Source organism: Candidatus Woesearchaeota archaeon, from assembly GCA_016928155.1.
In the GTDB taxonomy this organism is placed as follows: domain Archaea; phylum Nanobdellota; class Nanobdellia; order Woesearchaeales; family JAFGLG01; genus JAFGLG01.
Window position 1 is genome coordinate 57672 of record JAFGLG010000009.1, and the last position, 57671, is coordinate 115342.

The following is a 57671-nucleotide window of genomic DNA, read 5'->3' on the forward strand; positions in this document are numbered from 1 at the left end:
TTCTTCTTGCAAAAAGAGGCTATCTCATCAATATCCAGCTCATTCTGCGGCCTTTTATCCATTTTCAGCCTAAAAATGCCGTCTGATATATAAGATTTTTGCCTCAAAATCAATCCAATCATATAAAAGAAGGCCAATAATTCATATAAACAATAACATAACAGACCGGTCTGGTGGTTAGATGGGATTAGGCAGGTGGGTCAAAAGGATATCATTAACAGCGATGATGATCACATTAGGTGCTGTTGCATTCAATAAATATTGGACAGATAAACCAGAGAAACTTGAGCCATGCATCGCATATGTCGGTCCAGTCAGCCAGGGGCATCCTATTGATGCGGCTGTGTTCGAGGGGATAAGAGAGGCTGAAAGAGAATTCGGAGAAGCTGAGGTGATCCCTACAGAAACAGGAAAGCCACTGCAAAGCGTGATTGAAGATAAGGATGTTGACTTCATCATATCACCAGCAAACCCGAACAGGCTCAGGATACCTGACAATGTATGGGTGTTCAGCTTCACAGACTCGGAGAGGATGAGAGGAACACCAAAGAACTGGATATCCTTGTACCAGAATAGGGAAGACCTTTATGATGCAATCGCGCAATACTGCAAGAGCCAAGGGCTTGATGTGATGCTAGAGCAGGAATCATTATCTTCACCATTGATATTCATGGATATATTCAAAGGAAGGGGAGTAGACCACCTTTGGATAGAGATGGACAGCTATTTCACAAAGAGATATCTGGGAAACAGAGCAGCAGTATTCCATGATGAATACCATATGAAAAAATACAAGGCTCTTCTTGATGATGCAGGAGTTGAAGCGATCATATTAGAGAATTCAGAGTCCATTGTCATACCCCCAGAAGGATGCAAAGTGATTTACAAAGTGAACAGGTTCGGTCCGAGATTCAGTGCAGTAGCAAAGCAACGCTTCGGGTGGGGAGCCCCATATGGTTATGATGCAACAAAACTCATCTTGGAAGGGATAAGGGAATCACAAGGGGATCCTGCCAGGTTCAAGGAATTCATCTATGGCAGGACACATGAAGGCGCAACAGGAAGGTTCAGGTTCGACAGGCAGGGAGGAGCAAGAAGGGACATTGAACTGCGCGAACTTGACGGAACATCAACAAGAGAATATAAATATGAGTATCTGGAAAGTGAATAGCATGAAAGGATTCATAGTCTATCCGACATACAAGGTCGAGGGGGACAAGGCATATGTCTACCTGTTCGGCAGGCTTGAAGACGGGAGATCATTCCTGACAATAAACAGCTTCAAGCCATATTTCTTCATAAAGAAAAGCGACCTGGAGAAAGCGAAGAAGATCGCTGACAAGGAAAATCTCAGATGCGAATTCGAAGAAACAGGATTCAAGGATTTCGATGAGAATGAGGTTGCCAAGACAATATGCGACATACCGAAGAATGTGCCGAGGATAAGAAAAGAATTCTCTGACTACAACATAGCGAGCTATGAAGCAGACATCAGGTTCCCTTACAGGTTCATGATAGACAACGGGATAAAAGGATGCATCGAGATCAGCGGAAAGCCGAGAAAGCCGAAGGATGAATATGCCGATGCTGTCTTTGAAGAGCCAGAGCTAAGAGGGACAGAATACGAGCCAGAGCTGAAGACATTGTCATTCGATATCGAGACTGACCCGAAAGGGAATGACATCTACTGCATATCATTGTACTCTGATGATTACAAGAAAAGCCTCATAATCAAGAAGGGGGAAGTAGAGGGGGCAGAGAGCTGCGAGAATGAGAAAAGACTCCTGGAAAGATTCTCTGAAGAGATAAGGAAATGCGACCCTGACATAATCACAGGATGGAATGTCATAGACTTCGACCTGAAAGTCCTGAAAGAAAAATTCTCGATGCACAAGATACCCTTCTCCCTTGGCAGGATAAACTGGGAATGCAAACTGAGGATAGAAAGCGAATTCTACCTCGACAGCAAAGCGGACTTCCCCGGGAGGATGGTGCTTGACGGGATACAGATCCTCAAGACAAGCTTCATCAGGCTGAAAGACTACAAGCTCGAGACAGCAGCACAGGAATTCCTCGGAGAAGGCAAGGTCGATATCGACATAACAAACAAAGGGGACGAGATAACAAGGATGTACAAGGAGGACCCTGCAAGGCTCATAGAATACAACCTGAAGGACTCAAAGCTTGTCTATGACATACTCGAAAAACAGAGACTCATCGGCCTAACGGTAAAGAGGAGCATGCTCACCGGCATGCAGCTGGACAGGGTGCGCGGCTCAATCGCTGCACTGGACTCGCTCTATCTCAGGGAAGCACGCAGAAGGGGCTATGTGTGCCCATCAATCCTCAATGCAGAGAAAGAAAAGCCAGGAAAAGGTGGATTTGTGATGGAGCCAAAGTTCGGGGTATATGACTACATCATAGTCCTAGACTTCAAGAGCCTTTACCCAAGCATCATAAGGACATTCAATATCGACCCGCAATCACATAACCCAAAAGGGACAATAAAAGCGCCGAATGGGGCAAGATTCCTGAATACAGAAGGCATACTGCCGATGATCATCGAGGGGCTCTGGAAGCAGAGGGACAAGGCAAAGAAAGAGAAGGATGCAAACGCCAGCTATGCCATCAAGATCACGATGAACTCATTCTACGGAAGCCTATCCAATCCAAACTGCAGGTTCTTCAACATCAAGATATCAAACGCGATAACCTATTTCGGGCAGCATATCATTAAACTGACAGCCAAGAGGCTTAAAGAGAAGGGCTATGATGTGATATACGGCGATACTGATTCTGTATTCGTCAATGTGAAAGTGGAAAACACAGGAGATGCAGAGAAGAAAGGCAGGGAGATAGAAAAAGAGATGAACAGGTTCTTCGAGAGATATGTCAAGGAGGACTACGACAACAGGAAGAGCCATCTGGAGCTTGAGTTCGAGAAGACATACAAGGTTTTCCTGATGCCGAAGCTGCGAGGCTATGAACAGGGGGCCAAGAAAAGATATGCCGGACTGCTCGTCAAGGACGGCAAAGAAGAGGTCAACATAGTCGGACTGGAATTTGTCAGGAGAGACTGGACAGGCCTGGCACGCAGGTTCCAGTATGAATTGCTTGACCTGATATTCCACAAGAGGGGATTCGATGGGTACATACAAAAGCTCGTCGAGGACCTGAAATCAGGGAAACTTGACAGCCAACTGGTGTACAGCAAAGCCCTGTCAAAGAGCCCTGATGAATATGTCAAGACAACACCACCACATGTCAAGGCGGCCCGCAAGAAGAAAAAGCTGACAAGCAACATAATACAGTATGTGATGACAACAGACGGGCCAGAGCCTATCGAGGACATAAGGCACAAGATAGACTATGACCACTATATCGAAAAACAGCTGAAGCCAATAGCAGACGCGATACTCACATTCTACAACAAAAAATTCGAGGATGTCTTCGCGAACCAGAAGCAGAAGACCCTCTCCGGATATTAGCTGACAAGCTCAGGATAAGACATGAAGCACTCTGTCTTGAGATCCTCGATGACATGGAAGACCTGCCTGGACTTGATGGTGAACTTGTCATCGAGCCTTTCGAGGAAGCTCTCAAGCTCCTTTATGTTCCTGAATATGACATCGATGAGGAAATCATACCCATTATTTATCTTATAGACTGAATTGATGTTGTCCATGCCGACAACCATATCCCTGAAAGCATCCTTCTGCCTCTTGCCGACCTTGATCACGACATTAGCCCTTGTGTTGAAGCCCAGCATCTGATAATCAAGGAGACAGGTGTGCTTCTTTATCAGGCAGTTCTCGTTCGCCTTCAGGCGGTCATATATCGTTGATATCGGGATCCTCGTCTTCTTAGAAAGGCTTGTCAGGGTCTCCCTGGCATTCTGGCGCAGATGCGCAAGAATCAACAGATCCTTCTGCAAAATCCTCTTATCCGGAGCGATTATCTCCATATCCATCACCTCTTTTTTCAGATATTTTGTATATATTCTTTGCAACAAAAAAAAATCAGCAACAAAGCCGAATAGTGTATATAATGTTCGGAAAATATATATACTTTTTTCTAATATTATATATACAAGTATCAATTTATATACAAAATTAGGTTTGATTACTCAGAAAGAGTCAACAAAGTCACGGTGAAAGCTCATCATCAATGCTCCTTCCGGGCTTTGGAGGGCCATTGTCAAGCACATTGCCAGAGAAATCCTTTGCACCTACATAGAAATAATAATCCTTATCAAACATCGAAGAAGCCGGATCATCCGAATCCTCCAGGCTGTCCAGAATATAGACGAACTGCTTCCTGTCAAGCAGATAATACAGCTTTCCCCTCTGGATATCCATATAATCCTCTCCCGGATTCCTGACAAGATAAAGGGTCTTTCCGCCAGACTGGGTCTGGGATGCAAAGTCTATATCATTGAGGATGAAATCAGGCCTGTTCGGATCGACATCAGAAAACCACATGCTGTAGACATCATCAATCCTGGAGGGATAATGATGCACACCATAGAACTTCACATCAGATGAAGCAGACTTATTCCACTGCACAACAACAGATGATGATGCCTTAGGAAGATCAAAGACCCAAAAATCAAAAGCAGAAGGAGTTGAGTTATCCAGTATGTCCAATGCGAATCTTATTGTGACATTGCGTCCGGCAGTAGAATTCTCAAAATCATCAAACACCCTGAATGACTTATCCTGCACAGCACACACCCTTATGGTGCGGTTCTGATACTCGCACTGAGGAAGATTCAGTGATGCGAAACCTGCAGCATCTGTATAATACAGCAAGCCGTCCTTCCTGAAAAGATAGAGCTTATCTGACCCGAATGATGAATCACCTGCAGAGATGGTGAATGAACCCCCCTTTAGCAACCCATACCTGGAAAAGACAAAGGAAAGAGTGGCATTTGGCGTGCTGAAATAATTCCCGGCATAAAAGAAATTAAGGCTGATGTTCGGGGCGGAGACATATGAATAATCCTTGAGGCCATCAATGAAATATTCTGTGCCATCATCAGCTGTCCTGTTGACAATGATCACCATAGGCCAGTCCTTGTCGCCTGCAAAATCATCCCGATAATCAAGCTCGAACTCGCAGGTGCAGTTGTCATTAAAGGAGCTCCTGCACAGAGAATGCTTCTCGACTATGTCGAAATAGGCCTTCCTGATATTCTTAGAGCAGTCAAGCTCCCAAGTCAAGCCTTCTGGGGAGAAAGAATTCAAAGCCTCAATCTTCTCCTCTGCACAGGCCTTCACATCATCCTCATCCATGCACTCCCTGAACTTCCCCAGACTTGCATAGACCTTCTCATACACACCAAGATCATAATCGACTTCAGTGCGGAAATTAGGCTTCACCGAATACTGGGCAAATGATGAGAAAGAGGATGATGCAGAAGAAGACTGCGCAGAGGAATCCAGACCAAGAACCTGCCTCGGATTTATCCATTCGCCGTTCACATGGACACCGAAGTGCAGATGAGGCTGGCCCTTGGGAAGACCGCATGCAGAAGGAAGTCTGCAACCATCCCTGCATCCTGCAGTCAGGCCAGTATATCCTATGATGTCGCTGGCCCTCACGCTCTTCCCGACAGCAATGCCCGGCGCATACCTGCTGAGATGGGCATAAAAGTAAAGCACACCATTACCATCAACCATCTTTATCATGTCACCGGCTGCACCACGACATCCCATATCCACAATCTGGCCGTCTGCAACAGCAAAAACAGGTGTGCCGACTGCTGCCCTGAAATCGATGCCCTCATGCCTGCCTGTATAAGGCCTGCCCTGGCTGTCATACCTCTGCCTCGGCCTGCCGAACTCGCTCGTGACAATAAGCTCCTGAAGAGGAGGATGCTCCAGTGAACCAGCGCCGGCGGAATCCCAGAGACCTACACCTATGAGCCTTGAAGAGAATCCCAGAACACCCAATGAACCTAACTGCTTCAGCAGGACATCATAACTATCAACAGGCAGAACACCGCCAGGGAATGAGAGCATGTAATAATCCATGTTCCTGTTAAAAATTCTTGAATATGAACGGGCAAGATGATCCTGAGGCCTGCACCCCTCATCCCATATGGAATACTGATAGCTTGAACCGCAATCCTGTGAATAGATGCCACCATACTGCCCTAAGTCATAAACAGACTTCTCGGCAGACAGGGAGGCTGAGCTGTCCACATAGAACAGGATATCCTCGCCCTCAGCATACATTGAGAGCAGGCCCATCTGCTTCTCACCAAGGAAGCGATCACGGGTCAAGGCCTTGTATTTCAGATTCAGGCTGATACCTGTGTAGACGACAAAAATTATCATTATGAAAAGTATGGTGATAGGATAGACCACAGTCCCTCTCTTTCCCGTAACAATTCCCCTTCCTGATACCCTTCCTGCCAACATCTTAACAATCATATATACAAAGCATGTATAACCTCACATTAACAGGGTCCCCCCTATCAGCAGAAGGAAGCCAGACAGACTGGGAAGCACCCGGGAACATCCCTTCAGCCAATGCTGTTGATGACAGCCTGCCACCCTGATAAAAAATCACATTCTCACCCCCGGAAACAGAGAGGTACCATTGCTTATTCGGAAGCCCATATCTCTCCAATATCGGGGAAACAAAACCCTCAGACCTATCGAAATCACCCTCTTCCATATCCAAGATTATCAAATCTGCAAAAGCCATGCTCTCGCCATCAACCTCCACAGGGCTCCTCAGCAGATTCAAAAGGAAAGTGTTCGCATAAGGCACTTCCGAAATCCTGCTCTCAATATTCTGCTCAGAAGGACCGCTGCATCCTTTCGAGAGAACCAGCACAGACAGAAACAACACTATCACAAGAACAAATATCATATATACAAAAACATCTGTAAAAATATCAGGGATGGTCCCCTTCCTATCCATATTCCATGATCCTCTGCGAAAATCCCTCATCTTCCTCCTCATTGCGCATTCGGCGTAAGCACACTAAAAACAATCCTTCCATCATGCATGCCTGATTCATCCATGTAGAGAATGTATCTCTTCTCGCGGTGCTCAGTGATACCCCCTTTCCCTGGAACCCTCAAATCAGCCATGGGAGACCACCGGTCATACCAAAGCCTGTTGAAATAAGCTGACTTGAGCTCAGCACCAATATCATCATAAAGCGTGACTTTTGCGGCAATCAACTGATTGCGGCCTGGATTCAATGATCGGTTGATCTTGTAATCATCCAGAGAGTTCTTGACAACAATGCCTGGATAGACACGATCTATAGAACCATCATAGAGGGATATCCCAGTCTTTGAATAGAGCATCCTGTTCACAAGTATATCTGATTCTGCTGCCTGGGTATTTATGTTCTTTATCACAAAAAAACCAATAATGACCATAACAGAGATGACAGCAAAGATCGTGAAGATGAGCCTGAAGACCTGAAGCCACATATCAAACACTTCCTGCCCTTTCCTATCTGCCAGCATCCTGATCCCCATCAGCCGAATGCCCCCTTAAAACCATCCATCAACGCCTTGCCGACTGTGCCGGGCTCGCCGAAGATGTCGTCCGGCTCAAAAGCCTCCAGAGTCTTAAGATTGCCTATCTCAATGTAGAGACCCATCTTCTCATTGCCTATGAGGCCATACTCGAGAGGAAACAAATCCTTATCGAGCCTGACCAAAGAGACACCATCAACATAAAGCTCCTCTGAAAGGGAATTCAGGATATGGCAGGCAAGGACCTCTGACTTATCAGCCTCTGAATTGTTGACATAATAGATCCGGATACTGCTCTCCTCACTCTGATAATAACCGACATGCAATGTCAGGATGACATTTGAGACCTGCACATGGGCCAGCCTCTCGTTCAAGGTCATCTCATCGCCAGCAGGCAGATCATTCTCAGTAGACCTCGTGAACCTCAGATCAAATGAAGGGTTCTGGGCCTTAATGGATGCAGCGACCATCCTGACGAACTCTGATTCATTGACCCCGCCGACAGAATATCCTGTATCAGAGCCTCCATGAGCCGGATCCACAAGCACCCTCAGGGATGAAAGAGATGCCGGGATCTGATCGCCGCAGGGAAGAGCAAGAAGATTCGTGCTGACATCCTTCCCTCCGATCTCAATCTTAGAGCCCTTCCTCACAAACCTAATGAAAGGTGTCTTGCCGACACTTGAATCATCAAAATCCAGCCCGACAGACATGTCCCTGATGTATGGATAGACGATCTGCCTGGAATCAATCCCTGTCTCTGCGAATGTGAAATAATAAAGCGAGAAAAGCACAAACATATATGCGAAGATAAGGATAAGCCACACCAGGACTTTCCACTGCATTTCACCGTCCCTGAACATGACAGGCCTCATTTCAGGACACCTCCCAACCTATCAGAGAATGTCTGGCCAGTGCCTGCAATCACAGAGACCTTCTCATCATCCACAGTCACATTGAAGCCATAAGAAGATATGTTAAGGGGGTAATCATACACCACATAACCGGGAGCTGCATAAAGGGTGTTGATGAGCAAGGCAATATCCCTTGAGATATAATTCTGCTCAAAATCATCCCCTGTGACCAAAGAATTGACACCATAGAACATCGGGAAAAAAACTGCAAGGGCAAGGACAAACTGGATTATTATGAATATCACATCCCATATAACCTCACCTCTCCTGCCAGACCTTGTGCCCATATCCATCACAACCATAACCAATAAAAGCAATATTATGTGCAATATTTAAATTATTTATGCAAACAGGGCTAAGAATCAGCAGAATCCGGGGCTAAAACCGCACAATTCGTGATCTCTTCAGTGAAATCAGTCCTGTAACCGGCAACAACCTTATCTGGGGCAGTCTTGTTAATAATCAGCTTGGCGACACCGACATCACCACCGAAAAAGCCCTCTTCCCCATAAAGGACAAAACCAGGATAATCCTCTTCAAACCTTCCCAGATACAAGCCATCAAAATGCGGATCATCTGCAGGATAACAATGATTCCACTCCCGGCAGTCATCACCCTCCACATCGCCAAAACCGCCATGACAGATGCAGATACAGGCCTTGTATCCGCAGACCTCTGGCTTGAATATCTTATCATCGACAAACCACCCTGCTGTCTCCTTGACAAAAGCCTCTTGGGCAGGAAATCCCACAATCGCAAAATCAGGCTGGATATAGAACGGGATCTCACATACTGCCTTGTCAGAACCAAGCAGAAAGATGATGCCATCACCAAGCTTCTGAAGGGACTCATCAGTGCCCTGCTCAGAGACCGGAACAAAAATCCTGTAGATATCATAGCCAAGAGGTATCAGCACAAACACCAGCACAGCAAGGAAGATAGCAAGACCGATAATTGTCCTAAGGGTATCAGTCAGGGCGCCTTTCCTGTCCATTTTATCATCCGAAAAGATCCTTCAGGGCGCCGGATGCATTCTTAGAAGTCTGGTTAATCATAGGCCCAACAGTGTCATGACCCATGCCCTTGAGCAGGAAAGCGAAGATGAACCACAGGATGACAGCTGCAACAACAGCTATCAGGATGTACTTGATGATGGTCTCCAGAGTCATGTCTGCTTTCTTGTCCATCATTTTAGCCTGTACTGAAGCAGCAGACCTGGTTGCTTGTGCAGTCAATCCAGTCATATGTCTCGGGCGAAGTGATACCAAGATCCTGCGGAGGCTGGATATTACATCCACCAGGTATGGTGTTCATGTCTGCCCTATTCACACACCTGCCCTTGTTCGCCATGCAGACCTTGGCCTTTGCCTGTCCAGTTGTCTCATCTGTCCCTTCACCAAACTGACCGAGCCGTCCGCTGAAGATGATGACCAGCACAATGAGAACAACCAGTGCAATCGCCGCAATTATGATGACATTCATCGAAAGTTCAGCACCTTTCCTCTCCATTTTATTCCTCCAAATCTTTCATGATCATGACTGACCGCCCTTGTCAGCGCCTGTGGGATTTGTAATGTTGATGCAGCATCTCTGCTTGTCAGGGCAGTCGCCTGCATAGATGGATATCTCGCCTGCAAAACAACCAGACCTGCACTGCCCATTCTTGGCAGAACAGCTTGAGATCTCCTCACGGAAAATACCAGTGCTGTTGGTGAATATTATTATAAGGACAATCAGCACAATGAGCAGAATCGCAGCTATGATAATCGTCTGCATCGTCATCTCAACGCCTTTTGATCCCATGGACATCACAAATCAAAAGAAAAATCATTCAGGCTGCACACAGCACTTGATAGTCGGATCGACCTTGCCGTCTGCACCCATGCACTTCCAAAGAGGATATGCTGTCGGGAAATTCTGCACAGATGATCCAGGATCGCCGCAAGACTCACCCGGATAAGCGCACTTGCCGCCCTTATTCTCACAATCATTCAGCTGCTGGCCTGTCTGCCCCATCCTACCAAGAAATATGATGGACAATATGACAAGCACAAGAAGAGCAATGGCTGCAATGACAATAACATTAAGAGAAATTCCCTGACCTTTCTTCAGCATGCGATTCACCTCAATTTTTTAATGAATAATCCTGAACCAAACAATCCAAAACCAACAGTCTCAGACTGTTATACCAATAAATATCCTGATGCTGTTTAGGGCTATACTGGTATTTAAATGTTTTGGTGATTTCAACTCGAGAATTCTTGGGTTATAGAGGCTGAGAAGCCTGAATAAAAGGTTTCCATCATCCGAATCTCATTTCTCAAAACCGATCACTGACCTGCCCGGATTAAGAGCAAGATTGCCAGAACATGATATAACCGGAGGATTTGCCGGATCCATCTCAAACCTTATGGTGTATTCTGCATCACCTTTGTACCAAGAAGATTCCTCAAAACCACTGACAATTATCCTTGAGACATCACCTTCCTTCCCATTGCTGCAAGAAGGAGAGCATGCTGCAGGGAAAGAAGTGTCTCTCACCTCACCCTTGAAGACCTTTATCATCGACTCCACTTTTGGACAGTCAACCAGCTTATCAAGCTCAATAGCGACAATCTCACCATCAAGATTGGGGCCTCCGACAGGGAGGCTCTCAGTATAAGCGACGACATCAAGCTGGCTGGACTGGTCAGCAGCATCATAAGCACCAACAATATTCACATACCTGTCAGACCCTGCTTCTGAAGGACCTTTGAAAATATTGGAGATATACTGAACAAGATCATCAATCGCCCCCCTTATACCTTTATTATTTATGTGAACAACCACCCCAATGACAATTATTAAAACCACCATAAACATAATTTTCTTCAGACCCTGGCCTTTTTTCTTGAATCTCATCTGAACCTCAGGGCATTAGAGATGCCTTCCCACAATGACTGGATAGTGCCACGCAGAATACCCATCACAATCAGGACTATCAATGCAACTGCTATGACCAGTATCCAGATCAAGACAATCTTCTCAGCACCCTTTTTTCCTAATGCCATCCCAACACCTTCATCAACCATGATTTATTTAGTTTCTGCTTTCAAACACCCAATATCAATCATGCTTATAAACCTTCAGGCCCTCTGAAGCCTTGCCCTCAAGGAAAGTGCAATTGATGAAATTCTTATTCTCCACAGGAGTAAGCATGATACCAGCATCCCAGGCAGTGCTTGTGGGAGAGCCCACGACATAACCAATGGCTGTGCCAGCAGTACCTCCCCCTAAAGAGATCAAACCAACAGAAGAAATGGTCAGAGGGATGCCTATCTCAGCAAACACCCCTGTTGCAGTAAGCACAAATCCTGCTGCCAAACCAATGCCGCCGCCTATATACGCAGAAGCAGGCTTGCCCATATAACCCTCTTTTGCCATGACAAAGACAACTGCGAGCGGATTCTCTGTGGATATCATGTCATAATCAGCCATGGACGGATCAGGCTTCTGCTCAAAGCCCCTGTCAGAGCCTGATGACCCATAAAAATACTCAAAATATGTCTGGTTCCTCGTCAGTGAAGGGATCCTCTCTGACATCAGGAATCCTGAAAAATCATGCAGGGTCGTCTTCTTCCCGAAAGTGAGCTCAGAGCATATGACGCAGTAAGCCTCATCCTCGACATCAAAGATAGGCAGGGTGCCCTGCCAGTACTGGTCATAGCAGTCGTACATCATATCTGCAATCTCACTCTTGATCTTATCATCAGAGGTCTGCCCTATCTCCTTATAGTCTGTGCTGCATTTTATCTCGACGACATTTCCGAAAGCATCGCTAAGATCAGTGCCGGCCAGACGCAGCCTCTTGGAATTCTCGAACACAGAATTCCTGCAGATCTCCTTCTTGATTATCCCTTCAGAGTCCCTCTTCAGCTGATACTCGTGCCTGATGAATATCACAGCAAAGATTATCATAAGTATCAGCATCATTACCAGGCTCAAAGGCGCTGAAACACCTTTCCTCCTTCCCCTTCCGATCAATAAAGCCTTGAACATTGTGTGATGAACTCATCATTCGATCTTACCAAAACAATTGCAGGGAGTATCTCCCCCTGGAACTCATGCTTCGCATGCCCTGCAGCACCACCACTCACTGCACCGATGACCCCACCAATCACGCCTCCGGCAGCGCACCCAATGTGGCCTCCCCAAAGGGCATAGACACAGCCAGTCGCTGCGCCGGCAGCAGCACCTGCAGCACCAACCTTGGCAATATTCACCCACCAGGAATTCTTGAAGGCATAATAGACCAGGGTATAATCCTGGGCAAGATCCAGGTCAAAGGTCTGTGTGGGCTCGAAATCCTGGCCGAAAATCATCTCTGAATAGCTCTTCTCCCCGTCCCCTGACTTGATATGATGGTCATTCAGGAACTGCTGATAATCGACTATCTTGGGGACACCCATGTCCTTAGGAACATTCTCATCAAATTTCAGTTCTGTAAGTATCATGCAACGGAAATCCTCCTTGAACTCGCCAAATGGGCTAAGCTCCAATGCATAGGCCCAATTGGCCATCTCAGCAGCCAGAGCAAACTGAAGAGTCTCCTTCTTCTCATCCATAGAGCCCTCCATCTTCTCAATCCTCTTGAACTCCCCATCCTTCATGATGTAAATACCGCCATCCATGACCTTCATATACCTTGTCGGGCACTCAATCCTCTGCTCATGCTCCAAAACACCTCCCATAGTTGCCGCATACTTCTTGGCGACAGAAGCCCTGCAGATCTCGCGCCACTTGATTTCATCGTTAACTGTCTTGATCACCTCGGCAGTGATCACAGATGCGATGAAAAAGAAAAAAAACACCAAAACGACCTTCATCAATACGCTCGGATCCTCAAATCCCCCCCTGCGGCATAATCTCCTTACCATAAAACAGCACCTCATGAACAGATATCAAGCCTTATTATCATTGTCCCCTTCTCTGTGGGAAGAGGGAATGTCTCTGACTGGCGCTGGGTCATGCCTTCGCACTCACCATTCTGCTGTACAAAGTAAACATTATCATTCAGAGAGACAGTGAACAGATACTGCTTCTTCCATGTGTTGAGAGTCTGGTTGAATACATCATTGAATATCATGTCCAGCTGCTCCTGGGAAGACCTGTCAGGGCAGACAATCTGCCGGGAGGTCACATAATCCTGCAAGAGCTCTGTCACATCCGTGCCCCTGCAACCAGTGGATGTCTTCAACAGCGAATTGAGCATGTTAGAGGCCATCTGGGTGTGGGTGAATGTCGCCTTAGAAGTGGAAGGCTTCTCAAGGATGACAAACTTGACCACAAAAAGCATGCCGAGACTGACAAGTATCACAATGACTGCCAAACCGAGGATCTCCATCTGGCCTTTCCTTGACCTTCCCGCCTTTGCCTTTCTCATCGATACCATGCCTCTTCTCTACCTCTTGAACACAGTTATATCAAGATAACCGAACGAATAAGCATCCTCCTTGGGATCATACAACGAGAGAGGGAACTGGGTGCGCCACCCGCCAAGACCGCGGGAAGACTGGCGTTCATAAATGTTCCAGCTCCTGTTCTCCGGATACACCTCATGCACAGTAATATTGCTATAGCCAAAATAATCATAGTAATAAAAGCTGCTCTCTGGATCCGAGAGCAATACAGACAATGCCTCAAGCTTCAGTATATCAAAGCATGCATCTGTGATTATATTGTTAGAGCTGCACTGGAACTCCGGCATGAAAGAAGTCCTCTGGGATATCTCGATAGACTCCTTGACAAAATTCTCCTCTTTCTCGACCTGGATATTTGTCTTCTGGATGCTGGTGAAGAAGACAATCCCGAAGATGAGCAGCATGAAGAAAATTATGAGTATGGCAATGTTCTCCCCCATCTTGAGCTGGGCTTTCGCATACATCTTCTTCATCGACATCATCTCAATACAGCAAAGGGCATGAGTACAGCTGGGCCTGATCATTGTTGTTCTTCATCGCGGTATACATGCCTTTTATCCTATCCATAGCATCCTCATTGAAGCCATCGACCCCGACAACCAATGATGGATTGTAATATATCAGGCAATTCTGGTTGCCTGACTGGGCAAAAGACCTGAGCTCAACTATCCTCTGGCGGTATACATCACCCACATGATTAAGGCGCTCCATGACCTGATCCATATTGCAATTATAAGACTCGGGATCCTCTGAAAACAACACGGCAAGCAAACCCGCCTTCCCGAAAAATGGGACAATCTCTGTCTCTACGAAAGTATCGGACACTGAGCTGAAAAACTTGGCTGAGCCAGAAACATCAAGTGTCGTGCCTGAGGGTATATCAACACGGACTGCAGTCACATCATACCCCTGGAAAGACTCGTGAAGGGGAGACGGGTTCGCATTGAAAAATATGAACCTGGATTTATAATAGTTATTATTGATGACAGAAGGGACCTGCTCAAGAGGCACCACCACCTTGTCAAGATTATTAGGCAAAGTCGCGTTCAGGAGAGATGCCAGCCTGAAATCCCTTGACTCCTCACCACCAGAATAGGCTATCACATATTTCATCTCAGGAGAAGCCACATACAGCAGATTGGTGACACGGAAAGGGACATTGAAGTCATAGCTCCAGATCACCATCTGTCTCCCCTTTATGCGACCTGGAGCAAAAATAGCCTTGTCTCCATAAGACTTGGTGACATCACCAATCCTGTAAAGGCAGTTGCAGTCACTGCAGGAGAAGCTGATATCTACATTCGGTATCTCCAGCAGATGGCTTGTCCTTGTGCTGACCTTTGAACCTGAAAGTATCGCCTCAAAATCAGAGAGCAGTGTGCCGGCAAGCTTTATCTCAGACGAAGCCTTCTGCTTATAGACGATAGAAAGGAAAAACACAAGGATCACAGCGCCGACGACAAGCACAAAAATCCAGTTGAACTGGAGCTCAATCACACCCTTCTTCCCGCCCCCGAGACCTTTTTTCCTCTTCATTGCCTACCTCACCCTGGACACGACTGCACCATCTCCGAAACCCTCTATCCTGAGATAGATCTTACCCTGGACAATCGCAGTGCAGAAAAAATAATCCTGCACCCCCATCTTATCTATGTGCACAGACTGCTTCATGTCATCATCCACCAGAAAGACATTCTCGCTGGCACCATATGCACCGGTGCCGAGGCTGTCCTGTATAAGCGGAAAAGATGAGGCCGCAGATGCAGCCAGCTGACGCTTGGCATTGTCTGAAGTGTCAGCAAAGCATACAAGACGGTATCCTGCAGGGACATTCATCGGGTCATTCTCGTTATACACTTTTATAGACCCATAATCCATGGCCACCCGGTCCATCACATTCTGAAGATTTGTCTGGAACTTTATTATAGAGACCTCACCGATATCCTTGTTGAGGCCCCTGACTGCCTTGTATCCGTATATCAATATCATTGAAACAAGCACAATAGCGACCAGATAGATGAATATCTGGCCTTCAATCTGACCTTTTTTCCTTCGTCTCATTTTTTCCTACCCTTCTTCTTCCCTACAATATCCTCAAGCAATGCCAGGTCATCATCTGAACCCTTCCCTTCTGTCATCTCATCAAGCTTGGCCAGCGCATCTTCCTTAGCAGCAAGCTTCTTGGAAAGCCTGTCAAGATCCTCCAATGCATCCTGGCTCACAATGCCCTTCGATGCGATATGCTCACCATATTTCTCATGAAGATCGGCAAGATCCCCAAGGGATCCCCTTATGGAATCGGCAGAGACCTTCTCATCCTTCTTGGCAATGCTGGAAAGCCTGCTGAATATGCTCTCGGAAGGCAACTTCCCGAGCTTCTTATCCCCTTTCCTGATTTTCTCAATCTGGGCAAAAATATCCTCGGCCTTTATCTGAGAAGGCTTCTTCTCCACGACTTCACCTGAAATCTCCGAAAGCTCATCAAATATCCCCCTGCTGACAAGCTTCTTTGTTATCTCCTCTTTCTCAATCTCCTGGGCCGACACTTCCTTCTTCCTTATCTTCAAAAGACCGCCGACACCCTCCTTAAGGTCAGACAATGAGAAAAACTCCATCTTGCCTTCAGGCTTCCTGATGTCCTCAGCCACCTCAAGCTTCTTCCTCTTGGCCTCATCCTTTGAGATGCCCTTGAGATCCTTCATCTTCGATTCCGCAGATGTCCTCAGCTTCTCAAGCTTCTCAATATCCTTCACAGACAGCTCCTCCCCCTCAGACACCGGACCCTCACTGGGCTTGCCAGCAACCTGGTCCTCGGCAAACCTGTCGAATACAGCAGACCTTGTCCTGCTCTTCGCAGACCTCTTCTCATCCAGGCGCTGCCTCAGCATCTCCTGCCTCCTCTTCAGATCATCCATCTTCTTCTTCTCAGCCTCGGACACATCAGGCTTCCTCCTGAAAACCTGAAAACCGGAAGGCTGAGCAGCAGTACCCGGTCTCGAAGGCTGGCCAGGATAAGAAGGCTGGCCCTTAACAGACGGCTGCATGGGCAGACCTTTCTTCGGGCTTATCATGTCCTTCAGATACCGGTCATACAATATGTAGCCGCCCACACCAAGAGCCAAAAGAAGCAATATCCACAGCCACACAAGAGAAACCTTGGGGTGATCCTCAGGATCCGTCGGATCGGTGCCTTCGTCCATCTCCTCACCATCAGGATACTTATCCCCGTCAGTGTCAGGATTCTGAGGATCAGAGCTCCTGCTCCACTGCCTCTTGACATCTGAATACTCCTGAAGATTGGTCAAACCATCATTGTCCGGATCCTCGCCGGCATCATTGACCTCCGGGTCCAGGCCGTTCTGGGATTCCCAGGCATCATCCATCAGATCCCCGTCCTTATCGGAATCACACTCGTCGCCGATCCCGTCGCCATCCAGATCCGACTGGTCAGGATTATAATCATCAGGGCAGTTATCCTCTGAATTCAGGATACCATCGTCATCCCGGTCCTTGTTCTCCACAGGCTCGCCGCAATAACCATCTGCGCAGTTGCCTGACTGGCAATCGGAATTCACAACACAAGTCTGGTTGAGACCGCATTTCTGCATGCACAGCCCGCCGCCGCAATCCATATCTGTCTCATCCTGATCCTTGATGCCGTTATTGCACAGGTCTATATAATCCTCGCAGAGATAAGTGCTGGCATCACAGAATCCGGTCATGCAATCCCTGTTCTGCAGACACATCCTGCCATTCGCGCAGGCGGTGCAAAGCGCCCCCCCGCAATCCACATCAGTCTCTTCACCATCCTTGACAAGATTCGAACAGCTCCTATAAGGATTGAAAACACAGACATTCAGATCGCAAAGCAAAGACTGGCAATCAGAATTGACCAGACAAGAACCGCCGTCGGCGCATCCAGGACAGCTACCCCCGCAATCCACATCAGTCTCATCTCCGTCCTTCTTATTGTTGGCACATGTGAGACCTATATCCTTTATGTTGACAAGAACACCATCGCTGAAGCCCTCGCTGCTCCAAATGCCTGCCCTGTTCTTTGCAATAACCTTGATCCTGTAATTGGTGCTGTTCGTGAGATTGAGATCATCTATATAACCGCTGGTGGCAGTGAACCACGCGGGCTTACCGACAGCGGACTCCTCACCATAATTGCCGCTCCTGACCACAGTCACATTATAGCCGGCAATGCCTGATTCATTATCATATGACACCCAGCTGCCATAAATCCTGTCCTTGTAAGGGCTTTCCTGGGGATTCTCCACACCTATAACAGAATCATTCACGAGCGGATCCGAGGGCGGTGTTGTGTCAACATAAAAGACCATGGTGCTGTTTACCACGACAATCTCGGCACCTGTGAAAGTGCACATGAAAACATACTGGTTCCTGCCCTCGACAAATGATTCGGATATGCTCACATGATCCATGCCGACAATCCCGAAAGTGCCGCTGGTACGAAGCGTGGTGAAAGATGGCCCATAATGGCATTTAGCATTCTTGTTCGTCGAGATGTTAAGCTTGCCACTCATCTCAGATATATATGCATTATGTCCCGGATAGTTCATGGTTATCCTGTTTGGACGCCTGGTCTCTGTCCTTATGGTGACAGTCTGTGGTACCGAGACCAGACCTGCAGTGTTCTTGCATGCCACAATAATATTATAGGTGGTATTGTCCTCAAGATTAGTGAGATTCCTCTTCGGGGTCGTCGAGAAGGCGAGCAGGGAATCCTCATCAAACCTGTCAAAGGTGTGATTCATCAAGGAATACACAGAAACTGAAGGATCATATCTGCATATTACAGGCTCATCTGCCCTGGCAGACAGAACTGAATTCAGGGGATAGCTCAGGATCTCGCTCGGCATGGCCTTGAGCTCAAGGATGACCGGGGGGGAAGTATCGACCTGCAATGTATATGTCATCGAACGGTTGTCTCCGAAGACATCACGGCAGAAAATATGTAAACTAAAAGGCTCGCCTTCGGGAAGACTGACATCCTCCAGGATATGCTCAGTATCATTGGTGGAATCAAATGGGAAATAATGGGTTCGGACCTCAAAGTTGTAGCCGCACTCTGCGATATCATCTGTGGTCAACAACACATCAAACACAGTGGAGTTCGCCCATCCGAACCTCGGCCTGACAAGTGTTATCACAGTGGGATAAGCATTGACAGAGAAAGAAGACTGCCTGGTGAGGACATTGCCAGCATAATCCGCGACCTCGACAGAGAGTGATTTCCTCCCGTCCTTGATATCAATCCTCGCCAAGTAGGTCATATTATCCGAAGAAGAGAACCTGTTGGTTATGTCAGACTCTGTCCCAGTAAGCAAATCACGCATGGCCACCTTCCTCAGATTCACACCCTCATTGAAAACGAGCTTAAAATCAACTATGCTCTTATTCAGGGTCTTCCCATCCAGCGGCACCATGCTTACCAGTTCCGGCGGGGTCAGGTCGACGATAAAATCAAAGAACACATCATCCTCCATGAAATTCTGGCTCTGGTCCTTCGCCTGCGCCTCAAATATGTAATAACCGACCGCATAACTTGACCTCGGAGCAACTTCCAGGAGAGTGATATAGGGATTGACCGTGGTCTTCTTCTTTATATCCACATCATAAACCATGCCGCTCTCATGCGCCAAGGCATATTCTGTTATCGTGACACCCGGCTCATCAAACTTTAGGAATATTGGCTGCCAAACATCATTCGTATACTGAAGAGGATATGCAAGAGGCACTGCAACTAGAAAAAACAGGAATGCAATCAATGTGACTTCCATGCGCCTATTCACAGTAAAACCCTATACAAATGAGCTTAGGCCCTTTTGTATCCCTGAAAACATGCCCGACCACCATGGTCTGATGATCATACCTGTCCTCGGCAAAGAACTTTATGGTGTTCTTGCTCTCCTGCTCGAGCACCTTGACCACGCTGAACTCATTGTCGACCAGGCTGAGGGCCGACCTCTTGCCATCGATATACAGCTTTGAGTCATTCAGCCGGTAATATGAGAAGAACTCTCCTTCCAGCAGCACCTCAGGACTGGTTATCACCAAATCTCTGTAAGGCCACTCGCCTTCATAAGGGCTTCTCAGGAAAAGCTGGGCAGAGTTCTCATCAACCTCAAATATTGAAAGATAACCCTGGCCCCTGCTGCCGAGATTGTTCTTCGGTACAACAACAAGCCTGTATAACCCCTCATCCAACGGCGTATCAGGAACAAACCTGAACCTGATATCATCCATCTCGACAATCTGACCAGATAAAGGCTGGGCAGAGCCTGTCCTGAACAACTGGACCTCGGCAGACTGCATGTCCAGACCAATGTCAGAATAAATCTTTCCGGATATGTACTCCACATAAGGCAGAATGCTGCTGTAGTCAGGGTCGATATACTCCACTGTCGGGCCGATATTATTGTATACCCCTGTGACAAAAGATGAAGCTGTGTTGGAGGCTTTGTCAATGACCTCTACCTTGACCTCGTTTGAGCCATGCTGGAGCACAGCCCAATAAGAAAATGCCCCGTCCTCTGCAGGTATTGGCTCCGGATTCTGCCTGAGATTGTTCACATAGATGTTTATGCGCGACATCCTCTCGACAGCACCCTCCACATATATCAAGGTCTCATTGGTCACAAAGCCCTGCTGTGGTGAATAAATGATAGGGCTGTCAACTTTTGTATCGACAGTAAAAGTGACTGTCTTTGAACCCGGCTCGAAAGTGCCTGACGGATCACTGCATGTCATCCTGAAAGAATAAGTGGCGTTCTCCTCCAGGGACACCTGCGTCGGCGACGATGAATCTCCGGAGACAAGGGTCTCATGATAGTAATGATCCTTCCTGAACGATGCTGCCATCCTCCCGGCCCCGGTGAATATCTTGCTGACATAATCAAAAATGAAAGCGAACACATTAGAATAATCGACCCTCTCTATCCCGCAGACGGTCTCCCTCCTCGTGATGCCGCTTATCTCCGGGGTGAGATCGTTCGTATACCTCTCCGGCGAGATATCATATATGTGTATCGGATAGAAAATATCAAGGTATATAACCAGCCTCTTGTTGCCTGAAACAAGACCGGCCTGATCCTCGCAGGAGATATAGAATGTATTATTGGTCCTGTCAACCATCTGGAATGGCCTGGAGATGTCCTCTGCCATGAATCCTGCGCCGAAGTTCATGAAATCAAACCTCATCTCACTGAAAGGGACATCTGCCCGGTCATATCGGCATCTGACAGGCTCTGATCCCACAACAGACATCTCAGTCTCGTTATACATGAACATTATGAAATATTTCTCTCCGGGGAGATCGTTCACAAGCTCCTTTGTATTGACTGAAAGATCCCATCCGACTATCCTTGGCGGCTTCTTATCAATCACAACATAGTCATAATCCACTGATTCATAGCCGAACTGGTCCACACAGATGAACTTAAGCTGGGTCGGTGTCTCCTTGTTCTCATTTGAAGGGAGCTCCTCAAGCTGTGAGTAATGCTTCCTAGAAAATGAAGCTGTCATATGGACAGTCTTCTCGGCACCTGACAGAGGAGTGTACACAAGAGTGCATGTGGCCGGCTCATCAGTCTCCACTGTAATCCTCGGAGCAGGATCAAAGCTGTGCCTTGGGGCCACAAAAGTGATGATAGGCCCTGTCTTGTCAAGGATGACATTGGCCCTGTGCGACCCCTTGTTACCGGCATCATCTATCGAGAATGCATCAACAACATGGAGTGTCTTGAGATCATCAATGGAATATGGGAGCAGAACATTGTCAAGGACAAATACTGCGTGCGCAGCAGAGACGTTTGTGACAATCTCGCTGATGTATGTCACGGTCCCTTCAGGGCTTGTTATGTTCACAATCAGGTCAGTATTAAGATCTGCTATCCCCTTTATCCTGACAGGGATATAATCAAGCGTATAATTGACCAGGCCGCCTTCTGCTGAATCACCCTCAACCACCACAAGACTCCCGTCCATCGGCTCTATCTTCGTGATCTCGACAGATGGTGCGACTGTGTCCACCTCGACATCGATCGACGCTGTCCTGTTGTTGCCGGCCTTGTCGAATGCTGTCGCAAAAATCCTCCTCGTGCCCTGCTCGAACTGCTCGATGAAACTGGTAATCGCCCTGAAGAAAGGGCCGTTCAGTGCGGCGTTCCGTGACTCCACATCCCCATGCACAAGGACCCTGTCATTCTCGTCCATGAAATAATCATAATAATCCCCATCCACACCGAAATTCTGTATCCTGTTAGTCCTCCCGATATTGTCAAGATACACCTCTGGCGCCACAGTATCCACAACAAACTCCTGGAAATAAACGCCGTTGCGCGAAGCCTCATTGTCGCTGAAAATCTCATGGGCCTCAATCCGCATAAGATAAAGACTGTCATAAAGCTGGTTCTCCTTCCATGGATTCGCATAGAATGTCCAGTCATCGATCCTGCTGAAGACAACACCTATAAGCTCATCCACGAGCACTATCCTCTCGATCGAAGCATAAGTCCTGTTCGTGAACTTGACCCTGAAAGTCGGGGTGACATCATCAGAATACCAGACATCACGGAACTGCGAGCCATTAAGCAAGACAATCTCAGGATTGTCGGGAACATCCGGATCTATCTCAAACATCCAATTATAGACGCCGAGATTACCCACCACATCATATGCAATCAGTGTCGCATTGTAGACATCGGTCACCCACCTGGACGGATCATAGGATATGTCGAATTTCCTATCGTCAATCCTCCTGCATTTCAGACCGCTCTGGCAACCGAAAGTCTGGTTGTTCAGCACAAGCTGGATCGATGACATCTTGACCGGAGAGAACAAATCCTCTATCTTAGCCGTCAGTTTCAGGCGCTTGCCGTTGATCACAGAACCGCCATAAGGCCGAACCTGATATATCTCCGGAGGGGTGATATCATTTATTATGGTCCTCCTGAGGGTCTTCCCCAGATTTCCGAGCTCATCAACAGCATACATCCCTATGGTGTTGTTGCCGACAAACAAATCAAGATAGTGCTCAAACCAGCCGGTAGGATAAGGCTCGGCATACGCCTTCACAAGAACACCTTCAGGTATCCCGGATTCCAGACCCGGCGAGATGAACAGGGTTGTTATCTGATTCCCCTCATCGAAAGATGAATCCATAATCTCATAACGTTCATAGGTGAGCCTCTTGTACGCGTCATTGTTATCGTGGAATTCCAGATAGTTCCCCTCAGCAAATTTTGAGGTGACATCATTATTCACGACAATTGACGCCGAACCCTCTGAATGATGGCCATAAAGATTGGAAGCGCCGACGGGGAGTGAGAGGCCTGCGGTATGTATACCATAGGAATAATGCTGGATGTCCGAAGGCCTCTTTATCCTGCCAGAGATAACTGACATGGTCAGGTTGATGAAGCTGTTAGGCTCGACAGGCTCTGTTATCCCTGTGATCCTCCTCTGCTCAACGGCCTCATATACAACTTCACCATCCAGATCGGGCTCCAGGATTATATCAGGCGCTTTTGTGTCAATCTCGAAATACCGGCCATCGACAATGCTCTCCTCTGTACCCTCAATCCCATCCTGACTCAATGCCTTTATCAGGAACTCTGTGTTGTTACCGGAAAGCCCGTCAAAATACTCGTTGTTGTAGACCCTCATGGCAAATGTGTAATTATTCCCTGACCCGGATATCGGAGTGAGATGCTTTGTGGTGAAAGACGATGTCTTCGGGGAGAACACAGAATACTGGAAGAGGCTGATGGAGTCCAACGGCTTATCAGCAAGCACATTCACATAATAATCCCTGTTCCTGCCGATCTTGGTCTGGCCGAGAGAATTGACAAAATCAGAATCGACGGTGATGTTGAACTTTGGTGGTATGGAGTCGATTATCCTGAACAGCACATATTCCTCACCCATATTCCCGAACTGGTCATATGCCCTGAAAACTGCATTGTACCATGCCGAGCCGAGCAGTGCCCTCCCCCCGACAATCTCCGGCTCATAAAGGAAGCTATAATAAGTCTTATTCCTGTACTGCCCGACCTCCAGGGTCTTGACCATATCAAATGTCCTGTCGAAGCTGCACTGACCGGGGGCCTGAGTGGTATTCAACACAGTATAATCCCCAACTGAACCAGAATCAAACCTTTGGGTGAAAACCAATGACTGGCCCTCGCTCAGGTTCAGGTCAGAAGGGTAATAAGGAACAAGACCAAAAGGCACAGAGAAATCCACAAATGGGCCGTAGCTGCCGTTGGCCAGGAGCTTCCTTGCAGTGATGAGAAGAGAATAGAACCCTGGCTCTACAGGATCAGACTTCCATGGTGTCACCAAGTAAGTCATGGAATCATCTGTCGTCGAGACAACACAATTCATGCAGAAGTCCTCCAAAACCATATCTGAGACATGGACCTCATCATCGAAATAGACGCTGAAGTAAGGGGTCTCATTGAGCATGTACATCGTACCATTGAACACATTGCCGCCGCCATAGGTAAGAATCGGCGTGTCAGGGTAAAGAGTATCGACTATGACCTGAGGCTCACCTGCCAGATCCTGGCACATAAGCCTGAGCTCCACCTTGGTCACATTGTATGTGTATTTGTAATCCTCGGCCTCTGTCCTGAAGAACAACGGGAAGCCATACTCCAGAACAGAGTCGCTGTCAGGATCATTGCCATTGTATGTATCAGTTATGGACATGCCAGAGATATTCGGGGGGATAAGATCATTGAGTATGATGACATAATCAGAACCTGAGTTATTGAATATGTCAACTGCATTAGCCTGTATAAGATTTGGCCCAGGATAAAGCAGCACAGATGCATTGAAGCTTGAAGCATCATAGGCTGCTGTGTATGACGACAGGTTCTTCTCGCCGACGACAATGACATTCAAGTGATCAATAGATGGCTCGACATATGTGCCGAGAACATCCATAGCCTCCTGGGAATACAGCATCTGATCGAGCGGGTGGGTTATGTTCACAAGCGCGCTTAAAGTATCATTGACAAAGAAATGCCGCATCACAGAATTCGCATTCCCCAGCCTGTCCTCAGCATAGAAAGTGGCATTGTAATCCCCTATCGGGATAAGACCATGCTCAGCCGGCATGTAAACCACGCTGTACATGCCTTCATCCATTATCCCTGATGTGACATTGATCTCCGCCATGGGTATCGAAACATCGATAGGAGGATCCGAGGAATTCCTATTCCGGATTATCAGGGTGATGTTCCTCAGCTCATGTGTATAATTGGTATCAAAAACAAAAACAGAGAAATTAACAGGATAACCATACTCTGCACCGAGAGTCGGGCTGTCCGCAATCTTCTTCTTGCGATGGTCCGTTATCTCGGGCGTCTTGAAATCCGGGCCTTCCTGATCAAGTATGACAATTGCCTGGTCAAAGCCGCGGTTATTGGCTGCATCAATCGCTGTTGCCGTGATTATGTTCTCACCATTGAACAGCTCTGCCTGCTTCCTGAAACCCATCAGGTCATGATTGATCTCCGCGAGCGCAAAAAATGACCTCACGCCGTGCCTCTCCTCGACCTTTATCCACACATCCACAATATTCTCATCGTTGAATGAGCCGGTGACCCACTGCTGGGTGCTCCTTGTTATCGGCATCTCATAGACTGTGACATCCGGACCGGTCTTGTCGATCTTCATGGATCTGCAGATGACCTCCTCTGCTGTACCAGCAAGGTCAAATGACTGATAGCAAAGAGTGTAATCCCCTGAAGGCTGGGAGATAAAAACAGGATTGGCATATGCAGTGGAAGGCTCGCACCTTGATTCTCCATAACAGAAAAGGGTCTGCGCGCAGCCGAACTCGGGAGGCGGACCCTGATCAGTGTCAGAACAGTTGAAAATAACAGAAGGCTCCTTATAGAACCTTGATTCATCCAGCAGATTCCTGTAGGAATTCTCCTCCATAAACACAGCTGTCACAGGGGGCAGGCCATCAACAGTGAAAATCAGGTTGGAGACATCAAGGAGGCTGCCCAATCCGTTCTCACCATCCCTGCATTCGACATCAAACTCATAAGTCCCGCTGTCCAGATCATAGAGCGTCTCCTCATAATAGTAATGCCCTGCACCATCAGAGATGCCAAGACCCGCGAAGCCCCCATTGAAATTCTTCCAGGAACCATGCTGGGGGGCTGTCTGCATGTACCTGCAATAATCCTGCTCACCGTATGTCTTCATGAAAAGCCTGACTTCTGGCTGGACTGGCAGGGTCACATTATTGGGAGACTCGTCAAATATCAGATGGACACGGTCTATCTTCAGTATCTGCTCAATCGCACGGATATTACCATAATCATCAGAGCAGTTCAGGAAATAAGTGTAAGTGCCATCCTGCATATCAGGATATACAGTCTCGTATTGCTCATCAATATCAACCTCTGTTATGAAAAGATTCTGCCAGACATCAGAACCCTTCTTCAGCCGGTCAGTGCAGTAGACATGCTCGGATGCCTCAATCCCGATCGACAGGTTGGAAGTGAACTCATCTGCGGAACTGTTGATGACAGTGTATGTGACATCAATAGCGGGAATTATAGTATCGACAAAAATAGATTTTATATTCAGGTCCTCGACATTCTTATGCTTGTCTATTGAATAGAACCTGAGCTCTATGTCCCCCTCAAAATTCTCCAGCGGATATTCCAGGTTAGGCAGGCTTATTGAAGTCTTGCAGGTAGAAGGATCAGATGAATTGGCACAATCCATAACGATCTCATTTGTAGGACAGCAAGGAGGGAATCCTGTCCCGTTGATGCAATAAAAGCTCTTATCTGAATCGACATCAGGCAAGAACTCCAAGGTGGTGCCGGTAGAGATGATGAACATCGGCATATTTGTCAGGATGGTCGCAGGAGGAGTCTGGTCATCACGGCAAGCGATGCCTTCAGGAGTATCATCGGCAACACAATCCCTGCCATCAAGGTCATTGCCGTCCTTCACGCAAATGCCTTCTCCGGTAGTGCCTATTATCCACCTGCACCTGCCAAGCCCGCATGCATCATCACTGAGGATGTTCTCCGGGCTTGTCCTGCATACAGGATCAGGCACATCAAAACCCTGCATACCGAGGCCCTCACAGGCAATCCTGTCAGAATACTGCTCACACTGCTTGGTCGAATCACATGAATAGCATTGGGTCTCGTCCTCATTGGAATAGCACTTGCCGAGCAATGAACATACCCCTGGAGTGCAATGTGTGTTCTCAAAAGGAGGCTTATCAGGACCGCAAAGCCCGCACTTATTGCCATCATAACCCGGCTCATAACAGATGCCTTTGCCCAACTCACCGAAATAATCCACAAACTGGGCCCATTCACACCCTTTCCCGTTGCCAGCCACACAATTATTGGTTGTGCATGCATATTCAGACCTGTAATCATAGCATGAATGCGGCATCCTGCAATCCATGCAGGCATCAACAGATGTCTGCGAGACATCATAATAGCAGTACATGTGCTCCGGCGGATTTGCCGAATTATTGTATTCACAGGTCAGGCTGTCATACTCAAGATCATAATACAATCCGAAGAGATTATAGTACTCGCCGAGGTTCTCGCAATAACCGAAAGCCATCTCGCACCAGGTCAAATTATCAAGCTCAAGACAGAAAGCATCATTGCTCCCAAGCATCTCCCTGCAATCCCCGCCAGAAGAGAAGTTAGTGCCATTCCAGGCAGCCATCTGGTTCATCTCATTGCAGCGAGCACGGATGTACTTGAGCTCTGCGCCAGGCTGCGGCTCCTCGATGTCATCCATGCAGAACTCTGTCTCCTCAAGCATATCCTCACACTGATGATCTCCGGGGCTGGCACCTATCCTGTTGCTCTCATTAACATCCATATTATGGCTGAAGACAACAAGGAAATAAGAGTAAGGGATATCCCAATGCACATCATAATCAATATAATTTCTCTTCTCTTTTGTGAGCCTGGTCAGAGGGAGGCCATCCTTGAAAAGATAGAACTCCTTGACATTCTCAGGACATGACTGGTTCCAGGTGAATTCCAGAAGCTCCTCACCCCTGGTCCAGTGCACCCCAAGCTGAGGAGGGGGGATGCCGAACATGCAGCTTGTGTTCACAGGCACCATCGTGAAATTCCTCTCAGTGACCTGATTCGAAATGATGTTTACTGACTGGTTAATATTCTCAAAAAGATGCTTCTTGATGACAACATCATACTCCCCCGGGCTTACGCCGCCTATCGTGAAATAGCCTTCAACATTTGTATAAGTTGAAAACTCATAACTGCCATAAAGCTTGACATAAGCCTCCTCTATCGGCGACCCTGAGCTGTTAAGCACATAACCCCTGAACAAGCCACCGGCAACACACATCTGGGTCTGGTAATTCGCGCCGCAGCAATAGCCTGCTGCAGTGTTCACATTTATGTACTCGTCGCCGCAATAGCAGTATGGGCCGCTCAGACCGGAAATGTTCGTCCTCGAGACAGGAAGATTCGTGGCATTGCCGTTAAGGCATGGAGGTATCGGCTCGCAAGGCACGTCACAGCAGCCGAAATCAGAGCCCTGATACTGCACATTCTGGCAGTCAAGCGGCAGGCCATAATACTCACCACCTGCACCGCTGCACTGATAGCCGAAGACACAGCACTGGCCAAGCATGTCAAGACAAGTCTGCGCGCACCTGCACTGGCCCTCAATGCAGTAACCTTCACACGGGGCGCCATTGAGATAAGTCGGATCGCACTCCTCGCCATCATCAATATCGCTGTTGCCGCAAAGCTCAGAAGACGGAGTCCTGACAAGCTGGAAATCCAGCTGATTCTGCATCCCTGCAATGACCATCTTCTGCAGGACATTGCTATTGTATCCGGGAGCAGTCGCAGTGAATACCTTAAGGCCCTGCTGAACATTCGTGATGACATACTGTCCATTCCCCCCAGTATAGGCATTGGGAAGACCTTCTGTAAAAATAGTGGCGCCAACAGGCATACCTGTCTCGAAATCAGTGACATTACCGAAGACTATGCCCATATCTGTCGCAATCGTCAAAACCAAAGTGACATCAGCAGCGGCATTCTGCGAGATGGTGACTGTACTGGATACAGGGGCATAACCCTGGGCATATGCAGTGACCTCATGCTGGCCGACAGGTATTCTTGGAATGCTGAAAGCACCGGTGCTTGAGCTGGGTATAGCCGCCTTGTCAGCAATCCTCACTTCCCTATTCGTGGCCGTGATCACCGAATTGCCAGGACCGAACATGTGGCCTGTCAGGTTTCCTGTGGCAGCAGGAGCGCCTATATCGCAGACATCAACACAGGCCTCATTAGGAAAAAATATCGTGCCATCAAAAGGGCTCGGGGGGACAATGATGCAATTATTCCTGTTTATCGAATCACGGCAATCCTGCACCTGATTCTGGGCGACATAGGCACAGCAGCCAGTTGTGCAGGGATTAGGAACGATATCAATCATAGAACATGAAAAAGAATCCTCGTCATAGTAGACAAAACCATTGGGAGGGGGACAGTCGCTGTGGGTCTCTGTTTTGCATGAATCAACGCAGCAGCCTATCTGATTGCAGATCTCAGTCTGATCGCATGGGCTGTCAGGATCATACTGCTCAGGGGTGCATGAGCCGCCAGGACAGCATTGCTCATAAGTTATATGATCAGGGACAGTCTTGCAGAAAAGCGAAGAGGTCTGCTTGAAACAACAGCCCCTCAATGACTGGGCCTCAACAGGAGAATAAGAGATGAGCAGATTAAAAAGTAACATAAGTACTATAAGAACTATCAAATACCTCTTTTTCATCTATTCACCATATTGGCCGGCAAGGCCATCAAATATGAAAATAAAGCTAAAGGCTATTTAAAAAGGTTTTGATTTTGACATGATCAGAGAAAAACAGGCAGAAAGTCTTAAACCATTCAATAATAGCTTTTTAAGGCTTATGTATTACAATAATCTCTCACGCTTGGATCAGGATTCCAATCACAACCATTGGCACACTCCGGCTGGCAGACATAGGCATAATTGCATTTCCCGTTGCCCCTGCATGATCCTTTGCACAGATATGACCCTCCATTGCTGTAAACCCCATTAGGGCCTGAAGAGCATTTCAATTGTGAACCACATTCAACATTATCAGACAGAGAAGTGTTCACACAGTGATCAACACCATAAGTGCAACGATTGCATAACGGATGCTGGCCGGGCTCATCAGCGCATTCCTCAATCAATACAAAATCCTCAACAACATCTCCAGTGCAGGTGTTGCCCCGAGTACCATCACATTCCCTTGTAAAGGTCCTCTTGTAGACTGCATTTTCTGGACCTGATGGGGGAGGCCTGTTCTGGTCAGGCAGGGGATCATGGTTTGCCCAACCCTGGTTTTTTACAGGATCCTTTATCCGACAACCATAGTCGACAAGCTCAAAGCAGAGCTTCGAATCATCAGAAAGGGTGAAATCATCCTCACAGCAGGTATGATTCGCCTGATAAGGATTCGGCTGATTAGAATATGATAAGAAAGCAAGATTGTTGAATGGATAAGAAGGAGAAGTGCTCCTGTGAGGAAGACATTCCATAACTTCCAGATTAAGCCTCTGCTCGCCGATCACAGAAGGGGCTCCGGTGTCCCTCGCCCTTGCAATGATCGTGTGATTCTTGACGGGCGAAAAAAAAAAATTATAATCTATACCATGATACGATGTGTAATAGTTCCTGAGACCGCCGACCTCGTTGATTGTCCATGGGATGAACTGCTCCTCCACAGTGCTCCAGTCAATGGTGAACGGCTGGGTTATGTCCATCCAAGAGAATTCAAGGGCACCTTTCGCATAGGTGTCGGCAGTGTTGCTTGCATTGAAGAGATAAGGATCCTCAGGAGAGGCATAATTATCATTGATATCAGCATAGAGATTAGAGCCCTTCACATTCAGCCTCGGCTTGTCGTCGACAAAAATCCTTACATTCTGGAAATCCCTGTTGCCGGCAGCATCTGTCACTGTTATCGTGACCTCATGGGGGCCGATGTCGCTCCCTGTGGGGACGTATGAAGCGCATCTTGACTTGTCGATGACGCCAGTGACCGGGTTCCTGCAATTCTCACCGCTGTTAGCGTAGAGGACTGAACTCTCCCAGACAGCATCAAGCCAGCCGGTATATGAATATCTTATTTCGTCGTCATCAGGATCAAAAGCCAGCGGCGCCAGGATTATCGGCTCATCCTGGGCAACATATACATCATAATTCTTGGGATCAGGATTAGCCTCCTTCTTTGTGAAATAATCCAGCGCCGGAGGCCTGTTCCTGACAGCAAAGCTGAACTGATAGACATCACCCCTGAATCTCGAGAACGAATCATTGATTATTATTATTGAATCAAGCGTCTCCGGATCCACAAATTTCATCACAGAAATGCCATTAATCTCCTTCTCATTGGCCATATCAAGGATGCCGTTCCGGATATCATAAGTGACATCATTGATCTCAGCATCGACTGCCGGCCTGACCAGATCCTGGAAGATGTGGAAAAGCCTCACATCCTCATCGGCGGTGAACTCCCGCAGCTCAGCCTCCTTGCCTTCCATCTCGACCCTCAGCGGGAAAATCAACCTGAAAAGCACATCCTTATGGCCGAAAGACACCTTGACATTCATTATTCCTGGCGAGATGTCATAGCCCAGCGACTCGGAAAAGTAAGAGAAGTTTATGCACGACTGCGTCCTGTTCAGGACATAATGCTCCATCTGCTCCTGGATGGAATAGCCATCGCACTTGATGCAGCGGCAGTCATAATCAAGGCCTGTGAGATTGCTGAACTTGCACATCTCAGGGAAAACAGACTTCTGGGGCTCGCCCTTGGAACCGAAAAGATACTGGTCCATGGTATGATCATAAGACCTGAAGCACTGCTCGCCTGTCCACGCCGGAACACTGCTGTGGGCATAACATGGGTAATAAGGAGGTGAGGAGACAAGATAAGCGCTCGGGCTGTAAACCTGATATGCTATTGACCTGTTGTCGAACATAAGGTATGGGATATCCCAGTCGACAAGAGAGCCTTCCACGCTGTGGATGAAGCCTCCCCTGCTGACCATGTCGAGCGCTTCCTGGCTTGCCTTAGACAGGCATGAATCCACATAATATTTCAACGAAGCCAGCTGTGTGCCTGAAGCGAGGATATCGCTCTGCTGCTCCCCGAGACCGGTGCCGCGGCTCTTTATGAAGAAAATGAGCGAGAATGCTATGACAACAACAATACCCAACACAATGAAAAGAGTTATCTGGGCCTTACGGGTCCTACTCTGTCGTGTAGTCATCTTCTTTACCATATTCAGGCCTCAGCTTGTTTGTGAGTTCATACCAGTAAGAGAACAGATTATTCTCGTCCATAGAAGAGATGTAATACGCATTGTTCTTCTTCTCACATGAGAAGGGCTGCGTGATGTTCAATGAATCGCAGAGATTGACCTCTGTGCCGTGGACTTCCATGATTATGAAAGTCCTGTCCATCCACTGGTCAGGATCCTCCAGAGAAAAACGATCATAGACAGTCTCATAAACAGCCATTATCCTGACACCATCCGGATTATATGCCATGTAAATCTTGTCAAAATCCTTTGTCATGTTCAGGAACCCCTTCTCCAGCGAAGTGCCGAGCATGGGGTCCTTAGGCACAACAATCCTTATCAGATCAAACCACAGCCTCTTGATCGTGGACTTGAAGATGTCCCAGAAATCAACACTGCCCGGGCTCGCTCCATCCTTTGATGCAAGTATGAGCTGATACTCCCCATTATACCACACATCAGCCACCCCGTTGCTGGAATAGCTCCCGCACTTATTGAATGACTCCCCTGTGCCAGAGCAGCTCGTGTTGGCTATATTGAAGACATCAGTGAACCACTCTGAGGAATTCTCAAGAACACCATTCAGGCTGGTGCCGAACATCACCTTGCTGGCCTGCTCGCCCGGCTCCTCCTTCTCATTGAACCCGTATTTCAGGATGCAGACCCTGTTTGCGCAGGGGACATCGGTTGTCGCATAACGGCAGCCTGAACTCGAGCTGAAATAATAATCAGCCCAGATGGGCTTGTCAAGGACACCATAAAGATAAAAATTTACGGCCATGTCATAATCATCACAGTAGAGCGTAAAGGGCTTCGAAGAATAACCCCCGAGAGCATCAAGCATCGACAGAGCCACATACTTTGTCCTGGTTGTCCAGTTCCCCTTCTCGCAGACGTAATCCTTCTCAGTGCCATGGATTATGTCATATACATAAGATGTATCATTAAGGCAGGAAGGGGTCTTTGACCCATTATAATATGCGAGAACAGACAAATCCTCGAACTGGGCATTGTCCATGTCAGGCAAGACAAGGCACTGTGTGGGATCAGGACAATATCCCTCCAGCTTGTAATCCCAGGTGTATTTTGGCTCAGAAGTAGTCCAGTTGCCATTAATGCACCTGTATCCATGCTGGGGCAGGTCCTGATTATATTTCATGTTCCTGACACACATTGAGCCGTTCCAGCACTCCATCTGGGCGCAGCACTCAGCCCTCTGATGTGGCTCCTCCTCAGGTATCCATGCAATGAATTTCAGTGTCTTGTTAAGATCATCATGGGTCTTCCATATCTCCTGATAAGAGCAGTACCACTGCCCCATCTTCTCGCAGTAAGGCTTGTCCTCGACAAGATAACCGCTGCTGAGGGAATCCTTGACATCAAGAAGATCATCATTCCTGTCCACAAGCTCACCGCTCAGGTTACAGCCGAATGACTCGTCAAACTCATGGCCGAAGAAATCAATCAGCTCGGTGAAAGAACCATTATAAGGCTTGTTCGGGTCCTTCGCCTCTGTGTGATAGCTGAAAGGGGGCTTTGAATAGGGATTATCATTATAACCTGACCTTATGTAATCATTGCCTATTGCGCAGCCATAGAAGCTGCCATTGAGGTTGATGACCTCCCTGATCTCGCTCTCAATCTCCTCGCCATCATCGCTCGCAGTGCAGACAACTGATTCATCATGGTTCACCTTTGTGGAATCCCAGCAGCCGACAGCCTTGTCATCTGCATACAGGGTGTCCTCGATGAAAAAGCGGATGTCCTCCTCATCATCAGGATTGTTCGGGTCGAGGTCTTCCTCATCAAAGGCCTCACCCCAGTCAAACCAGTCATTTATGTCATCATTATAGACCTCATTATCATCGCATGGCTCGCCGCAACAATGCTGGCCTGTCCAGCCATCACCATGGCTGTTGCAGGCAGGCTCGTCACCGAGGAAATCAATGTCATCATACCACATCGCATCGGAGGCACAATACCAGCATTCCACTATGCCTGTGGAATTGTCCTCCCTGAGATTCTGCGTCGATCCCACATAAGCAGGAGTATCCCTCCCCATCCCTGCCTGGTCATAGCTATAGCTCTGATTGCCCTGGCATTCAGAGATTGTGCCGTTAATCTGGGATGTGTCACCTGTAGGCAGATAACAGAGATACTGGTGTGGACCAAGCTCAGCATCAGCATCAATATCCTCTAATATGTGATTCATCTCCTCAGAATCTGCGATGGTCTCGAACCACCTGGACCTCTCACATTCCACAAAAGATGAACCTCTCGAAAGGAACTCATTATCAGTATCAATGCACACAAAAGTGAAGATATCCCCGGCGGTGCTGGAATTCGAATTCGTTACCTTATTGCTGTTTTCTGTATCGCAGAATGATGCAACTGTGTGGAAGCCGCAGTCACCATCGCTATCACTGCCATCATCGCTATCATAGTAGAAAGGATAGACATCATCACCGCAGCAATATGGATACCCGCCACCTTTCGCAGCCATGTGGTCAGAGACAGCATGGCCTGTTATTGAAGACATGCCATGGCCATCATCAGGGGAATAATCCTGAGCATCACCCCCTGAGAAAAACTGCGGCATACTGATGGAAGAGAGGCGCACAGAGAAACCTGTGATGAGATTCGAGGATGCTGATGCGAACCTTGAGATGAAATCTCTTATATCTGACTTCGGGGGAGATGTTATTATAATCGGCGTTTTATCAATGGACATAGGGGAACTTCCACCTGGATCAAAATATTCACATTGGCCATCATCACAATAATCCTCCTCTTCACAATCATCATCATCCTGACAGCCACAAAGGTTTGATGTAGTGTTGCACCAGTGACCTGAGTATGCATTTGAACAATCACCATCATTTGTACAGCGGCATTTTCCATCCTTGCACAACCCTGACAAGCAATCTGCAGGTGCATTGCAATCATACCCATAACCCCTCGGCCCGCCTGAATCATCAAAGACACACTTGCCGATAATAGAACAGATATCGCCGCCGCCAAGATGTTCAGCACATCCTGGTTTTTCCAGACATTCTTCACAATCATCATAATCAGCACATCCGCAGAAACTGCCGCCTGCGGTTGCGACACATCTCTTGGATTTGCAGTCAGTGCATTCAGTGCATGGGTCCCCGACCTCGCCCGGGTCTGTCACTTTTTCACACTTGCCTGTGCAGTCATTGCAGACAAGATCGCAATCAGGATCATTTCCTGGACAGCATTCCTCATCCACCATGCATTCAGGATCGCTCACAGTAATGCCCGGACCTGCCCAGTTGAAATTCCCGTCAGAGTACCTGTCAAAGAACTCGCAGAAACCAGAGCAGCCATCAGGGTCAACATTTATCCTATCAAGGCCCTCGTCGCCATAACAGCCATTAGGACAAGAATAAGTATAAACCTTGTAAGTCGGAGCATCTGGATTGTTACAGCTGCTGTCGTAATAAGAACCATTGTAGAACCACCAACCCATGGCCTTCTCTGAACAGTAATCATTATATCGACAAATGTCAGGCATCTCACCCGGATCCCAATTATCCTCATGACAATTAGCACCAGGATCACACCAGTACTGGGAGCCTGCTATGCAGGCATCATGCATTGTATCGAAATCAATCTCAGCCAAAGACTGCCTGAGATAATTATGCCCATCCCTGGGCTGGTCATTCGTGACAGTCATTTCAAGGAAAAGCTCACCCTCCTCCGATATGCAGTCATAAAAAGGTCCATCATATCTTATTATATCCTCATTCTTGATGCCAGTTGTCAAGTAAAGAGTCGACGGAACTGTCTTCTCACCCAGGAATTCGTTATATGATTTCTGGTTGACAATCTCATCCATCTTGTATGAGGAAAAAGTCTGAGAGGCAATTTTGCAGAAAACCTCATCCCTATCCTCATCATCAGGGACAAGGACAAGATTAATCTCGGCAATCCCATCATCTTTATTAGGGTCTAACCAACCCTGCGGATCATCATCCTCATCGCTGATGCCTTTACATTGGGGCTCTTTGCAGTAATCAATATTGCAGTAAGCCTCAAGATAATCATAGGTCATGTAACACAGGAAAAGATATCTAAGCCCGCTATTTATCCTTATTATGCGAAAAACATGACTTCCTTCGGCATTCTCATAATCTTCACCCATAGGTGCCATGGCATCTTCCAAATTATTGCATTCAAAATTATTGTCATCAGTGTACACCATAATGATATCATTTATGGGCTTATCAGTATCCTCGGTAGCAACAATCGCCTCGCTATATTTTTTCTTCTTAAAATGAATATACTTATCCTGGCCCTGGAAAATTCTTATGCCTCCAGAAGCGGTGTTAGAGAGTGAGAGGTCTGTTATGACCTGACTATCCGGATCCGTAATAAGCTCTTTCTTGATGCAAAGACGGTTGCAGTGGGCGTGTTCATCCTCGGCGCCTTCATCACCGTGTGGTATACAGGCCTCACCTGCAGCAAAATATCCAGCAGGACAAGAATAAGATCCGCCTCCGAAGAAAACACCAAGGTCCTCATACCTATTGAAAATCTGATTTTTCACTATAATATCTGTCACAGCCATGGGGGCCTCATTCTTGCACTGGATAAGATCCGCTCCGAGAATATCAGGAAGAGAAGCCAAGCTAACAAGCAGAAAAACTAACAAAAAGCCTCTTTTTTTCAAGTGCACTATTCATCTACCCCATATCAGGACATTTAAAAACAGCTTTATAAATATTTCGTTAAGAAAACATCAAATCCGGCAAATCTTTATATAGACAGGCGGGTACCGAAAAAAAGGGAAAAAATGGGGGATATCGGACTTTTCATACCATGCATAATCTATCTTGGAGCCATAACCACTTACACAGACCATAAATACAAAAAGATACTCAACAAACATATCGTCTGGGCACTCATCTATGCTGCAGCCATCTATCTGATCCTCGCCTTCAGCCATATCCTGACAGATTTTACCACAACAGCAATCTATCTGACAACAGGCGCGGCCATGTCATTCATGATATGGTATCTAGGATACTGGGGCGCAGGAGATGCAAAACTGTTCATAGCATATACAGCGCTTGTTCCTGCAAACACCTATCCGCTGCACAATGAATATGGGTGGATATATCTCCTGGCAGGAATATTCTCTGTGGGATTCATACTCCTAGCATTAAAAGCAACTATCAAAAGCCTCAAAAAGCCCAAAGAAACAGCAAAAATGCTCATCAGATATGCAAAGGAGAGAATGCCCACAGCAATACTCGGGATATTCAGCATATCTTGGGCATTGGAGGGTATATTCAAATTGATTGGGGCGAGCCCAGGTTTCATGCTTAATTTTGCAGCAACATATGCTGCCTATGCTGCGTTGGGATATGCATTCAAGGACAAGAAAAAATATCCTCTCATAATATTCGGGGCAATAGCAGCAATCAGGCTAATCACAGACTTCAGCAGCATGAACATGGATGTCCTCTACGGACTGCTCAAATATCTCATACTGTTCCTTATAATAGGATTCACAGTCAGCGGGACACAGCCGAAAAAAGCCAGGATAGACCAACTCGAAGCCGGGATGGTGCTTGCGGAGACGATATACAAGGACAAAGAAGGATACAAAAGATGCCAGATAAGCGATCAGCATCTCAAGAACAGGGAATTCGTCATAGATTATGAGAAAAACAAGCTTGATGAGAATGATGTGATGAAACTGAGAAAATTATATAAGACAAAAGGTTTCCCATTCAGGCATCTGAGGATAAAGAAAATGCAGGCATTCGCAGCATTCATGTTCCTCGGGGTGATGATCATAATAATTGCAACCATGATATAAACAATACTTGCGAGGTCTGTGACATGATGGAAACAAACAGGACAAACATAACTGTGGACAGGGAAAAAGGAAGAGCGATTATCAAGGTGAATGCCCAGATATACAACAAGGATATTGTTCTGAATGCAGCTTATGTGTTCCTCGACAAGCATTATGTCCTGATAGACGGGAATCCTGAAGATGAGATAAGCGTGGAGCTGATCCCGAAAGACGGCAGCGACCCTGAAAAAGCGGCACTGGAATTCAGCAATGAGCTCGTCAATTACGCAGAATACCACGCCCAGCAAGAGAGGAACAAAAGCATAAGGGACATGATAGTCCACAGAGCCCTCTACGGCAAGCAGGAACAGGCAAAAAATGAGCAGCAATGAAATCATCTTCTCCCTGAACACAGGATTCTACAGCAAGGACAGCATAAAGGAGACGATAGACGCTTTCTCACAATTCGGGAAATTCACAATGACAGAAACGCAGGACAGGATCATGATAAGATTCGAACCCTGCGAAGGGCTAGATGAAGGAACAATAATGAAGGTGGAAAATGAATTCAGGAACCATGCGCTCGCATCAGGATCCTAGAGCAGGGCGCATCCCAAACAGCTACAGGACAAGGAAGATAGGCGACAGATACCTGCTGACCACAGAACACGGGCAATGGGTGATGCTCACAGAGAAGGACTTCAGGGCCATGAGAGTGGGGAAAGAACCTGAAGATATACACAAAGCGCTCTATGAAAAAGGAATACTTATCGACGAGGGTAATATCGAGAGGATAACCGACCACTACAGGCAGAAGAGCAAGTTCCTGTTCAACGGCACATCACTGCATATACTCGTAGTCACAGAAAGCTGCAACAACCGGTGCGCTTACTGCCATGCCTCTGCAAAGGCAGGCCGAGAGCTCAATATGGATAGGGATATCGCAAAAAAGACAGTCGATTTCATTTTCCAGAGCCCTACCAGGATGATGAATGTCGAGTTCCAAGGAGGGGAGACGCTGATGAACTTCGAAACAATAAAGTTCATCGTAGAATATTCTGAAGAAAAGAACAAAAAAGCAGGGAAAAAAATTGAATATTCAATAGTGTCAAACCTCAATACACTCAATGATGGGATTATCGACTACTGCAAGAGGCATGATGTCAACATATGCACATCCCTCGACGGGCCGAAGGAGATACATGACTGCAACAGAAGATGCCTGATTGCAGAGAGCAGCTATGAGAGGACCACCCAGGGCATGAAAAGGCTGACAGAAAAAGGCTTCAAGCCGGGTGCTCTCACAACAGTCACACGGAAATCACTGAATGACCCAAAAGGGATAATTGACGAGTATGTCAAACAGGGGAAAAAAAGCATACATCTGAGGAATGTCAACAAGCTCGGATATGCAGCCCGAGTCTGGGAAGATGTCGGGTACAGTGCAGAGGAATTCATAGAGTTCTGGAAAAAAGGCATGGATTATATCCTCGAACTCAACAAAAAGGGAACACTCATGACGGAAAGGATCGTGATGATATTCCTTAAGAAAATCTTCACAAACTCAGACCCCAATTACCTTGATATAAGAAGCCCGTGCGGCGCAGTCATAGGAATGATGTCATACGGGATCAACGGGGACATATATTCATGCGACGAGGGAAGGATGATATCAGAGCCACTGTTCAGGATAGGGAATGTAAAAAAAGATGCATATGATGGAATAATCAAGGCAAAAACCACAGCATCACTGATATCCGCATCACTGACTGACACAAAGTTCTGCGACACGTGCGCATACAAACCATACTGCGGGATATGCCCTGTGCTCCTGTATGCAAAGGACAACACACTCATAGGCAAGATCACAGCATCAGACAAATGCAAGATACAGATGGCACAGCTTGATTACATCTTCGATAAGCTGGCAAATGACAAAAAGGCATCAGAGATATTCATTGGATGGCTGGACACTGAATACAAAGGAAAAGATTTAAATAAGCATGAGGCTTAGTGAGGACATGACAGATTTCCCAAAGATACATAAAAAACTATGCGCATTCCTCAAAGATGAGGATGGAAGGGTCCCTAAAGAGACAATAGTGAAGATAGGAAAAGTGATGGTCGTGATTGGGATCGGACTAATCACCCAGCCAGAGGTTACAGCAGGCAATACCCACTACAATGAGTGGAAGCTCGAAGACACATATGCCCACCAGAATATGCTCTCTCTTGACATGCTGCAGGGATGCGATTCGGCAAACATAACAGGATCACATTCACACAACTCCCAGCCTGATGTTGACCATTTGAACAGATACTCTGACAGCCATGGCAACGGCGGATGGTTTTAGAATATACAAATACAATGAGACCATTAATTGCACTCACTCAAAAGCCAGGGTATATGACGTCCAACACACATCTAAGAAATGGATTCAGCCTAGATGAACTAGGAGAATCAAGCTTGCCAAACAAACACAGAATAAACAACCTGAATGATAAAAGTAAACTGCCTGATACAGTTACTATCAAACATATTGAAGACGGCATAAGGAAAGAATTCAAGTATGATCTGAACATACTAAATGATCTTTCTTCAAGAAAAGATATCAAAACCATGAAAGTTAAAGATATCCCCACTAATATCCATATCGCGCAGACTAACCTGACATTGAGACAATGGCTTGAACATCCATATGGATTACATAAGATAAGGATGGAATTGTGCGACTTAAACTACCCCATCTATACACTGAATGATGCCAGAATCGGATTCAGGGTACTGGATGGATATCATAGGGTGGCAAAAGCATTAACACAGGACATCAAGACAATAAAGTGCATCGAGTTCACCTCGCTGGAGGAGATAGAACCTGCACTGACCGACTGAAAGAGTGAACAGCGATCAGCCGATCTTCAGAATTCTTGAGAGTGCAGATAGGTCAGAGGGATTCCTCATGCCATACGGCGTTCTGGCAAATGATGCCAATCCCATCCTGAACCTATATTTCCTGGCAAGCCTTGATATCATCATTATCCTGCCGATCTTCCTCGCTGCAAAAATCGGGTTCGATGAGATCAGGCCATGCAATGATATCCAGACAGCATGCTCTCGGTCGTGAAGGAGCTTTGCCAAGACATGGTTAAGGCCGCAGTTCCTGTGATGGATGAAATCCTTATTAGGGCTCGCCTCGAAGTCGAAGAAATTTAGGTGGCGGAACTTCTCAAGGAACATGCGATTCGGCTCAGCTGAACCGATGAACTGCATCCTCTGATCCCTTGAGGGATTCCCTGCAAGAACTGCAGTGCTGATGGATATGCCCTTGTCATGGACTGGCTGCGGCTTCGCGCCCTGCGGGTACAAGAAAGTAAGCGAATCATAGCCGAGCAATCCGGCCATAGCGATGAATTCCTTCTCATTCCCATCTGGCATCACAATATCTTGCATCAAGCAAGCCTTGAGCAGAATGGATTTAAATATATGGTCTAAAATAATAATTTTCAATATTGTAATCAATCTAAAACAGAAAGATTTAAATATTCCTATTTGGAATATTTTTGATAATTATATTTTAGCAAAAATTATATTATGCTAAAATAGTATATTATAATATATTCAATTATGGAATATAAATAACAGATCAAATAACCATATCAAGAGCTGCGGGCATGAAGGAGGACACGACAAGACTAATCCTGCTTGGGATCCTGAACAGGCAAGCCATGTCAGGGTATGACATCAAGAAGACCCTGAAAGCACACGGCCACATGATAGACCTGTCATTCTCGACATTATACAGCTCAATGAAAAAGCTTGAGAAAGAGGGCCTGATAACAAGGTTCAAGGAAGTGGAGAGCAACAGGCCAACAAAACTGATATACAGTATCAATCCAAAAGGGAAAGAAGAGCTGGAGAGCGCCATAATAAGGACATTCTCGAGGCCGGGCATGCCGGAAGAAGAGTTCAATGCTGCACTGTACTTCTCAGAAATCATCAGCCCAAAAGAACTGAAGAACGCCTTGGAACACAGGCATGGAGAGCTCAAGAAGATGAAAGAGACAATCGACAGATGCTGCCATAAGGGCAAAGGCATCGGACTGCTGCACGAAAGGGCACTGATACACCTGAAAGCAGAGGAGCAATGGATAATAAAGGCAAAGGGGCAACTAAAATGAAGAACACAAAACCCATAATAGAACTGAAAAATGTCTGGAAAACATTCACGATGGGGGAAAACCAAGTGCATGCGCTCAGAGGGATAAACCTCAAGGTGATGCCAGGAGAATTCGTGGCAATAAAGGGGCCGAGCGGATCAGGAAAAAGCACTGCAATGAACCTTGTCGGAGCGCTTGATGTCCCGACAAGAGGGACTGTGCTGCTCGAAGGCGATGACATATCAGAGATGGAAGAGAGCGACCTTGCACAGATAAGGGGGAAGAAGATAGGATTCATATTCCAGAAATTCAACCTGATATCGACCCTCACAGCACTGGAGAATGTGATGCTGCCGATGACATTCCAGGGCACACCAAAAGAAGAAAGGGTGAAGAAGGCCACAAAGCTCCTCGAGATGGTAGGACTCGGAGACAGGACAGACCACAAGCCAGGGGAGCTCTCAGGGGGACAGAACCAAAGAGTCGCAATAGCAAGAGCCCTCGTCAATAACCCTGATGTCATACTCGCGGACGAACCAACAGGGAACCTTGACTCAAGAAGCGGAGAAAATGTGCTCAGCTTCCTTGAAGAGCTACATGACAAACAGAACAAGACCATAGTCATGGTCACCCATGATGATGAACTGGCAGAATATGCAGAGAGGATAGAATACCTCAGGGACGGAACCATAATATCGACAACAAAAGGAAAAAACCATGCCAGAGGACACAACTCAAAATCAAAGAAAAAGGTGAGAAAATGAAAAAACTGTTCGTATATGCAATGATTTCGATGGTGCTGATCGCATCAGCACTCGCCCTGACTGCAGGCACAGACCTGGAACTGAGGGATAAGGCAGACTGGGATGAAACCCCGGTAGTGCAGAAATTCGTCAACCAGGACCCTGACCCAGCAGAACCAGGACAATATGTGGAACTGAGATGGAAGATCGAGAACAATGGGGATGAGACTGCAAATAATGTGATAGTCGAGCTTATCCCGGAATACCCATTCAGCCTCGACCCCAACCAGGAAGCGGTGCAGAGGATCGGATCACTGACTGCAGGACAGAATACGAGAGATGCAGTGATAGTGAAGTACAAAGTGAGGGTCGACAAGGATGCAGTTGAAGGAGACAATGAGATAAGGCTGAGATACAGGTGGGGAAGCTATGAATGGATAGAAGAAGAATTCGCTGTCGCAGTCCAGACCAGAGACGCAAGCCTGAGCATCGAGAAAATCGAGACATACCCGCAAAACCTGGTGCCAGGAAAGACAGCAAACATTAAGATACATGTGAAGAACCTGGCTGACTCAGTGATCAAGGATGTCACACTGAAGCTGGACCTCGCACTCTCGACTGTGACTATGGCTACCGGCGAAACAGGCAATGCAGCATACAGCGACCTGCTCCCGTTCGCGCCAGTGAACTCAGCAACAGAGAAGAGGATAAGATATGTCAATCCAGGAGAAACAGCGATATTCGAGTATGAGATAATAGCCTACCCTGATGCAGAATCAAGAGTCTACAAGATCCCCATACAGCTGAAGTACTATGACGAGCTGGAAAAGGAATACACAAAGAATGACATCATAGGCATAAGCGTGGGAGATGAGCCTGAGATGACAATGGTTGTCGATGGACAGACAATATATGGGGAAGGCGAGAGAGGAGAAGTGCTTGTCAAGATAGTGAACATGGGCACAAATGACCTCAAGTTCATGAACATGATCGTCAGGCCATCAGAAGACTTCGAGCTCTTCGGCCCTGATTCCATCTATATAGGAAAAGTGGATTCAGATGACTATGAGACAGTATCCCTGGATATCTTCGTGAAGGACATCAAAGATGATATGCTAGTCCTGCCACTGGAGCTCAAATACAGGGACAGCAACAACAACGAGTTCTTCGATGAGGTCATGCTGGCAGTGGACATGTACGGCTCAGGAGAAGTCAAGGAATACGGGCTAAGGCAAAGCAGCCCTATTGTGGGATTCCTCATAATAATAGTGATAGTTGTTGTGGGGATATTCGCATACAGGTACTGCAAGAAAAAGAAATGCCTGAACGGGAAAAAGAAAAAGAGCGAATGAGGAACAAGATGTGGGATTATCTCGCCATAGGATGCAAGAACATCACCAAGCGCAGGACAAGAAGCTGGCTCACCATGATAGGCATCTTCATCGGGATAGCTGCAGTAGTGGCGCTTGTCTCACTGGGCCAAGGAATGAACAAAGCCATATACGAACAGTTCGAGCTCCTCGGCATAGACAAGATCACAGTGCAGCCGGGCGGGATGTTCGGAGCCCCTGGAAGCGATACAATATCCGGCTCATTGAGCGAGGATGATGTGGATCTCATCGAGAAGATAAAAGGAGTGAAACTTGCGTCAGGCATGGCATTCAGGATAGATGCAATTGAGTTCGAGGATGAGGTGTATTATGCCTGGACAATGGGGCTTCCCATGGAAAAGGATGAATTCGACCTGTTCATCGGCAACTTTGACATAGATGCAGAAGAAGGAAGGATGCTCAAGGACAGCGATACAGGGAAGATAGCGATAGGCTACAACTACAGGTTCAAGAAAGTGTTCGAGGACCAAGTCATGGTCGGGGACAAGCTCAGGATACAAGGGAAGGAATGGGAAGTTGTCGGGATTGCAAGCCAGATAGGGAACCCGCAGGATGACACAAACATCTACATACCGAAAGATGAATACAATGTAATCTATGATCTGGATGACCAAGTGGATTATCTGATCGCACAGGTAGAACCAGGAGAGAGCCCCGGAGCGATCGCAAAAGAGATAGAGAGAAAGATGAGAAAAGACAGGGGAGAAGAGATAGGGGAAGAGAGCTTCCAGGTAGCGACAATAGAAGACCTAATAGCAACATTCAACACAATACTCGGGGCAGTGCAGGCAGTCCTCATCGGGATTGCAGCCATATCACTGATTGTCGGCGGCATAGGCATAATGAACACGATGTACACAGCAGTCCTGGAAAGGACAAGCGAAATAGGCATAATGAAAGCCATAGGAGCAAGAAATGAGGATATCAAAAAAATATTCCTCGTCGAATCAGGGCTCCTGGGGCTTGTGGGAGGAGCGATAGGCATAATCCTCGGGCTGATGATGGCCAAGGGGGTCGAGATGCTTATAAGAAATGCATGGGGCATAACATACCTAAAACCATACTTCTCTCCGATAATGATAATAGGGGCATTGCTGTTCTCATTCCTGATAGGCTCAGCATCAGGATATTTCCCAGCAAAGCAGGCAGCAAACATGCACCCAGTAGATGCAATAAGGTATGACTAAAATGATAGCAGACTATTTCAAATTATCATCCCAGAACCTCAGGAAGAGGGGGAAAAGGACATTCCTCACACTCATAGGGATATTCATAGGCATAGCTGCAGTTGTCGGACTCATGGCGCTAGGACAAGGCCTGCAGAACACAATAATGAGCCAGCTATCTGTCATAGGCGGCGACAGGATAACAATACAGAAAAGCGGAAGCTTCGGGCCTCCGGGATCAGGGACAAGCCAAACAGATGTGACCATGGATGATGTAGAGCTGATAAGGAGAGTGAAAGGGGTGGATGGGGTGGCCTTCATGCTGCTTGAAGCAGACTCTGCAGAATTCAGGGGAAAAAAGATCTACACACTGATACAGGGGATACCAGAAGGAGAAGACCGCCGAATACTGGAAGGGACTACACTCCTGCAGACAGAAACCGGGAGATTCCTCAGAAAAGGAGACAAGTACAAAGCAGTTGTCGGATACAGGTTCAACAGCGAAGAGATATTCGACCGAAAGCTCGTACCGGGCGACAAGATAAAAATGCTGGACCATGACTTTGAGATAATAGGCGTGAGGAAGTCCCTTGGCAACCCCATGTTCGACGGGATAATACTCATACCGATAGACACACTTAAGGAGATCACAGGAGAAAAAGAAAAAGTCTCTGTAATAATGGCTGCAGCAAAAAAAGGAGAGGACATAAACAGAGTTGCAGACAGGATAGAGGAAGCCATGCGAAAAGACCGAGGGCTTGAAGAAGGAAAAGAAAATTTCCAGGTGTCAACATCGCAGGACACTCTGGAGACATTCAGCACTATACTGCTCATAGTCCAAGGCATAATAATAGGCATCGCCGCCATATCCTTGATTGTCGGCGGCATAGGCATAATGAACACAATGTACACAGCAGTCCTGGAAAGAACAAACGAGATCGGCATAATGAAAGCTATAGGCGCAAGGAACAGCGACATAATGCTCATATTCCTCATCGAGGCAGGGCTTCTTGGAACTGTCGGAGGAGTGATAGGCGTGCTTATCGGAGTCGGATTGAGCAAAGCTGTCGAGATAGGGGCAAAAATAGGGCTAGGCCCTGGGATATTGACAGCAGATTACCCGGCATTCCTGATAATCGGAGCATTATTATTCTCATTCCTGATAGGATCGCTGTCAGGGCTGCTGCCTGCAAGACAGGCATCAAGGATGAACCCGGTAGATTCACTTAGATATGAATAGGAGGAGAGAAAATGGACCCAAGAGTAGAAAGGCTAGCAAAAATTGTCGTCGGACATTCATGCAAGGTAAAAAGAGGAGACACTGTACTGATATCAGGGAGCGAAGATGCCATCCCGCTCATCAAGGCCATATACAAAGAAGTGCTGCTGGCAGGGGGGCTTCCGAGATCGAATGTCATATTCAACGGGAGATCATACATATACTACAAGCATGCAGACATGAAACAGATAAACAACTTCCCGCAGATCGACTATTATGAAGTCAGGAACACAGACTGCATAATATACATAAGGAGCGGGAACAACAAGAAAGAGCTCTCCAATGTAGACGAGAAGAAACTTGCTGCGAGGGCAAGAGTCCTGCATAAGATAGGGACATACAGGGTCAACAATACAAGATGGTGCCTTGTGCCATATCCCACAACAGCATATGCGCAGGATGCAGACATGTCACTGGACGAATTCGAGGATTATGTGTACAGGGCCTGCAATGTGGACTATGCAGCAATGACAAGGAAGTGGCAGAAGCTCAAGCAGATAATGGACAGGGGAGACGAAGTTAGGATAACCGGTCTTGAGACAAACCTGACATTCAGCATAAAGGGAAGGGTCGCAATAGCAAACATGGGAGAATACAATGTGCCAGACGGAGAAGTCTTCACAGCACCTGTCGAGAACACAGCGAACGGCGAGATACTCTTCGATTATCCGGCAATCTACAACAACAAGGAAGTTGACATGGTCAGGCTCAAGTTCAGGGACGGGAAATGCATAAAAGCCACAGCAGCAAAGAATGAAGGATACTTAAATTCAGTGCTCAATACAGACAAGGGCGCAAGATATCTCGGCGAACTCGGGATAGGGGTCAATTTCAACATCGACAGATTCATAAAGGACATACTGTTCGACGAGAAAATAGGCGGAACAGTGCATCTTGCGCTCGGACAAAGCTACAAGTGGTGCAAAGGGAAGAATGACAGCGCAGTGCACTGGGACATGATAAAAGACCTGCGAAAAGACGGGAAAGTTACAATAGACGGAAGGACAATACTCCAGAACGGAAAGTTCAGGATATGAATCCAGAGGGAAAGAATGAAACACAACATGATAGCGATCGGGTGGGCAGCCCTCATAGTAGGGCTGTTAGCATTAGGGTTCTCTGCCGTGTATAATAAGCTATGCCCATACTGCTCAAGCTACTATGCAGTGCTTGGCATCACATACGGCGGAATCGGAGTAGGAGTCTTCCTCCTGCTTGCAGGATTCATGACAAAGGACAGGCTTTAGAGAAGGAAAATCCTGCCAACGCATGTCATTCATGAAAGAAACCTGATGAACCGGCACCACTTTTTCGCATCCTTTGCCAGGCCGTCTATTATGATGGAAAATTCAAGAGAAAAATAACCTTGCTTATCCGGATTTGCAGAGCAAATCTGGTCAGGATCTACTGAATTTTCCTGCAGTAGGAAGAAAGAGGACAAAAATTATTTCCTCTCACCTTTCCTCATGACTTCCAGATACCTTTCTATCTTTCCCTTGACCTGAGAATTGAGCCTGTCTTCAAAACCATACTTCTTGAGTTCCTTATCGACGTCAAAATCAGGCATCTCTGTCAGATTGCTTGCAAAATCAGATCCGATATTCCTTTCCAATTCTTTTGAATGAGAAGAGCCGAAAAGCCTGAAAGCAGGGTATTTAGTGATAGAATCAGCACCTGCAATAATCATCTCCCTGATATAATCAACCCTGTCAACCCAATGGCCGGCAACAATATGCAGATCAGGACAGGCTGCTCTTGTCTCTTTTATCCATCTGAGAAAATAATCCTTATCAGGGCCTTTCTTGAAAATCGTGCCTCTGATGGGATTCAATGCGTAGAAAGTCATCTTGGATATGCCATGATCCCTTATGAAATCGATGAGCAAAGGAATATCATCTTCTGATTCACCAAGTCCGATGATAATGGTAATGGATTTCTTCAGATTGTACCTATCGCAGATCCTGAACTGCTCCAATACCTCGCTGAGCGGCTTGGAAGGGCAGACCTGGTCGTGGACAACAGGATTTATGCATTCGACAGTGGAACATATGCCTTCTGTTATCGGCAGGAGCTGCCTTATCAGGTCTTCATCCAAGACACCGAGGTTCAGCCAGAGCTTCTCTCCGTAGATATTGTATACATGGTTAAGGAGAGAAACCAGCTCTTTCTTTGAGAATGAATGGATCCCGCCAGAGATGAACTCAATCTTCCAGTTCAACTTCTTTGCAAGAATAGCCTCTGCCAGGATCGAAGGGGTTGATCTCCTGGCCCTGCCTGGATCCGCAATCTTATCTTTCTGCGTCGACATATAGCAGAACTTGCAGTCGCCCTTGGCGCAGTACCAAGAGATGAAGATGGCGCGCTCAAAGAATACCCTTTTCTTTCCTTCGCTTGTATTCATTGAAAATCTCCAGAGAATCAGGGCAGAATTCCTTTGTTTTGAACATCCCCTCAAGCTGGTCAATTGTGACAAAATAAGCCTCTGCCACCTCATCTTCCTGCAGCTTCAGGCCACCATCATATATGCAGGAGAATATCTCCACAAAATAATCATCGATCTCGCAGGTGTAGCGATGCTTGAACAAGAACCTGAGATCCGGATCCTTAATGCCGACCTCTTCCTCAACTTCCCTCATCGCAGCTTCCCTATAATCCTCTCCATGCTGGACCCAACCACCGACGAACATATCATAAAAGCCAGGGTAGATGCCCTTGATTGAGGCTCTCTTATGGACAAGGATCCCGCCTTTCGAGTTGAACACCAATGCAGCAGCACCGCGATGGAGCAAGACCATATCATGGGCCTGCTGCTTAGGCACTGTGTCTATGACATTATCTTCCTCATCCACAATATCAACCATCTCCATATTATCCGGGAAGAAGGGGATGATATAAAAAAGTGATGAAAGCCTCCGGGGAGAGTTGAACTCCACGCAACTGGTAGCTCGGTTGACACGCTACTTAAGTGGGACTTAACAGTCCCACGAACTGAAAAGAGCCTCCGGGGAGAGTTGAACTCCCGACCTGCGCTTGGCCCTTCATGCAATCCATCATCAATCACATGATACGAGAGCGCCGCTCCAGCCACTGAGCTACGGAGGCATCTGCAACCTACAAACTCGTCAGAATATCCTGCTTTGACTTAAATTTCTTCTGACAATCAAAGCAGACAAGATGCTTCTTGCCCTTCTGGTCCTTCACATAAGTACCGATAATCTTATTCAGAAAAGTAGTCTGTATCTTAGATTTGCATATCCCGCATTTCATGAACTCAGTAGAGATAAGAGTTTTATAAATGTTAATAATAAGAAGGAGCTTTTGGAAGACTAGACTTCAAAGATAAGAGCTGGCGGAAAACAGAGTCCATTTTACGCAAATCTTCCTCTAATTCTAAGTTATTTAGACCTTGACGCTTCTCACTCGATAAAATCTCCTTTGTTTTGTCAGAAAGATGCTCTAAATACGCCAAATGCTGTTCTGCAGTCTCTTTGTCTTTGTATTCCTTATCCTTCAGCATCCTCTCGATTTCATAAAGGCTCTGCCTATCATAATAAGGAAGCTTGTAACAAGCTTCACAATATTTCCTGATATACTCATGCGGAGTGTCCTCATCCTTATCGCTCATATGCAATATATGTTATTTTTAAGGTATATATACCTTATGTATGGGGCTCTGTCCGGAATCTTGCTAATGCTCGATTTCATTGGCTTCAAAATGCTAGTTCATTATCCAGGCAGATGCTGCGTTCCCGTAGGGGCCATCCCCTCGCGATGCATCCAAACTACAATAAATAAAGCATTTTGACCCTAAGCCAATGACTTTCCGGAAAGAGCCTGAATATGGGATATATTTATAAACATAAAAATTGGGCTAAACAACATGACAAGGATAGCTGTAATAGACAATACAAAACTGAAAGACATGGACAAGAAGAAGCACATCCAAAGCCTCTGCCCGGTGAACAGGAGAGGAGAAGAGTGCATATATTTCCAGGGAGAAAAGCTCTTCATAGCAGAGAGCCTGTGCATCGGATGCGGGATCTGCAGCAATACAGCTCCAGAAGCAATACACATAATCAACCTCCCAGAAGCCCTGAAGGAAGAACCCATCCACAGATACGGCCAGAATGAATTTGCCCTCTATTCCCTGCCGACGCCGATCTTCGGCAAAGTCGTCGGAGTGATCGGAAAGAACGGAATAGGAAAATCGACTGCAATCAAGGTCTTTGCAGGAGTCCTCAAGCCAAACCTGGGGAATCACAGCAAGGAAGCCGGCTATGATGACCTGATACAATTCTTCAAAGGCACAGAATCACAGCTCTTCTTCGACAAGATGAAAAAGGGCGAGATAAAGGTGAGCTACAAGCCCCAGAAAGTCGATGATATACCGAAGGTATTCTCCGGGACAGTCAGGGAGCTCCTGAAGAAAGTCGACGATAAGAACAAGCTCGACGAGATAACAGAAAAGCTTGACCTGAAGAAAGTGCTGGAGAATGACGTCAAGAAAATATCCGGGGGAGAGCTCCAGCGCGTCGCAATAGCGGCATGCGTGCTCAGGGATGCGAACCTTTACATCTTCGACGAGCCCACATCGTACCTCGACATAAAACAAAGGCTCAATGCCGCAAAATTCATAAGAGAGCTTGCAGACGAGAAAACATCAGTCCTTGTGGTAGAGCATGACCTCATAATACTCGACTACATGACAGACCTCATCCACATAATGTACGGAAAGCCGGGGGCATACGGCATAGTATCGCAGCCGAAAGCGACAAGGACAGGCATGAATGTCTACCTGAGCGGCTATCTCAAAGAAGAGAATGTGAGATTCAGGGACAAGAAGATAGAATTCCATCTCAGACCGCCATTCAGCAAGAAGAAACTGACAACCCTCACAGAATGGAAAAACCTGAAGAAAAAACTCGGCAATTTCGAGCTGAGGGCTGAGGAAGGGGGGCTGCACAAGCAGAATGTCGTGGGCGTGCTCGGAGAGAACGGGATAGGAAAAACCACCTTTGTCAGGATCCTGGCAGGAGCAGACGAGAAGGACTCCGGAGAGATAACACAGAAGATCAAGGTGTCATACAAGCCCCAATACCTAGAGACAGGATCAGTGCCTGTCATCGCAGTCCTGAAGGATGCAATGCAACACAAGGAACTGATGACACCATTGCAGATAGAGCCACTGCTCTACAAGAACCTCAATGAACTGTCAGGAGGGGAGCTGCAAAGAGTGGCCATAACAAGATGCCTGAGCACAGAAGCAGACCTGTTCCTCCTGGATGAACCATCAGCATACCTTGATGCAGAGCAAAGGCTGGTTGTCTCAAAAGTGATACGGGACTTCATGGAGCTGAAAGACAAGACCGCCCTTGTCGTAGACCACGACCTGCTCTTTGTAGATTATCTATCAGATGAACTGGTGGTATTCACAGGGGAACCTGCTGTGGAAGGCGATGTGAACGGGCCTTATCCTATGGAAGAAGGGATGAACATGTTCCTGCATGACATCGGACTTACATTCAGGAGAGATGATGAGAGCCATCGCCCGCGCGCAAACAAGCCAGGATCCCAGATGGACAGGAAACAGAGATCAGAAGGAAAACTCTATTATTAAGATGAAATCCCTTAAAATCGCATTAATCATTCTGGTCCTTTCAATATGTGCACTGCTTCTCTTCAGCAATACAAAAAGCAACATCTTCAATGAAGAATATTACCACCAAGAATTCGAAAAGCTGGGGGTATATGATAAAATAAACAAAAGCACGGCAGACAGCGCAGTCACTAATCTCCATGAATATTTCAAGAACAAGGCAGAGCTGGATGAATTCTGGGATGAATCAGAGAAGAGCCATATGCATGATGTCAAAGAATTAATCAGGCGAGGTGTGTACCTTTATTATGGGCTGATAATAATGATCATAATATTGCTATATCTCATCTATCTGCTGAAACCAGAAGAGTATTTCTTCAACATAAGCATAGCATTCATAATGGCCGGAGCAGCAATAGGGGCATCCCAGATAATAACCTACTCACTCAGCAAGAACTTTGAAAGCATATTCATAAAGTTCCATGAGATATTCTTCCCCCAGGGGAACTGGATGTTCGGCTCTGGGAACATGATACAACTTTTTCCAGAGCAGTTCTTCATGGACATGAGCATAAAAATACTCCATGATACGCTGATGAGCGGGCTGCTGCTGCTTATCCTCGGAATAGCCGGGATCATATACCATAGGACTAAGAAATCACAAGAACAATCTCACCCTTCAAAGGATGCTGTGAAATCTCCTGGCAAACATCAATGATCCTGCCCCTGATAAACTCTTCATGCACTTTTGTGAGCTCACGTGCAATGACAATCTGCATATCCGGGATGTGCTCTTTCAGCAGTTCCATGGTCCTCTGGACCCTATGAGGGCTTTCGTAGAGGACTGTAACCTTGTTTGACTTGATCTTCTCAATGATCTCCATCTGGGATTTCTGCTTCTTTGGAAAAAAACCATAAAAGGAAAACTCCTGCAAAGAGAACCCTGAACAGACAAGAGCAGACAGCATGGCTGATGCGCCAGGGACAGGAACTATCCTGATATCATTCTCAGCGGCAAGCTTCACAATATGATACCCCGGATCAGACAAAAGAGGAGTGCCTGAGTCAGAGACGAGAGCAATATCCAGGCCTGCCTTGAGAAGATTCAGGAGATGCTTTGACTTATGACGCTCGTTCTTGTCATGATAAGGCTCGAGCTTTGCACTGATGCTGAACCTTGCAAGGAGCTTGCGGGTCTGCCTTGTATCCTCGCAGGCGATCAATTGGACAGATCTGAGAACATCAAGGGCTCTCAGAGTGATGTCCTGCAGATTCCCTGTGGGTGTTGAGACGATGTAGAGTGTCATGCATCACCACTTGATTCGCCTTTCGTGACGCCGCTGCCGATTATGTGGGATATCCTTAAAGCTTCTGGAATCTTCGAACGTGTTGAGCAGACCTTAAGGAATTGGATTGCTTCTTTTGTGTCTATACCTGCAATCTGGCAATACACCCCACCAATATAATGTATAACTCCTGCACCTTCGATCATCTTCATCTTTTCCTCTCCATCTTTCAGATTCTTGAGCGCCTTCTTTATCTTCACCAAGTCAGGCTTGTTCCTTATCACCACGATCACAGGCAAAGAAGTCTCCTTGTTGAGCTGTTGAATATCAATAACATTGAATCCGGCAACAGCGATACCGTCAAGGAATATGCACTGGAGCTGAGGGCAGAACTTAGATGATCTGATCATCCTAATAATCTTTGATGTGGCATCAGAACCATCCACACTCACATAACAGGAGAGGACACCATCAAGAAAATCACCACCCCTGAACATGGTACCAATGACAAGAACCTTATCCTTCTGACCCTTATCAAAAGGAGAGTCATCAATTCCAATAACACGAATCTGGGATTTCATATCAATGATATTAGGGCTGTGATTTATATAGTTTAATAAACTATTTATATCCCCCCATATTAAAAGGGGATGGAGGGATAACATGAAAAAGATCATGATGATATTGGCGCTTATCCTCATTATCGGATGCACAGCGCCCACAGAAAACAGGACAAAAGATGATCAAATGCCCGGCAATGGGATAACAGCCAAAGAGGCATACCAAAAGATGCTCCCAGATGCACAAAAATGGAAATCAGATGCAGGACTTGTGCAAATAAACTCGCAATATGCAGACAAAGAAGGAAAATCCATACAATGGACAGCAGTGTTCTACTCACCATCAAGCGATGAAGGGTATATGTCATTATACATCAATGGGAGACTGCAGGCAAACCCCACACCATCAAGCGGATCCGCACATAAATACCATGTCTCTGGAGAATGGATAGACTCAGACAAGGTGACTGAAATTGCTGTATCAAAAATAGGGAATGAAGAGAAGGCATACCATCTGGCACTAAGCGACACGCCTGTTATATCAGGAGCAGACTGCAGGCCATGCTGGCAGGTCATGCAATCAGAATACATAATGAGCATCAAAGCAGACACAGGAGAAGTCATAGAATTAAGGGACACAAGCGTGCCACCACAATAATCATCCTCTTTTTTTAATCTTCTTCATTTCCTAAGCTTCCTGCAGAAGCACAAGAAACCAGTGTGGCCAATGGCCTTGTTATCGGGTCTGACCTTCTTCCCTTTAGCCTCCCAATCACGATGGATGAGCTCGACAGTCTTGAGATACAAGAATTCCGGATGCTTATCCAGCTCATCAAGGAAAGCAGTGACCTGGGTGATGCAAGGATTATAGATAACAAGGAAAGCGCCTGGCTTAAGAGCTTTTGAAGCATTTGCGAGCGCCCTGTGAGGCTCAGGAAGATCAAACACAATGAGATCAAGATTCTTCTGCCTGATCCTTTCGTAAACATCCTGCTTGATCACCTCAATATTCTTCATCCCCATGTAATCAACATTGTGCCTGACTGTGTCCAGATGATCATCCCTGATATCACAGGTATAGACTTTCTTCACATATCTCGCAAGGAAGACAGCAAGATAGCCAGAGCCTGCCCCTGCATCCAACACTTTGGACTCCCTGCCGACAAGCGTGGTGGCCAGGATGTAGCCGGCATCCTTGAGATGGATTATCTGGGCAGTGCGCTTCATCCTGGAATAATGATCCTTGAATCCTGGATCCAAAAAGAAGAACTTCTTGCCTATATTTGACTGCAGGGTGTCGCCAACTTCTGCCCCCTTCAATTCTTCCTTCCTCAAGACACCATAAGTTGTATGAATATCCTGATCAAGGTTAGTGAAGAATTTCCTGCCATCAGGGGTCATGACGAGATTCTTTGTCTGCTTCATCTTCGCCCCTTAGACAGACCATCAAGATCCTTGAACACCCTTGACTCATGAGAGGAAGCATAATCTTCAAGCAGAGAGACAAAAAGATGCTCGGGCCAGGCAGCATTGACAAGCTGCTCCCTGATCTCAATCTTTGAGTAACCAAGTTCGAGGCAATGCTGAACATAGATATGGAGATAATCAGCAACCTCATCAAAATCATGACCAGCATGACCAGCATATCTTGGCTCTTGCTCTCCGGGGACTACCTGATTGGCATGACCATAATGCGGTTGTTCTGGTTCAGCAGGCTTTGTGTGACCATAATGCGGAGACTCAGGCACAATCGGCTTGGCATGACCATGACTTGGGGATGGTGGCCTTCCAGAATATGCAGCTGACTCTGCAACCTCAAATCCAGTATAATCCTCAGCTTCAGGAGCAGTATCATACCTGCCTCTTGAATAATAGAAAAGCAGGCCGGCAGAGACAAGCACAATAAGCATTATCAGAGACAATACAGAGTAATTCCTCTCAAGAGGGATATCAGGATTCACGACAACAGCGCCGGTTATCGGAAGATGCTGGGAATTCTCCTGGAAAATACCTGATTCTTGACTATTCTCCAAAGGACCAGCTACAAGATCATCAAAAATACCACTCAAACCAGGGTTATCCCCATCATCCTGATCTGTTTCACCCACTGTGTAGAATGTGCCTCCTGAACCTCCGGATCCTGACGAACCGCCGGAAGAACCACCAGAGGAACCACCAGAACCTGATGTACCACCTGAACCCATATCCCTGGCAAGCACGAACAGCGAACTCAGCTTAGTGTTTATGTAAACCAAATAGCCCTCATCGAAATCAATCACACTGGGATCAGAGAAGAGTACGCCTGAAGAATAAACAGGAGAGACAGTGAAAGGCATCTGGAACACCACAAGATCAGGATCATGAGACCAGAAGCCGAAATACACATCCCCGTCATAATCCATATCGAATATCTGCGCATCTACAGGCACATACCTCCTGTTAGCACCAAGACTGAGCGCTGCAGAATCCAACATCGATATGTCATAGCCCCTTGAGAAGACATCGAACGACGGATACGACGAGAGATTTATGATACCGACAGACTGGACAAGGAATGTGGTGTTTACACCAGATATCGAAAGGTAAGCCTCCTCAAAAGGCACAAGCCTCTCGACCGGTCCTGATGCATTGAATGAATATGAATCCAGAGAGTACGGGTCAAGATAGACAAAGCCCAAAACAGCGTCTGTATCGATTCCGATGCTCTGGCCGACCGAAGTCGCGAACTCCACATATGAATCAGCGACATAACCTGCACTGTCAGACACCCTGATATTGGCATAATAATGCCCGATCATATCATTGTCCGAGTATACATAATTGAATGAAGAAGATGTCAAATCCGACGCTGAATAGGAGTCAACAGACCCATCAGGCCTTATGATATCAAGATGTATACCATATGGTTTATAGAGCGCAGTTATATCAGCTTTCAGCTCGACATTCTGATGGAGCCGGACATTATCAGGCGAAGCTGTAAAGCTGGTGACAGCAAGAACACTTGGATTGACATAAAGGATCCCTCCCGGATTGCTGGTAACAGGACTGAAGCTACGTACATCTCTCCCATAAAACATCAGACCATACACCTGATTTGAGGAATCAAAGAATACAGATTCATCAAAATACATCCAATCCATCACGCCAGAGTATGTCCTGTTTGAACTGTTCAGGACATACTCTGCATCATAGACATTCTGACCAGTCAGATACCTCAGCTCATCATGGAAAACCCTCTCGAGCTTCGCACCAGCACCCCAGCTGTACACTGAAGGGAGAGACATCTGCCCTGACAATATGGTATCAGATCCGGCAGAGAAAGTGACCCGCTGCACACTCACATTATCAAGATGAATCGAATTCTGACCTTCAAACTCCAGGCTTGACAG

General features: G+C 46.7%; 51 protein-coding genes and 1 tRNA gene (2 of these 52 cut by a window edge). 18 read left to right on the plus strand and 34 right to left on the minus strand.

Translation table 11 applies throughout. The features are described from left to right. Nucleotides 1-62, minus strand: the start of a protein-coding gene (locus JW968_05295; protein ID MBN1386358.1) for a glycine--tRNA ligase. It extends 1453 nt beyond the left edge of the window; the window shows 62 of its 1515 coding nt (coding positions 1-62); the start codon lies at nucleotides 60-62; the stop codon falls past the left edge of the window. 119 nt (nucleotides 63-181) lie between these two features. Between JW968_05295 and JW968_05300 the strand changes: the two genes are divergently transcribed. Beyond that, complete coding sequence (locus JW968_05300) at nucleotides 182-1171, plus strand: hypothetical protein (GenBank protein ID MBN1386359.1); 990 nt, start codon at nucleotides 182-184, stop codon at nucleotides 1169-1171. A gap of 1 nt (nucleotide 1172) precedes the next feature. Then, nucleotides 1173-3488, plus strand: coding sequence for a DNA polymerase II (locus tag JW968_05305; protein MBN1386360.1), 2316 nt, complete (start codon nucleotides 1173-1175; stop codon nucleotides 3486-3488). Here JW968_05305 and JW968_05310 read toward each other — a convergent pair. From JW968_05310 to JW968_05420, 23 genes are all read right to left on the minus strand, one after another. Then, nucleotides 3485-3964, minus strand: a complete 480-nt coding sequence (locus tag JW968_05310) for an Lrp/AsnC family transcriptional regulator (protein MBN1386361.1) — start codon at nucleotides 3962-3964, stop codon at nucleotides 3485-3487. The genes JW968_05305 and JW968_05310 overlap by 4 nt on opposite strands. A 181-nt stretch (nucleotides 3965-4145) precedes the next feature. Then, complete coding sequence (locus JW968_05315) at nucleotides 4146-6437, minus strand: M23 family metallopeptidase (protein MBN1386362.1); 2292 nt, start codon at nucleotides 6435-6437, stop codon at nucleotides 4146-4148. Continuing rightward, nucleotides 6427-6933: a hypothetical protein gene (locus tag JW968_05320; GenBank protein ID MBN1386363.1), complete on the minus strand. Its 507-nt coding sequence runs from the start codon at nucleotides 6931-6933 to the stop codon at nucleotides 6427-6429. Before JW968_05320 ends, JW968_05315 begins: the two co-directional genes overlap by 11 nt. A gap of 38 nt (nucleotides 6934-6971) precedes the next feature. Continuing rightward, on the minus strand, nucleotides 6972-7505 hold the full coding sequence (locus JW968_05325) for a hypothetical protein (GenBank protein MBN1386364.1): 534 nt from the start codon (nucleotides 7503-7505) through the stop codon (nucleotides 6972-6974). After that, the gene (locus JW968_05330) at nucleotides 7505-8380 is read right to left on the minus strand and encodes an N-acetylmuramoyl-L-alanine amidase (GenBank protein MBN1386365.1); all 876 of its coding nucleotides are present in this window, start codon (nucleotides 8378-8380) and stop codon (nucleotides 7505-7507) included. Before JW968_05330 ends, JW968_05325 begins: the two co-directional genes overlap by 1 nt. After that, complete coding sequence (locus JW968_05335; GenBank protein ID MBN1386366.1) at nucleotides 8377-8721, minus strand: hypothetical protein; 345 nt, start codon at nucleotides 8719-8721, stop codon at nucleotides 8377-8379. The genes JW968_05330 and JW968_05335 overlap by 4 nt, the downstream gene beginning before the upstream one ends. A 53-nt stretch (nucleotides 8722-8774) precedes the next feature. Continuing rightward, nucleotides 8775-9413: a hypothetical protein gene (locus tag JW968_05340; protein MBN1386367.1), complete on the minus strand. Its 639-nt coding sequence runs from the start codon at nucleotides 9411-9413 to the stop codon at nucleotides 8775-8777. Nucleotides 9414-9417: 4 nt separating this feature from the next. After that, the gene (locus tag JW968_05345) at nucleotides 9418-9606 is read right to left on the minus strand and encodes a hypothetical protein (protein MBN1386368.1); all 189 of its coding nucleotides are present in this window, start codon (nucleotides 9604-9606) and stop codon (nucleotides 9418-9420) included. 4 nt (nucleotides 9607-9610) lie between these two features. Further along, the gene (locus JW968_05350; GenBank protein ID MBN1386369.1) at nucleotides 9611-9928 is read right to left on the minus strand and encodes a hypothetical protein; all 318 of its coding nucleotides are present in this window, start codon (nucleotides 9926-9928) and stop codon (nucleotides 9611-9613) included. 24 nt (nucleotides 9929-9952) lie between these two features. Beyond that, on the minus strand, nucleotides 9953-10222 hold the full coding sequence (locus JW968_05355) for a hypothetical protein (GenBank protein ID MBN1386370.1): 270 nt from the start codon (nucleotides 10220-10222) through the stop codon (nucleotides 9953-9955). Nucleotides 10223-10246: 24 nt separating this feature from the next. After that, nucleotides 10247-10534, minus strand: coding sequence for a hypothetical protein (locus JW968_05360; GenBank protein ID MBN1386371.1), 288 nt, complete (start codon nucleotides 10532-10534; stop codon nucleotides 10247-10249). A gap of 198 nt (nucleotides 10535-10732) precedes the next feature. Further along, nucleotides 10733-11320, minus strand: a complete 588-nt coding sequence (locus tag JW968_05365; protein MBN1386372.1) for a hypothetical protein — start codon at nucleotides 11318-11320, stop codon at nucleotides 10733-10735. Continuing rightward, nucleotides 11317-11469: a hypothetical protein gene (locus JW968_05370; GenBank protein MBN1386373.1), complete on the minus strand. Its 153-nt coding sequence runs from the start codon at nucleotides 11467-11469 to the stop codon at nucleotides 11317-11319. The genes JW968_05365 and JW968_05370 overlap by 4 nt, the downstream gene beginning before the upstream one ends. 55 nt (nucleotides 11470-11524) lie before the next feature. Further along, on the minus strand, nucleotides 11525-12457 hold the full coding sequence (locus tag JW968_05375; protein ID MBN1386374.1) for a hypothetical protein: 933 nt from the start codon (nucleotides 12455-12457) through the stop codon (nucleotides 11525-11527). After that, on the minus strand, nucleotides 12439-13335 hold the full coding sequence (locus JW968_05380; GenBank protein MBN1386375.1) for a hypothetical protein: 897 nt from the start codon (nucleotides 13333-13335) through the stop codon (nucleotides 12439-12441). The genes JW968_05375 and JW968_05380 overlap by 19 nt, the downstream gene beginning before the upstream one ends. Before the next feature lie 11 nt (nucleotides 13336-13346). Continuing rightward, complete coding sequence (locus tag JW968_05385) at nucleotides 13347-13850, minus strand: hypothetical protein (protein MBN1386376.1); 504 nt, start codon at nucleotides 13848-13850, stop codon at nucleotides 13347-13349. Between the two features lie 9 nt (nucleotides 13851-13859). After that, nucleotides 13860-14351 (minus strand): hypothetical protein, encoded by a 492-nt coding sequence (locus tag JW968_05390; GenBank protein MBN1386377.1) that lies wholly within the window; start codon nucleotides 14349-14351, stop codon nucleotides 13860-13862. 10 nt (nucleotides 14352-14361) lie between these two features. Further along, nucleotides 14362-15414, minus strand: a complete 1053-nt coding sequence (locus JW968_05395; protein MBN1386378.1) for a hypothetical protein — start codon at nucleotides 15412-15414, stop codon at nucleotides 14362-14364. 3 nt (nucleotides 15415-15417) lie between these two features. Next, nucleotides 15418-15939, minus strand: coding sequence for a hypothetical protein (locus JW968_05400; protein MBN1386379.1), 522 nt, complete (start codon nucleotides 15937-15939; stop codon nucleotides 15418-15420). Beyond that, nucleotides 15936-19685: a hypothetical protein gene (locus tag JW968_05405; GenBank protein MBN1386380.1), complete on the minus strand. Its 3750-nt coding sequence runs from the start codon at nucleotides 19683-19685 to the stop codon at nucleotides 15936-15938. Before JW968_05405 ends, JW968_05400 begins: the two co-directional genes overlap by 4 nt. A 4-nt stretch (nucleotides 19686-19689) precedes the next feature. Further along, entirely contained in the window at nucleotides 19690-29694 is a 10005-nt protein-coding gene (locus tag JW968_05410; GenBank protein MBN1386381.1) for a carboxypeptidase regulatory-like domain-containing protein, read from the minus strand. 173 nt (nucleotides 29695-29867) lie between these two features. Next, the gene (locus JW968_05415; GenBank protein MBN1386382.1) at nucleotides 29868-32255 is read right to left on the minus strand and encodes a hypothetical protein; all 2388 of its coding nucleotides are present in this window, start codon (nucleotides 32253-32255) and stop codon (nucleotides 29868-29870) included. Then, nucleotides 32224-36846, minus strand: a complete 4623-nt coding sequence (locus tag JW968_05420; protein ID MBN1386383.1) for a hypothetical protein — start codon at nucleotides 36844-36846, stop codon at nucleotides 32224-32226. Before JW968_05420 ends, JW968_05415 begins: the two co-directional genes overlap by 32 nt. Before the next feature lie 246 nt (nucleotides 36847-37092). Between JW968_05420 and JW968_05425 the strand changes: the two genes are divergently transcribed. From JW968_05425 to JW968_05450, 6 genes are read left to right on the plus strand one after another with little or no spacing between them, the layout of a single operon-like run. Further along, a complete protein-coding gene (locus JW968_05425; protein MBN1386384.1) occupies nucleotides 37093-38124 on the plus strand; it encodes a hypothetical protein in 1032 nt (343 codons plus the stop codon). 23 nt (nucleotides 38125-38147) lie between these two features. After that, the gene (locus tag JW968_05430; protein MBN1386385.1) at nucleotides 38148-38495 is read left to right on the plus strand and encodes a hypothetical protein; all 348 of its coding nucleotides are present in this window, start codon (nucleotides 38148-38150) and stop codon (nucleotides 38493-38495) included. Further along, a complete protein-coding gene (locus tag JW968_05435) occupies nucleotides 38482-38703 on the plus strand; it encodes an HxsD-like protein (protein ID MBN1386386.1) in 222 nt (73 codons plus the stop codon). The genes JW968_05430 and JW968_05435 overlap by 14 nt, the downstream gene beginning before the upstream one ends. Further along, nucleotides 38666-40117 (plus strand): His-Xaa-Ser system radical SAM maturase HxsB, encoded by a 1452-nt coding sequence (gene hxsB / locus JW968_05440; protein MBN1386387.1) that lies wholly within the window; start codon nucleotides 38666-38668, stop codon nucleotides 40115-40117. Before JW968_05435 ends, hxsB begins: the two co-directional genes overlap by 38 nt. Nucleotides 40118-40124: 7 nt before the next feature. After that, entirely contained in the window at nucleotides 40125-40457 is a 333-nt protein-coding gene (locus JW968_05445) for a hypothetical protein (protein ID MBN1386388.1), read from the plus strand. 53 nt (nucleotides 40458-40510) lie between these two features. Beyond that, a complete protein-coding gene (locus JW968_05450; protein ID MBN1386389.1) occupies nucleotides 40511-40996 on the plus strand; it encodes a hypothetical protein in 486 nt (161 codons plus the stop codon). A gap of 15 nt (nucleotides 40997-41011) precedes the next feature. Here JW968_05450 and JW968_05455 read toward each other — a convergent pair whose 3' ends face one another. Beyond that, nucleotides 41012-41554 (minus strand): hypothetical protein, encoded by a 543-nt coding sequence (locus JW968_05455; GenBank protein ID MBN1386390.1) that lies wholly within the window; start codon nucleotides 41552-41554, stop codon nucleotides 41012-41014. 221 nt (nucleotides 41555-41775) lie between these two features. Between JW968_05455 and JW968_05460 the strand changes: the two genes are divergently transcribed. Genes JW968_05460 through JW968_05490 form a run of 7 tightly spaced genes read left to right on the plus strand, consistent with a single transcriptional unit; the run spans nucleotide 41776 to nucleotide 48087 of the window. After that, entirely contained in the window at nucleotides 41776-42282 is a 507-nt protein-coding gene (locus JW968_05460) for a PadR family transcriptional regulator (GenBank protein MBN1386391.1), read from the plus strand. Beyond that, nucleotides 42279-43025 carry an ABC transporter ATP-binding protein gene (locus tag JW968_05465; protein ID MBN1386392.1) on the plus strand — a complete coding sequence of 249 codons (747 nt, stop codon included), beginning with the start codon at nucleotides 42279-42281 and terminating at the stop codon, nucleotides 43023-43025. Before JW968_05460 ends, JW968_05465 begins: the two co-directional genes overlap by 4 nt. Continuing rightward, nucleotides 43022-44356, plus strand: coding sequence for a COG1361 S-layer family protein (locus JW968_05470; protein MBN1386393.1), 1335 nt, complete (start codon nucleotides 43022-43024; stop codon nucleotides 44354-44356). The genes JW968_05465 and JW968_05470 overlap by 4 nt, the downstream gene beginning before the upstream one ends. Then, the gene (locus JW968_05475) at nucleotides 44353-45582 is read left to right on the plus strand and encodes an ABC transporter permease (protein MBN1386394.1); all 1230 of its coding nucleotides are present in this window, start codon (nucleotides 44353-44355) and stop codon (nucleotides 45580-45582) included. The genes JW968_05470 and JW968_05475 overlap by 4 nt, the downstream gene beginning before the upstream one ends. A 1-nt stretch (nucleotide 45583) precedes the next feature. Then, nucleotides 45584-46801: an ABC transporter permease gene (locus JW968_05480; protein ID MBN1386395.1), complete on the plus strand. Its 1218-nt coding sequence runs from the start codon at nucleotides 45584-45586 to the stop codon at nucleotides 46799-46801. 11 nt (nucleotides 46802-46812) lie between these two features. Continuing rightward, on the plus strand, nucleotides 46813-47877 hold the full coding sequence (locus tag JW968_05485) for an aminopeptidase (GenBank protein MBN1386396.1): 1065 nt from the start codon (nucleotides 46813-46815) through the stop codon (nucleotides 47875-47877). Between the two features lie 15 nt (nucleotides 47878-47892). After that, nucleotides 47893-48087, plus strand: coding sequence for a hypothetical protein (locus JW968_05490; GenBank protein ID MBN1386397.1), 195 nt, complete (start codon nucleotides 47893-47895; stop codon nucleotides 48085-48087). Between the two features lie 197 nt (nucleotides 48088-48284). Here the strand turns inward: JW968_05490 and JW968_05495 are convergent, their stop codons facing one another. The 5 genes from JW968_05495 to JW968_05515 all read right to left on the minus strand — a co-directional run bounded on the left by JW968_05495 (nucleotide 48285) and on the right by JW968_05515 (nucleotide 50465). Further along, nucleotides 48285-49241 carry a radical SAM protein gene (locus JW968_05495; protein MBN1386398.1) on the minus strand — a complete coding sequence of 319 codons (957 nt, stop codon included), beginning with the start codon at nucleotides 49239-49241 and terminating at the stop codon, nucleotides 48285-48287. After that, nucleotides 49204-49707: an NUDIX domain-containing protein gene (locus JW968_05500; protein ID MBN1386399.1), complete on the minus strand. Its 504-nt coding sequence runs from the start codon at nucleotides 49705-49707 to the stop codon at nucleotides 49204-49206. The genes JW968_05495 and JW968_05500 overlap by 38 nt, the downstream gene beginning before the upstream one ends. Before the next feature lie 129 nt (nucleotides 49708-49836). Further along, nucleotides 49837-49942, minus strand: a tRNA-Thr gene (locus JW968_05505). A gap of 9 nt (nucleotides 49943-49951) precedes the next feature. Further along, the gene (locus JW968_05510) at nucleotides 49952-50107 is read right to left on the minus strand and encodes a hypothetical protein (protein MBN1386400.1); all 156 of its coding nucleotides are present in this window, start codon (nucleotides 50105-50107) and stop codon (nucleotides 49952-49954) included. Nucleotides 50108-50138: 31 nt separating this feature from the next. After that, on the minus strand, nucleotides 50139-50465 hold the full coding sequence (locus JW968_05515) for a hypothetical protein (protein ID MBN1386401.1): 327 nt from the start codon (nucleotides 50463-50465) through the stop codon (nucleotides 50139-50141). 255 nt (nucleotides 50466-50720) lie between these two features. On the opposite strand from JW968_05515, the gene JW968_05520 reads away from it, so the two are divergent. Both JW968_05520 and JW968_05525 read left to right on the plus strand, forming a co-directional pair. Further along, nucleotides 50721-52457: a ribosome biogenesis/translation initiation ATPase RLI gene (locus JW968_05520; protein ID MBN1386402.1), complete on the plus strand. Its 1737-nt coding sequence runs from the start codon at nucleotides 50721-50723 to the stop codon at nucleotides 52455-52457. 1 nt (nucleotide 52458) lies between these two features. Continuing rightward, nucleotides 52459-53154 (plus strand): DUF1461 domain-containing protein, encoded by a 696-nt coding sequence (locus JW968_05525; GenBank protein MBN1386403.1) that lies wholly within the window; start codon nucleotides 52459-52461, stop codon nucleotides 53152-53154. On the opposite strand, the gene rsmI is transcribed toward JW968_05525, so the two are convergent. Beyond that, nucleotides 53087-53743: a 16S rRNA (cytidine(1402)-2'-O)-methyltransferase gene (gene rsmI / locus JW968_05530; protein MBN1386404.1), complete on the minus strand. Its 657-nt coding sequence runs from the start codon at nucleotides 53741-53743 to the stop codon at nucleotides 53087-53089. The two genes, JW968_05525 and rsmI, sit on opposite strands and share 68 nt — an antisense overlap. Then, the gene (locus tag JW968_05535) at nucleotides 53740-54303 is read right to left on the minus strand and encodes a DUF99 family protein (GenBank protein MBN1386405.1); all 564 of its coding nucleotides are present in this window, start codon (nucleotides 54301-54303) and stop codon (nucleotides 53740-53742) included. The genes rsmI and JW968_05535 overlap by 4 nt, the downstream gene beginning before the upstream one ends. 82 nt (nucleotides 54304-54385) lie before the next feature. Between JW968_05535 and JW968_05540 the strand changes: the two genes are divergently transcribed. Beyond that, entirely contained in the window at nucleotides 54386-54940 is a 555-nt protein-coding gene (locus tag JW968_05540; protein MBN1386406.1) for a hypothetical protein, read from the plus strand. A 23-nt stretch (nucleotides 54941-54963) separates the two neighbouring features. Here the strand turns inward: JW968_05540 and JW968_05545 are convergent, their stop codons facing one another. Continuing rightward, nucleotides 54964-55707, minus strand: a complete 744-nt coding sequence (locus JW968_05545) for a methyltransferase domain-containing protein (GenBank protein ID MBN1386407.1) — start codon at nucleotides 55705-55707, stop codon at nucleotides 54964-54966. Continuing rightward, nucleotides 55704-57671, minus strand: partial view of a hypothetical protein gene (locus tag JW968_05550; protein MBN1386408.1) — the final stretch only. 7194 nt of this gene lie beyond the right edge of the window; only the last 1968 of its 9162 coding nucleotides appear in the window; the start codon falls outside the window, past its right edge — the gene reads right to left on this strand; the stop codon is at nucleotides 55704-55706. Before JW968_05550 ends, JW968_05545 begins: the two co-directional genes overlap by 4 nt.

Excerpts from the sequence above, each read along its gene's own strand:
- JW968_05300 (MBN1386359.1), top strand. The coding sequence starts at position 182 with ATGGGATTAGGCAGGTGGGTCAAAAGGATATCATTAACAGCGATGATG.
- JW968_05305 (MBN1386360.1), top strand. The coding sequence starts at position 1,173 with ATGAAAGGATTCATAGTCTATCCGACATACAAGGTCGAGGGGGACAAG.
- JW968_05310 (MBN1386361.1), bottom strand. The coding sequence starts at position 3,964 with ATGGAGATAATCGCTCCGGATAAGAGGATTTTGCAGAAGGATCTGTTG.
- JW968_05315 (MBN1386362.1), bottom strand. The coding sequence starts at position 6,437 with ATGATTGTTAAGATGTTGGCAGGAAGGGTATCAGGAAGGGGAATTGTT.
- JW968_05320 (MBN1386363.1), bottom strand. The coding sequence starts at position 6,933 with ATGGATAGGAAGGGGACCATCCCTGATATTTTTACAGATGTTTTTGTA.
- JW968_05325 (MBN1386364.1), bottom strand. The coding sequence starts at position 7,505 with ATGGGGATCAGGATGCTGGCAGATAGGAAAGGGCAGGAAGTGTTTGAT.
- JW968_05330 (MBN1386365.1), bottom strand. The coding sequence starts at position 8,380 with ATGAGGCCTGTCATGTTCAGGGACGGTGAAATGCAGTGGAAAGTCCTG.
- JW968_05335 (MBN1386366.1), bottom strand. The coding sequence starts at position 8,721 with ATGGTTGTGATGGATATGGGCACAAGGTCTGGCAGGAGAGGTGAGGTT.
- JW968_05340 (MBN1386367.1), bottom strand. The coding sequence starts at position 9,413 with ATGGACAGGAAAGGCGCCCTGACTGATACCCTTAGGACAATTATCGGT.
- JW968_05345 (MBN1386368.1), bottom strand. The coding sequence starts at position 9,606 with ATGGACAAGAAAGCAGACATGACTCTGGAGACCATCATCAAGTACATC.
- JW968_05350 (MBN1386369.1), bottom strand. The coding sequence starts at position 9,928 with ATGGAGAGGAAAGGTGCTGAACTTTCGATGAATGTCATCATAATTGCG.
- JW968_05355 (MBN1386370.1), bottom strand. The coding sequence starts at position 10,222 with ATGGGATCAAAAGGCGTTGAGATGACGATGCAGACGATTATCATAGCT.
- JW968_05360 (MBN1386371.1), bottom strand. The coding sequence starts at position 10,534 with ATGCTGAAGAAAGGTCAGGGAATTTCTCTTAATGTTATTGTCATTGCA.
- JW968_05365 (MBN1386372.1), bottom strand. The coding sequence starts at position 11,320 with ATGAGATTCAAGAAAAAAGGCCAGGGTCTGAAGAAAATTATGTTTATG.
- JW968_05370 (MBN1386373.1), bottom strand. The coding sequence starts at position 11,469 with ATGGCATTAGGAAAAAAGGGTGCTGAGAAGATTGTCTTGATCTGGATA.
- JW968_05375 (MBN1386374.1), bottom strand. The coding sequence starts at position 12,457 with ATGTTCAAGGCTTTATTGATCGGAAGGGGAAGGAGGAAAGGTGTTTCA.
- JW968_05380 (MBN1386375.1), bottom strand. The coding sequence starts at position 13,335 with ATGGTAAGGAGATTATGCCGCAGGGGGGGATTTGAGGATCCGAGCGTA.
- JW968_05385 (MBN1386376.1), bottom strand. The coding sequence starts at position 13,850 with ATGGTATCGATGAGAAAGGCAAAGGCGGGAAGGTCAAGGAAAGGCCAG.
- JW968_05390 (MBN1386377.1), bottom strand. The coding sequence starts at position 14,351 with ATGAAGAAGATGTATGCGAAAGCCCAGCTCAAGATGGGGGAGAACATT.
- JW968_05395 (MBN1386378.1), bottom strand. The coding sequence starts at position 15,414 with ATGAAGAGGAAAAAAGGTCTCGGGGGCGGGAAGAAGGGTGTGATTGAG.
- JW968_05400 (MBN1386379.1), bottom strand. The coding sequence starts at position 15,939 with ATGAGACGAAGGAAAAAAGGTCAGATTGAAGGCCAGATATTCATCTAT.
- JW968_05405 (MBN1386380.1), bottom strand. The coding sequence starts at position 19,685 with ATGGAAGTCACATTGATTGCATTCCTGTTTTTTCTAGTTGCAGTGCCT.
- JW968_05410 (MBN1386381.1), bottom strand. The coding sequence starts at position 29,694 with ATGTTACTTTTTAATCTGCTCATCTCTTATTCTCCTGTTGAGGCCCAG.
- JW968_05415 (MBN1386382.1), bottom strand. The coding sequence starts at position 32,255 with ATGGTAAAGAAGATGACTACACGACAGAGTAGGACCCGTAAGGCCCAG.
- JW968_05425 (MBN1386384.1), top strand. The coding sequence starts at position 37,093 with ATGGGGGATATCGGACTTTTCATACCATGCATAATCTATCTTGGAGCC.
- JW968_05430 (MBN1386385.1), top strand. The coding sequence starts at position 38,148 with ATGATGGAAACAAACAGGACAAACATAACTGTGGACAGGGAAAAAGGA.
- JW968_05435 (MBN1386386.1), top strand. The coding sequence starts at position 38,482 with ATGAGCAGCAATGAAATCATCTTCTCCCTGAACACAGGATTCTACAGC.
- hxsB (MBN1386387.1), top strand. The coding sequence starts at position 38,666 with ATGAATTCAGGAACCATGCGCTCGCATCAGGATCCTAGAGCAGGGCGC.
- JW968_05445 (MBN1386388.1), top strand. The coding sequence starts at position 40,125 with ATGACAGATTTCCCAAAGATACATAAAAAACTATGCGCATTCCTCAAA.
- JW968_05450 (MBN1386389.1), top strand. The coding sequence starts at position 40,511 with ATGACGTCCAACACACATCTAAGAAATGGATTCAGCCTAGATGAACTA.
- JW968_05455 (MBN1386390.1), bottom strand. The coding sequence starts at position 41,554 with ATGCAAGATATTGTGATGCCAGATGGGAATGAGAAGGAATTCATCGCT.
- JW968_05460 (MBN1386391.1), top strand. The coding sequence starts at position 41,776 with ATGAAGGAGGACACGACAAGACTAATCCTGCTTGGGATCCTGAACAGG.
- JW968_05465 (MBN1386392.1), top strand. The coding sequence starts at position 42,279 with ATGAAGAACACAAAACCCATAATAGAACTGAAAAATGTCTGGAAAACA.
- JW968_05470 (MBN1386393.1), top strand. The coding sequence starts at position 43,022 with ATGAAAAAACTGTTCGTATATGCAATGATTTCGATGGTGCTGATCGCA.
- JW968_05475 (MBN1386394.1), top strand. The coding sequence starts at position 44,353 with ATGAGGAACAAGATGTGGGATTATCTCGCCATAGGATGCAAGAACATC.
- JW968_05480 (MBN1386395.1), top strand. The coding sequence starts at position 45,584 with ATGATAGCAGACTATTTCAAATTATCATCCCAGAACCTCAGGAAGAGG.
- JW968_05485 (MBN1386396.1), top strand. The coding sequence starts at position 46,813 with ATGGACCCAAGAGTAGAAAGGCTAGCAAAAATTGTCGTCGGACATTCA.
- JW968_05490 (MBN1386397.1), top strand. The coding sequence starts at position 47,893 with ATGAAACACAACATGATAGCGATCGGGTGGGCAGCCCTCATAGTAGGG.
- JW968_05495 (MBN1386398.1), bottom strand. The coding sequence starts at position 49,241 with ATGAATACAAGCGAAGGAAAGAAAAGGGTATTCTTTGAGCGCGCCATC.
- JW968_05500 (MBN1386399.1), bottom strand. The coding sequence starts at position 49,707 with ATGGAGATGGTTGATATTGTGGATGAGGAAGATAATGTCATAGACACA.
- JW968_05510 (MBN1386400.1), bottom strand. The coding sequence starts at position 50,107 with ATGAAATGCGGGATATGCAAATCTAAGATACAGACTACTTTTCTGAAT.
- JW968_05515 (MBN1386401.1), bottom strand. The coding sequence starts at position 50,465 with ATGAGCGATAAGGATGAGGACACTCCGCATGAGTATATCAGGAAATAT.
- JW968_05520 (MBN1386402.1), top strand. The coding sequence starts at position 50,721 with ATGACAAGGATAGCTGTAATAGACAATACAAAACTGAAAGACATGGAC.
- JW968_05525 (MBN1386403.1), top strand. The coding sequence starts at position 52,459 with ATGAAATCCCTTAAAATCGCATTAATCATTCTGGTCCTTTCAATATGT.
- rsmI (MBN1386404.1), bottom strand. The coding sequence starts at position 53,743 with ATGACACTCTACATCGTCTCAACACCCACAGGGAATCTGCAGGACATC.
- JW968_05535 (MBN1386405.1), bottom strand. The coding sequence starts at position 54,303 with ATGAAATCCCAGATTCGTGTTATTGGAATTGATGACTCTCCTTTTGAT.
- JW968_05540 (MBN1386406.1), top strand. The coding sequence starts at position 54,386 with ATGAAAAAGATCATGATGATATTGGCGCTTATCCTCATTATCGGATGC.
- JW968_05545 (MBN1386407.1), bottom strand. The coding sequence starts at position 55,707 with ATGAAGCAGACAAAGAATCTCGTCATGACCCCTGATGGCAGGAAATTC.